This window comes from Pedobacter sp. 05L430 (genome assembly GCF_056397585.1).
Map to the genome: position 1 here is coordinate 1 of NZ_JBFTNT010000003.1, position 57,671 is coordinate 57,671.

General features: G+C 38.7%; 49 protein-coding genes (1 of these 49 running past the window's edge). 10 read left to right on the forward strand and 39 right to left on the reverse strand.

Annotated features, from left to right (window positions below):
- On the forward strand, positions 1-322 hold a 322-nt coding region (locus tag AC1DG9_RS01515; RefSeq protein ID WP_477634242.1), incomplete at its 5' end, for a CpsB/CapC family capsule biosynthesis tyrosine phosphatase.
- Here AC1DG9_RS01515 and AC1DG9_RS01520 read toward each other — a convergent pair.
- Positions 297-1,691, reverse strand: a complete 1,395-nt coding sequence (locus AC1DG9_RS01520) for an undecaprenyl-phosphate glucose phosphotransferase (protein ID WP_337718077.1) — start codon at positions 1,689-1,691, stop codon at positions 297-299. The two genes, AC1DG9_RS01515 and AC1DG9_RS01520, sit on opposite strands and share 26 nt — an antisense overlap.
- A gap of 74 nt (positions 1,692-1,765) precedes the next feature.
- Here AC1DG9_RS01520 and AC1DG9_RS01525 point away from each other — a divergent pair, with 74 nt between their 5' ends.
- The 5 genes from AC1DG9_RS01525 to AC1DG9_RS01545 are packed head-to-tail and all read left to right on the forward strand — an operon-like array spanning position 1,766 to position 7,160.
- Positions 1,766-3,028 carry an oligosaccharide flippase family protein gene (locus AC1DG9_RS01525; RefSeq protein ID WP_337718074.1) on the forward strand — a complete coding sequence of 421 codons (1,263 nt, stop codon included), beginning with the start codon at positions 1,766-1,768 and terminating at the stop codon, positions 3,026-3,028.
- Positions 3,021-3,950 carry a glycosyltransferase family 2 protein gene (locus AC1DG9_RS01530; protein ID WP_337718072.1) on the forward strand — a complete coding sequence of 310 codons (930 nt, stop codon included), beginning with the start codon at positions 3,021-3,023 and terminating at the stop codon, positions 3,948-3,950. Before AC1DG9_RS01525 ends, AC1DG9_RS01530 begins: the two co-directional genes overlap by 8 nt.
- 19 nt (positions 3,951-3,969) lie before the next feature.
- Entirely contained in the window at positions 3,970-5,361 is a 1,392-nt protein-coding gene (locus AC1DG9_RS01535; RefSeq protein WP_477634243.1) for an O-antigen ligase family protein, read from the forward strand.
- A complete protein-coding gene (locus tag AC1DG9_RS01540) occupies positions 5,351-6,043 on the forward strand; it encodes an acyltransferase (RefSeq protein WP_477634244.1) in 693 nt (230 codons plus the stop codon). Before AC1DG9_RS01535 ends, AC1DG9_RS01540 begins: the two co-directional genes overlap by 11 nt.
- Before the next feature lies 1 nt (position 6,044).
- Positions 6,045-7,160 (forward strand): glycosyltransferase family 4 protein, encoded by a 1,116-nt coding sequence (locus AC1DG9_RS01545; protein WP_337718067.1) that lies wholly within the window; start codon positions 6,045-6,047, stop codon positions 7,158-7,160.
- Here AC1DG9_RS01545 and AC1DG9_RS01550 read toward each other — a convergent pair.
- The 4 genes from AC1DG9_RS01550 to AC1DG9_RS01565 form a co-directional block, all read right to left on the reverse strand.
- Positions 7,125-8,066: a hypothetical protein gene (locus AC1DG9_RS01550; RefSeq protein WP_337718065.1), complete on the reverse strand. Its 942-nt coding sequence runs from the start codon at positions 8,064-8,066 to the stop codon at positions 7,125-7,127. The genes AC1DG9_RS01545 and AC1DG9_RS01550 overlap by 36 nt on opposite strands.
- A 10-nt stretch (positions 8,067-8,076) precedes the next feature.
- Complete coding sequence (locus tag AC1DG9_RS01555; RefSeq protein WP_337718145.1) at positions 8,077-9,339, reverse strand: MBOAT family O-acyltransferase; 1,263 nt, start codon at positions 9,337-9,339, stop codon at positions 8,077-8,079.
- Positions 9,340-9,467: 128 nt separating this feature from the next.
- Positions 9,468-10,571 carry a glycosyltransferase gene (locus tag AC1DG9_RS01560; RefSeq protein WP_337718063.1) on the reverse strand — a complete coding sequence of 368 codons (1,104 nt, stop codon included), beginning with the start codon at positions 10,569-10,571 and terminating at the stop codon, positions 9,468-9,470.
- A 2-nt stretch (positions 10,572-10,573) separates the two neighbouring features.
- A complete protein-coding gene (locus AC1DG9_RS01565; protein ID WP_172662037.1) occupies positions 10,574-11,512 on the reverse strand; it encodes an SDR family oxidoreductase in 939 nt (312 codons plus the stop codon).
- A gap of 308 nt (positions 11,513-11,820) precedes the next feature.
- Between AC1DG9_RS01565 and AC1DG9_RS01570 the strand changes: the two genes are divergently transcribed.
- From AC1DG9_RS01570 to AC1DG9_RS01585, 4 genes are read left to right on the forward strand one after another with little or no spacing between them, the layout of a single operon-like run.
- Positions 11,821-13,056: a glycosyltransferase family 4 protein gene (locus tag AC1DG9_RS01570; RefSeq protein WP_337718061.1), complete on the forward strand. Its 1,236-nt coding sequence runs from the start codon at positions 11,821-11,823 to the stop codon at positions 13,054-13,056.
- A gap of 42 nt (positions 13,057-13,098) precedes the next feature.
- Positions 13,099-14,766, forward strand: coding sequence for a capsule assembly Wzi family protein (locus tag AC1DG9_RS01575; RefSeq protein ID WP_337718059.1), 1,668 nt, complete (start codon positions 13,099-13,101; stop codon positions 14,764-14,766).
- A gap of 39 nt (positions 14,767-14,805) precedes the next feature.
- Entirely contained in the window at positions 14,806-17,142 is a 2,337-nt protein-coding gene (locus tag AC1DG9_RS01580) for an SLBB domain-containing protein (protein ID WP_337718057.1), read from the forward strand.
- A gap of 1 nt (position 17,143) precedes the next feature.
- The gene (locus AC1DG9_RS01585; RefSeq protein ID WP_337718055.1) at positions 17,144-18,229 is read left to right on the forward strand and encodes a hypothetical protein; all 1,086 of its coding nucleotides are present in this window, start codon (positions 17,144-17,146) and stop codon (positions 18,227-18,229) included.
- On the opposite strand, the gene AC1DG9_RS01590 is transcribed toward AC1DG9_RS01585, so the two are convergent.
- The 34 genes from AC1DG9_RS01590 to AC1DG9_RS01755 all read right to left on the reverse strand — a co-directional run.
- Complete coding sequence (locus AC1DG9_RS01590; protein ID WP_337718053.1) at positions 18,189-19,895, reverse strand: capsule assembly Wzi family protein; 1,707 nt, start codon at positions 19,893-19,895, stop codon at positions 18,189-18,191. The genes AC1DG9_RS01585 and AC1DG9_RS01590 overlap by 41 nt on opposite strands.
- Positions 19,896-19,907: 12 nt before the next feature.
- Positions 19,908-21,596, reverse strand: coding sequence for a capsule assembly Wzi family protein (locus AC1DG9_RS01595; RefSeq protein ID WP_477634245.1), 1,689 nt, complete (start codon positions 21,594-21,596; stop codon positions 19,908-19,910).
- Complete coding sequence (locus AC1DG9_RS01600; RefSeq protein WP_337718050.1) at positions 21,593-22,246, reverse strand: hypothetical protein; 654 nt, start codon at positions 22,244-22,246, stop codon at positions 21,593-21,595. The genes AC1DG9_RS01595 and AC1DG9_RS01600 overlap by 4 nt, the downstream gene beginning before the upstream one ends.
- 126 nt (positions 22,247-22,372) lie before the next feature.
- Positions 22,373-23,518 (reverse strand): MraY family glycosyltransferase, encoded by a 1,146-nt coding sequence (locus tag AC1DG9_RS01605; protein ID WP_477634246.1) that lies wholly within the window; start codon positions 23,516-23,518, stop codon positions 22,373-22,375.
- Positions 23,519-23,656: 138 nt separating this feature from the next.
- Positions 23,657-24,934: a glycosyltransferase family 4 protein gene (locus tag AC1DG9_RS01610; RefSeq protein WP_337718046.1), complete on the reverse strand. Its 1,278-nt coding sequence runs from the start codon at positions 24,932-24,934 to the stop codon at positions 23,657-23,659.
- Positions 24,931-26,067 carry a non-hydrolyzing UDP-N-acetylglucosamine 2-epimerase gene (gene wecB / locus AC1DG9_RS01615; RefSeq protein WP_337718044.1) on the reverse strand — a complete coding sequence of 379 codons (1,137 nt, stop codon included), beginning with the start codon at positions 26,065-26,067 and terminating at the stop codon, positions 24,931-24,933. The genes AC1DG9_RS01610 and wecB overlap by 4 nt, the downstream gene beginning before the upstream one ends.
- A gap of 22 nt (positions 26,068-26,089) precedes the next feature.
- Positions 26,090-27,214: a polysaccharide biosynthesis C-terminal domain-containing protein gene (locus AC1DG9_RS01620; protein WP_337718042.1), complete on the reverse strand. Its 1,125-nt coding sequence runs from the start codon at positions 27,212-27,214 to the stop codon at positions 26,090-26,092.
- 9 nt (positions 27,215-27,223) lie between these two features.
- Entirely contained in the window at positions 27,224-27,649 is a 426-nt protein-coding gene (locus AC1DG9_RS01625; RefSeq protein WP_337718041.1) for a WxcM-like domain-containing protein, read from the reverse strand.
- A gap of 6 nt (positions 27,650-27,655) precedes the next feature.
- The gene (locus AC1DG9_RS01630; RefSeq protein WP_337718039.1) at positions 27,656-28,690 is read right to left on the reverse strand and encodes a polysaccharide biosynthesis protein; all 1,035 of its coding nucleotides are present in this window, start codon (positions 28,688-28,690) and stop codon (positions 27,656-27,658) included.
- Positions 28,691-28,710: 20 nt separating this feature from the next.
- Positions 28,711-29,490 (reverse strand): AglZ/HisF2 family acetamidino modification protein, encoded by a 780-nt coding sequence (locus AC1DG9_RS01635; protein WP_477634247.1) that lies wholly within the window; start codon positions 29,488-29,490, stop codon positions 28,711-28,713.
- Positions 29,490-30,104 carry an imidazole glycerol phosphate synthase subunit HisH gene (gene hisH, locus AC1DG9_RS01640; RefSeq protein WP_337718034.1) on the reverse strand — a complete coding sequence of 205 codons (615 nt, stop codon included), beginning with the start codon at positions 30,102-30,104 and terminating at the stop codon, positions 29,490-29,492. The genes AC1DG9_RS01635 and hisH overlap by 1 nt, the downstream gene beginning before the upstream one ends.
- Positions 30,101-31,243 carry an N-acetyl sugar amidotransferase gene (locus AC1DG9_RS01645; protein ID WP_337718032.1) on the reverse strand — a complete coding sequence of 381 codons (1,143 nt, stop codon included), beginning with the start codon at positions 31,241-31,243 and terminating at the stop codon, positions 30,101-30,103. The genes hisH and AC1DG9_RS01645 overlap by 4 nt, the downstream gene beginning before the upstream one ends.
- 43 nt (positions 31,244-31,286) lie before the next feature.
- The gene (locus tag AC1DG9_RS01650; protein WP_337718030.1) at positions 31,287-32,030 is read right to left on the reverse strand and encodes a glycosyltransferase; all 744 of its coding nucleotides are present in this window, start codon (positions 32,028-32,030) and stop codon (positions 31,287-31,289) included.
- Positions 32,031-32,048: 18 nt separating this feature from the next.
- Positions 32,049-32,942: a rhamnosyltransferase gene (locus tag AC1DG9_RS01655; protein WP_337718029.1), complete on the reverse strand. Its 894-nt coding sequence runs from the start codon at positions 32,940-32,942 to the stop codon at positions 32,049-32,051.
- Positions 32,921-33,997 (reverse strand): hypothetical protein, encoded by a 1,077-nt coding sequence (locus AC1DG9_RS01660; protein ID WP_337718027.1) that lies wholly within the window; start codon positions 33,995-33,997, stop codon positions 32,921-32,923. Before AC1DG9_RS01660 ends, AC1DG9_RS01655 begins: the two co-directional genes overlap by 22 nt.
- Before the next feature lie 122 nt (positions 33,998-34,119).
- Entirely contained in the window at positions 34,120-35,280 is a 1,161-nt protein-coding gene (locus AC1DG9_RS01665) for a glycosyltransferase (RefSeq protein ID WP_337718025.1), read from the reverse strand.
- Positions 35,277-36,191, reverse strand: a complete 915-nt coding sequence (locus tag AC1DG9_RS01670; RefSeq protein WP_337718023.1) for an NAD-dependent epimerase/dehydratase family protein — start codon at positions 36,189-36,191, stop codon at positions 35,277-35,279. The genes AC1DG9_RS01665 and AC1DG9_RS01670 overlap by 4 nt, the downstream gene beginning before the upstream one ends.
- 92 nt (positions 36,192-36,283) lie before the next feature.
- Positions 36,284-36,973 carry an acyltransferase gene (locus tag AC1DG9_RS01675; RefSeq protein WP_337718021.1) on the reverse strand — a complete coding sequence of 230 codons (690 nt, stop codon included), beginning with the start codon at positions 36,971-36,973 and terminating at the stop codon, positions 36,284-36,286.
- 10 nt (positions 36,974-36,983) lie between these two features.
- Entirely contained in the window at positions 36,984-38,162 is a 1,179-nt protein-coding gene (locus AC1DG9_RS01680; protein ID WP_337718019.1) for a polysialyltransferase family glycosyltransferase, read from the reverse strand.
- Between the two features lie 77 nt (positions 38,163-38,239).
- A complete protein-coding gene (locus AC1DG9_RS01685) occupies positions 38,240-38,776 on the reverse strand; it encodes an acyltransferase (protein WP_337718017.1) in 537 nt (178 codons plus the stop codon).
- Positions 38,757-40,040, reverse strand: coding sequence for an oligosaccharide flippase family protein (locus AC1DG9_RS01690; protein WP_337718014.1), 1,284 nt, complete (start codon positions 40,038-40,040; stop codon positions 38,757-38,759). The genes AC1DG9_RS01685 and AC1DG9_RS01690 overlap by 20 nt, the downstream gene beginning before the upstream one ends.
- Before the next feature lie 219 nt (positions 40,041-40,259).
- Positions 40,260-40,577, reverse strand: coding sequence for a polysaccharide biosynthesis protein (locus AC1DG9_RS01695; RefSeq protein WP_337718012.1), 318 nt, complete (start codon positions 40,575-40,577; stop codon positions 40,260-40,262).
- A gap of 5 nt (positions 40,578-40,582) precedes the next feature.
- Positions 40,583-41,668: a Wzz/FepE/Etk N-terminal domain-containing protein gene (locus AC1DG9_RS01700; protein ID WP_337718010.1), complete on the reverse strand. Its 1,086-nt coding sequence runs from the start codon at positions 41,666-41,668 to the stop codon at positions 40,583-40,585.
- A gap of 17 nt (positions 41,669-41,685) precedes the next feature.
- On the reverse strand, positions 41,686-44,253 hold the full coding sequence (locus AC1DG9_RS01705; RefSeq protein WP_337718009.1) for an SLBB domain-containing protein: 2,568 nt from the start codon (positions 44,251-44,253) through the stop codon (positions 41,686-41,688).
- A gap of 26 nt (positions 44,254-44,279) precedes the next feature.
- Complete coding sequence (gene gmd, locus AC1DG9_RS01710; RefSeq protein ID WP_337718007.1) at positions 44,280-45,416, reverse strand: GDP-mannose 4,6-dehydratase; 1,137 nt, start codon at positions 45,414-45,416, stop codon at positions 44,280-44,282.
- Positions 45,417-45,597: 181 nt separating this feature from the next.
- Entirely contained in the window at positions 45,598-46,290 is a 693-nt protein-coding gene (locus AC1DG9_RS01715; protein WP_337718006.1) for a hypothetical protein, read from the reverse strand.
- A 6-nt stretch (positions 46,291-46,296) separates the two neighbouring features.
- Positions 46,297-47,124 carry a 2OG-Fe(II) oxygenase gene (locus AC1DG9_RS01720; protein WP_337718004.1) on the reverse strand — a complete coding sequence of 276 codons (828 nt, stop codon included), beginning with the start codon at positions 47,122-47,124 and terminating at the stop codon, positions 46,297-46,299.
- Between the two features lie 449 nt (positions 47,125-47,573).
- Positions 47,574-48,497: a hypothetical protein gene (locus AC1DG9_RS01725; protein WP_337718002.1), complete on the reverse strand. Its 924-nt coding sequence runs from the start codon at positions 48,495-48,497 to the stop codon at positions 47,574-47,576.
- 407 nt (positions 48,498-48,904) lie between these two features.
- Positions 48,905-49,522 carry a hypothetical protein gene (locus tag AC1DG9_RS01730; RefSeq protein WP_337718000.1) on the reverse strand — a complete coding sequence of 206 codons (618 nt, stop codon included), beginning with the start codon at positions 49,520-49,522 and terminating at the stop codon, positions 48,905-48,907.
- Between the two features lie 20 nt (positions 49,523-49,542).
- Complete coding sequence (locus AC1DG9_RS01735) at positions 49,543-49,890, reverse strand: lipocalin family protein (protein WP_337717998.1); 348 nt, start codon at positions 49,888-49,890, stop codon at positions 49,543-49,545.
- A gap of 667 nt (positions 49,891-50,557) precedes the next feature.
- Positions 50,558-53,932, reverse strand: a complete 3,375-nt coding sequence (locus AC1DG9_RS01740) for an efflux RND transporter permease subunit (protein WP_477634248.1) — start codon at positions 53,930-53,932, stop codon at positions 50,558-50,560.
- Positions 53,933-53,961: 29 nt separating this feature from the next.
- Complete coding sequence (locus AC1DG9_RS01745) at positions 53,962-55,062, reverse strand: efflux RND transporter periplasmic adaptor subunit (protein WP_337717995.1); 1,101 nt, start codon at positions 55,060-55,062, stop codon at positions 53,962-53,964.
- Positions 55,063-55,079: 17 nt separating this feature from the next.
- Positions 55,080-56,426, reverse strand: coding sequence for a TolC family protein (locus AC1DG9_RS01750; RefSeq protein WP_172662076.1), 1,347 nt, complete (start codon positions 56,424-56,426; stop codon positions 55,080-55,082).
- Positions 56,427-56,439: 13 nt separating this feature from the next.
- Positions 56,440-57,671 carry the 3' portion of an ATP-binding cassette domain-containing protein gene (locus AC1DG9_RS01755; protein WP_172662077.1) on the reverse strand. Its footprint extends 1,036 nt past the window's final position, so 1,232 of the gene's 2,268 nt are visible here — the last part of the coding sequence; its start codon lies off the right edge, out of view — the gene reads right to left on this strand; its stop codon occupies positions 56,440-56,442.

The window sequence follows — 57,671 nt, forward strand, 5'->3', positions numbered from 1 at the left end:
CATTAAAGGTTATCAGATTATCCTTGCCCATCCAGAACGATATTTGTTCTTTCACAAACAGTTCGATTACTACAAACGAATTAAAGAAATGGGCGTTGAATTGCAGATTAATGCACTATCCTTAACAGAACATTATGGAAAACATGTAAAATCAATTGCGGAAAAATTAATTGAAAAAGACATGATTGATTTTATTGGAACAGATATCCACCACATTAGGCACCTGGAAGGTTTAAAAAGAGTTCCATTAACAAAGCATTTCGAACGTTTGCTACACAGTGGGTTACTAAAGAATACTACCTTGCATTCTCATGGCCAGTAAGCACTTGCCAGGCCGTTAAGAATACAATCTTTAAATCCAAAAGAAAGGACCAGTTTTCTAAGTACCAGATATCGGCTTCAACCCTTGCAGCCATAGAATCGTCGATCCTTGTTTCACCCCTGAATCCTTTAACCTGCGCCCAGCCGGTAATGCCCGGCAACAAAAAATGTCTGACCATGAATTGGTCTATAATGGCGGAATATTCGGCAGTATGCTGCAACATATGAGGCCTTGGCCCTACCACAGACATCTCTCCCATCAATACATTAAAAAACTGGGGCAACTCATCAATGCTGTTCTTACGCATAAACGCACCAATTTTAGTAATCCGGTCATCGTCTTTAGTTGCTTGCTTRCAATCTGCATCCGAATTCACTTTCATGCTTCTGAATTTGAGACAATAAAAGGGCTGGTTGTCTTTTCCTGATCGCAGCTGCTTAAAAAAAACAGGTCCTTTTGATTCCAGCTTGATCAAAATTGCCATAAGTGGCAGCATCCAGCTCATCACAAAAACAATGATCATAAGCGAAAACACCACATCAAAGATCCGTTTAACGACCTGGTTAATCATGATCTCCAAAGGCTCCATCCGCTGACTCAATATGGGTATATGCCCATACACCTGCACTTTAACATTCTTTTTAAAATAGTGTTTTATGTCGGGTACAAGTTTAAAACGGATCATCTCCTTATCTGCCTCCCGCATCAGGGTATTTATCTTATCCAATGAACTATCGGGTAATGCGCAAAAGATCTCCCGAATACTGCTCCCCTTAACGTAATCGATGCAGTCGCTTACCTTACCCAAAATATTAAAGCCCTCATCATCATCCGCAATATCATCGTCAAAAAAACCAACCACCTTATAACCCAGATGCGTATCAAACTCCATATGTTTTTTAAGCGCCAAACCCAATGGGCCTGCTCCTACAATAACCACCTTCTTGTAATTGATTAAACTTTCTCTCCTGGAACGACGAAACAGCAAAAACACAATCTTTCCGACAAGGAATAGGCCCGAAAACACCACAAAAGTAAACGACAGTAATTGATAAGATTGGTTTAGGTCTTTTATGGTATAGATCAGAATGCCCATGAAGGCTGCAAACAAAAGCAAGGACCCTAAAGCCTGCTTAATGGTTGGAATGGCATCCTTAACAAAAATATCGCTATACAAGCGGGTGAGCTGTGTTACATTAAACCATACAAAATTGATGAGGAGGACATTCAGTAAATTGATATGCTGAAGATCTGTAAAGCTAACGCTTTGATAGGTCATCACATAACCAATATAACCCGCCAGGTTGATCAGAAACAAATCAATCAATATACTTATTACTTTATAATAAGTCCGGTACTGTTCATTCATATATAAGTGCAAACTTAGTCATAAATTTAGATTATGATTTAAATATGCTAAATTTGACGATTCATCTATCAGACTTGAAACAATTTTTAACAGGTTCATACAACCGTATAAAAGACACCAATATCTTATCGAATTTTGCGAATCTGAGTAGCATTCAGCTTTCGAATATACTGTTGTTAATTATTATCTTTCCGATCATTACCCATAAAATTGGTATCGAGGCCTTTGGTTTTGTAATGCTTGCCAATTCATTTTCTTCATTAGCCGGAATCATTGTCAATTATGGCACAAATCAAACAGGAATAAGGGACATCGCAGGAAATCTTAAAGACCCTGAAAAACTAAGAGCGGTATTCTACAATACCTTATGGATAAGATTATTATTCTTTATTGCATATATCCTGGTTGTTTATGTAATGCAATGGTTCAACATTAAGTATTATTTATTTATACTTTACGCCATTCCATTGGTACTCTCAGAGGTACTGAATCCTCTCTTTTTCTTCATAGGAATTGAAAAATTAAAGTTTTACAACATTTCAAATCTAGCTTCAAAAGTATTGTCTATTATTTTGCTCATCTTCTTTATAAAAGATGCCCGGGATGCGGAATGGGTAAATTTTATTATGGGAATGGCCACGGTGGTTACTTTTTCATACCTCCTGCTCAATGCAATCCCGAAGTTTAGGCTCTCCTTTCAACTTCCGGTAAAGGCTGATATCTGGAGAATTACCCGAGACAACTTTTACCTGACAATAAATAACATCTCTACCAACCTGCAACAATCCATTATCATTTTTGCCCTTGCTAAATGGGGCAATGCCTCCTGGCTTGGAGCATATACACTTTGCGATAAAGTAGTCGGCTCTTCCAGGATTCTGCTCATTACCGTATCTAATGCCGTTTATCCAAAATCTGCCCAGCTATATAAGGAAAGTACCAGATTATGGAAAGTATACCGACAACGGATGCAATTCATTCTCGCAGGGATTTTCTTTGTCGGGTCTGTTCTTCTCTTTTTCTTTGCGGGTTTTGCTGTTCGGGTTCTTTCAGGAGAGGAAAATGAAACATCCATTATCTATTTAAGGACAATGGCATTATTCCCTGCTATTTCTGCTTTAAACGTATTAAATGTACTAGATCAACTGCTCAAAAATAATAGTGTTTACATTTTCAGGATCGCAATGATCATGTTTGCATTTTCTGTGGCTCTTGCATTCCTGTTCTTACATTATGCCAATTATAAATGGTTTGGTTCATTTACAGTAATTATTGAACTTTGCGCCTTATTTATGTATCAATATGTGGTAAAGAAACCCGCCATCCAAAATGTCTAAACCTGTAGCCCTGATCCTGCTCAACTGGAATACTCCGGAGTACACCACTGATTGCATAAAATCTGTACTTGAATATTGCAACCCTGATCATTTTGACATCATTGTAACTGATAACGGATCTACAGATGGTTCTCTGGAACTTTTGCAAAGTCAATTTCCCGAGCTCGTTTATCTCGACAATAAAGAAAATCTGGGTTTTGCAGAAGGAAACAACCGTGCAATTGATTACAGCATCAGTAAGGGCTATACCTACTCATTGATCATGAATACGGATACGCTGGTTGATAGCGACATCATCAGCAAAATGCTGCAGCACATGCAAAACCATCCCCAAGCTGCTGCGGTTCAGCCTGCCATTTATTGGATGCACGACAGAAACAAGATCTGGAACGGGGATTCGTATGTAAACTTTGTACTTGGGTTTACCTATAACAAAAAGAATACTTCTGAATCATCAGATGAACAGGATTATAAAAAGGTAGAATGGGTTACGGGCTGTTGTTGCCTGATAAGAAACGAGGTATTAAAGCAAACCGGAGGCTTTAACAAGGAGTTCTTTTTATATTATGAAGATGTGGAACTCTCTTTCCGGCTCCGCGCACAAGGGTATGAACTGCATTACCTTCCTTCCTGCAAAATGTACCATGAGGCCGGCGCTTCCGGAAAAGAGAAGGAAACCAATGAGGGCACTTTAAGTCCTGTTATTCACTACTATGTAAATAGAAACAAGATCTGGTTTTTGCGTGGATATGGCAAGCCATTATTCTATCCCCTGGTATTTTTGTACAATGCCCCCTACTACCTTGCCTTATATTCTTATTTTAAGCTAAAGGGAAGAAATAAAAAAGCGGAATATTTATTTAAAGGATTGAAAGATGGATTTTTCACTCCGAAAAACTTAATTTGGCCATCGAAACCATAAATTCAACAAAGAGCTAACTATGTTTATTTTTCCCCTGATCTTTATTTGTTCTTTTATAATGGCAGTAAGAGAGATCTTAAGGGGAAATGCCAGCGGCTTGCTGCTGTTCATGATCTTCGGGCTCTCGATCTACACCACCACCATGTCGGTTACGTTTATGCTGGGACTAAAAAGCATCATTCCAACCATGCAATTTTTTAAAGAGGCCTTGATATTTGGTGTGCTCCTTTTAAATCTGGCTAACTTAAAATATCGACCCCGGTTTCACCTGATCGATTATACCATAATGGCCTTCTTGCTGTACCTGATCCTGTATGCATTGCTGCCGATAGGTGAACAGGGGCTGTTCGACCGACTGATTGCGCTTAAAAGTACGGCCTTTTATATTATGGTATACTTTGTTGGGCGTACCATCGATGCAAAAGAGGTCTACATCAATAAATATTTTAATTACCTGGTGCTGCTCACCATCGCAGCCGGAGCTGTGCTGGTAGTAGAGCTCCTGATGTACCAGCAGTTACAATTGCGCACCGGCTATGCCGAATACAATTATTATTTTTTTAACGCTGAGCCTAGCGGACAGTACGGAATCAGTACAACTTTTGATTCTGACAGTGGCTACAGGCGTTTCGCCAGCTTTTTCACCAACCCGCTTGAGCTTGCGGCGGCTTCCATAATTTCGTTGGCTGTTATAGCTGGCCTATACACTACTGACAACAATAAATTTAGAATCAATACCGTAGGAATGCTGGGATTAGGCGCTTCCTTTTTAGCCATACTTTTCGCCTTATCAAGGGCACCATTGGCCAGTTATTTCGTGGTAACTTATGTATACGCATTGCTCACCAAAAGAAAAGCAATAACCCACATTATTCACCTTGGCTTTTGTGCAGTGGCAATTTATGTGGCTTATTTATTCTGGCAATTTGAACAAAATCATGAGGGTATCATTCAAATTCTGGTTAACACCATTGATTTTAGTGACCCTTCCAGTATCGRACACCTTCAGCAATGGGTAGAAGGTGTATTGGCAATAATCAACAACCCAATGGGGCTTGGTTTAGGATCATCCGGAAGGGTGGCGGGAACCTTGGGGGAAAACGTAGGTGGCGAAAATCAATACATCATTATTGGCGTACAGGCCGGCATTATTGCTTTATTGTTATACCTGTGCATATATGTGATGGTGATCAGAACGGGTATAAAATGGTTGCCTAAACTGAAAGGTAAAGAAAGACAGGTGTGCTTAACCGTGTTGCTGATCAAAATCGGTTTCATCATTCCATCACTGACCTCGGAATTTGAAGGTTCTGCATACATTTCTTACATTAACTGGTTCTTAACCGGTTTACTGATCAATATGATTATGAAACCAATGATAACCCAAACTCAACCTACTGATGATCATTGAGAAGTTAATAAGAACATTAAAAGGAGACGCTAACTATAAATGGGAAAGCCCTTATTCTACGAGAGACTTATTCAATGTGAGTTTTCACAGATTTGTACAGGTAGTTAGAGGGTTATTCCTTAAACCTTTTCTAAGGAAATCGTCGGGCCTGATCTTTATTGGCAGTAACGTAAAAGTACGCCACGCTTATCAGCTTACCGCTGGAAAAAACCTGATTCTTGAGGATGGGGTGAGTATTAATGCCTTATCTGAACAGGGCATTACACTGGGCGATCATGTTTCTATTGCACGCAATTCCATTTTGTTTTGCACCGGAATTATTGCCCAAAAAGGCACCGGTATTACGATTGGCGATAGAACCGGCATAAGTGCCCGTGCTTATTTTGYCGGGCAGGGAGGCATTACCATTGGCAATGATGTGATCATGGGACCAAATGTGCAGGTTTTTTCTGAAAACCATGCTTTTGCCGACCCTAACCTGACGATAAAGGAACAAGGTGTAATTAAAGATCCGGTAGTGATTGGAAACAATTGCTGGATAGGTGGTGGGGCCACCATTCTGGCCGGTGTACATATTGGCGATGGTTGTGTAATAGCGGCAGGGAGTGTGGTTACCAAATCTGTAGCGGCAAATTCCATTGTGGCAGGCGTACCGGCTAAGGTTATTAAAAGCAGAGTGTAACATGCCGAAACCATTGATTATAGGAGTAGATGTCCGCGACTTAAGATTAGCCAGAACAGGTACCCGTACCTATCTGGAAGAATTGGTTAAGGAGTTTAAAAAAATGAATGGCAATGGGGTTCAGTTTCATTTTCTGGACACTGATTTTCCGGTTTATACTGGGAATAAAAAGATATTCAAACTTATTGAACATGCCCGGTATCAGCTCTGGAAGCAATTGATCTTACCCATAAAAGCGTTTTCAAAAAACTGCAATGTTATCTTCTGCACCGACAACTTTGTGCCGCTGATCCATTTGGGTTACAAGACCATACCTGTTTTTCATGATGCTTTCTTTTTTGAAAACCCTGAGAATTACGGACGCCTCTGGCTTTGGCTCTATAAAAGAACAGCCATTCCTGCTGCTAAACGTTCTCCTTTTATAGTTACACCAACAAAATACGCCAAAGATCAGATCGCTCGTTATACCGGCATTGCGGAAAAAAAACTGGTCGTAATTTACGAGGGGCCAAAGTTTCTTGAAGATCATGGCTCCAGATCAAACACCAATAGTATTCCTCTTGACTCCTCTTATCTGCTGCATGTGGGCACCCTATTTAAAAGAAAAAACATTCCTGCCCTGATCAATGCCTTTAAACAGATCAAAGCATCGGGCTATCCGAAGCTGAAGCTAGTACTGGCTGGTTCCTTTCCGGCAAATAGTCAGGAAAGTGATCACAGTTTAATTATAGATACCATTGAAAATTCCGGACTCAGGGACCAGGTGGTGCTTACGGGCTATTTGTCGGACGGGGAATTGGCCTTGCTTTATAAAAATGCTTTAATGTATGTTTTCCCTTCCACAAATGAAGGCTTTGGGATTCCGATACTGGAGGCTTTTAAATATAATTTACCCGTGCTTGTAGCCAACAACACCAGCCTTCCCGAGGTGGGTGGCGATGCGGTGCTTCAATTTAATCCCTTTGATATCGCCGATATGTCGTTGAAGATAAAATCTGTATTAGATGATGAGCATCTCCGCAAGCAAATGGCGGACAAAGGACGGCAGCGTTTGGCCGGCTTCTCCTGGGAAAAGGCAGCTTTAGAATTGATCGAAGTATTTAGGAAGGTCGTTTAACAAAGTTTTTGTCCACAATGCAGCACCCATAGCATTTAAATGTGAAGTGTCGTGAAAAAGCTCGCATTTACCCCTAAATTCTGCACTGCTTCCATAATCAAGATAATTAACATTCATTTTCGTCAGCAACTGGAGGAGCTTTTCTCTATACACCTCTTTCTTATTGCTATCATACTCCATTAGGGGCGTAGTGGTAATCAATAGCTTCACTTGTTTTGACTGGATAAAACTGATCAGTTTTATCAGGTAATCGATCTTATTTTTATCAAAAGCAATTTTCCCCCTATCTGCTTCTTCACGGTTGACAGTTCCTGCACACATGTCTCCTTCTACCGGATCATAACCCAGGCTCTCCATGCTTTTACCAAAGGAATGACCATAGGTATTTAATAAGATATAACCCAGAGTGGAATTGTACCTGTACAAATGGGATTTGGCTTTTAATGCTGCTCTATCCGGAATTAAGGAAATGGTAGAATCAATTACGGGATTAACATGATAATAAGGCAACAAGATCGCCAGCCTTTCATAATCCGTAGGATCATAACGCAATTCATTGTAATCTAAATTCAGGATAATGAGTTCAGGTTGATATCGGGATAAAACGCTCTTCACTAATGGATAGGTATACAAAAGGCTTTGCCCCTGGTTCCCAAAATTAAAAACAGATTTCGACAATGTTTTTGCCATTAATGGTGCATCAAAATGCTGTGCGGCATGAGAGTTGCCAAAAATAAGAACCTGCTCTTTACCGTCCTTTATGGCATGTGAAGTGGTAAAATATTTCCCGCTGCGTTGTTTATTGAACAAATACTTTAGCACCAGTCCTCCCGCTAAATCAGCAACTATTAAAGCAAGGGCTAAAACCAATAACTTAACTAAAAGTGTTTTTACTTTTTTGCTCATCTCCCTTTATTTAGAACTGGAAATAGATAAACTGCCCCTCACTAAATACACCAAACAGCATAATGATCATAGCGACAAGGGTATAATAACAATACCTGGCCACCAAAGTATTTGGCAGTAATTTATATAAATGGGGCTTGTATTCTGTTATAAATTCGAAAAACATTAATGCCATGATGGCCACACAGGCATAATAGAAATGATCTTTAGGGTTGCCGGGATAGAATGGCCCTTCAAATCTGATGATCTTACCCAATATTGAAACGGCATCGGTGATATTGGATGCACGGAAGAATACCCAGGTAATACAAATCAAAGAGAAGGTAAATATGGTTTTGAGTGCTGTTTTGATCAGGTTATCTCTTTTTGATGATTTAGGGATCATGGATTCGATAATCAGCAATACCCCATTCAATGCACCCCATACCACATAGGTCCAGTTGGCACCATGCCATAGCCCGCTTATTAAAAATACGATTAACAGGTTGCGGTATACCAAAACCTTACTTTTAACCTTGCTCCCGCCCAATGGGATATACACATAGTCTTTAAACCAGGTGGATAAGGAGATGTGCCACCTGCGCCAGAATTGTGAAACAGAGGTAGCCAAATAGGGCCTGTTGAAATTCTTCATTAGATCAAAACCCATCACCCGCGCCGCGCCAATAGCGATATCGGAGTAGGCGGAAAAATCACAATAGATCTGAAAGGCAAAAAAAACGGTAGCACATGCCAGCGACTGGCCCGATTGGGTAGCCGAGTTGTTATAAATGGTATCTACATAAATCCCAATTCTATCGGCAATGACCAGCTTTTTTAAGAACCCGATCAGCATTTGCTTTAATCCTGAGCTCACTCTTTCTAAACTAAATTCATGCTTTTCATGAAACTGGTGCAGCAGATTCTGTGGCCTTTCTATCGGCCCTGCCACCAATTGAGGGTAAAACATGACAAACAAGGCATAGATCCCAAAGTTTCTTTCGGCTTTCTGATTGCCGCGGTAAACCTCGATGGTATAGCTCATTGCCTGAAAGGTATGAAAGGAAAGGCCGATGGGTAATAAAATGGCTAAATAAGGGAATACCGAACCAATGTTCTCATTTATAAAATTGTAATACTTAAACACACACAATACACTGATATTGGCGATCAGGCTGACGATCAGGAATACTTTTCTTCTGTGCCCTGAGCTATTTTCGATGTATATTCCTGCAAAATAATCGATTACGATTGTGAAGCCGAGTATCAATATATATATCGGCACAAAGGCCATATAAAAATAACAGCTGGATAGCAAAAGCAGCATCCAGCGGAATTTATGGGGCAGTAAGTAAAATAACGTGGTTACAGTTATAAAGAAGAATATGAACTGGACAGAATTAAATAACATAGGCTTTTCTGCTATTTATTTAAAAACACTTCTACATGCTCGTCGGCTACATTCTCCCAATTAAAAACACTTAATGCACGCTCCTGAGCTCTTTTAGCTAATGTCAGCATTTCGGAATAATTATCTTCGCAATAATTGATTTGTTCCGTTAAAGACAGGATATTTCCTTTTTTAAACATCCTTACGGTATCCTGTACGGCGTATTCATTTTCTTCAATATCGCTTACAATCATCGGGACATTTAAACCCATTACGCTCAGCACAACGGGGGATAAGCCCTCTACATCTGAAGGCTGGATATAGCAATAGGCATTTCTGATGAGCGTATTTACCTCGTCGCCATATACAAACCCGGGGAACAAGACTTTTTCATTTCCCATATCCATGATTTGCTGTTCATAAGGAGAAGGATTTGGCGATCCACCGATAAGGACCAGTTTCTTCTTAGAATTAGAATTTTTAAATGCCGGAATTAAATAATGCAGGCCTTTGTCAGGAATAAACCGACCTATAAAAAGATAATACTCCTGTTTTTCGAGGTTATTCTTTGTTAATATTTCAGGCACATCTACCCATGGCGCCACTTCGCTCCCAAAAGGGATGAAAGTGTATTCCTTTTTAAACCTCTCTTCAAATAGTTTTTTGGCAATCACATTGTCGAAGATCACCTCATTAGGCAGGTGAGCGGTTAAGTATGCCGAAAGCTTAAGGTACAGCTTGCCATACCAGGGCCATTTGTCACGCTTCCAGTCTACCCCATCCTGACTGATAAATACCTTTTTCCCAAAAATACGTAATGGCAATGCCCAGATACTGTTCCCCCCGTTTTGGATGTGAACGATATCTGCAGTATTGTTTACAATAATATCCCAGGTACATTTAAAGGAATGCAGTAAAGTATCAAACCCTGTTCTTGCAGTTGTTTTGAAGGTTTTTATTTTTACACCCTCGTATTCTTTAACATCTACAAAAACATCAGGGTATTGTCTGTTATAAGCTACAACGCTGTGTCCACGCTTAACAAGCCTTGGAAACAGCTCCATTGCAAATTTATCTGCACCAGCCGCTCCTTTTGCGGGAGGCATCGACCTGAAGCCAAAAGCCGCAATACGCATAATTAAAGACTGATGGTTTCTTTTGTAGCAGGAAGGTTCTCTTCCAGGAATTCAGCGTAATAGTTATCGATATACTCTCTTAAAGCAACCTTCCAATCACGCATGATGTTCAAATCCCTTAAAGTCAGTTTTTTATTGATCAAGCGCTCTGAGGTAGGTCTCGGCGCAAAATAAGTGTCTTTAAAGTAATCTGACGAGACTTCTTTAAAGGTTACTTCTTCTGATAAACCCAGAATATTTACCAGCTCCTCAGCAACTTCACGTCTGCTGGTCTCACCGTTACACACTAAATTATATAGGCCCCAATATTCTTTTTCAAATAACAGCTTTACATTTTTTGCAAAATCAACTGTGAATGTTGGTGTTCCATCTTTATCATTTACCACATGAAGTTCTCTGGTACCTTTAACCAGCTGCTTGATGAGTTTATTGATGAACTTTTTATCTTTCTTTGGACCGCCGCCCATCATCCAGCCTGCACGGCAAATGATGTAACGTTTGGCATTTTCCCTTACATAACGCTCGCCCATGTATTTTGAGCGGGCATAATGACCAAGTGGATTTGGTTCGTCCCAATCATCATAGAATTCTTTCTTTCCATCAAAAATACCTGCGGTGCTGATGTACAACAAAGGGATATTCAATTGATTTGCGATATACACTGCATTTTCTACCGAAGTAGTGTTGGTCAGATAGGTATCGTCCTGATTCAGTTCACAATACTCCAGATCGGTATAGGCACCAAGGTGAAAAAGATAGTCGGGATTAAAGTCGGTTACGTCCTTTTTATATTGTTCGAACTCACGGAAATCAAGAAAACTAAGCCAATTTTCATTGACGTCCTTATCAGTACATTTAAGTTCGTATTCTTCTTTAAAAACAGAGTGAAAGGCTTCACCAAGCATTCCGCCAGCACCGGCAATATAAATTTTCTTCTTCATTAGAGACTTTAACGCCATATTTTTCAATCTTTTAAAAGAGTTGTATGGCAAGAGATTAAATGGTTTGATGTTGACGCCAAAATTAACTTTTTTTTATTACCAGTACAACCTTTTTTAATTCTGTCCAAATTTAACTTGCCTGGCAGAGCAGCACTTTGCATTAAAAAAACTGAAAAATGACCAAAAATGAGTTCATTTTGGTAAAATTTCATTTAATACAAGCATCTTTGAGCGCAAATTACGTTTAACAACGTATGGTGTATAAAAATTATGCCAGTTTATTATAAGTGTTAATTTAGAAGAAACAAATGAATATTCTTGTTGCAAACTGGACCTGGTATCCGAGTGGTGGAGATTGGACCTATGTTGAAAACGTCACCAAGCTTTATCGGGAAAAAGGACACCAGGTAATTCCCTTTTCTATGAAGGATCCAAGAAACTTTCCTTCTGACTACACTGAATATTTTATTGAACACATAGATTATAAAAAAGTAAACAAAAAGAGCCTGAGTGATGGACTGAAGGTAGTAAAGAAAAGCATTTTCTCGACCGAAGCACAGCAGCAGCTGGAAAAGTTACTGGATACGGTTAAGATCGATTTCGCACACATCAATGTGATCCATCACTACATCACTCCTGCGATTTTAAAAACACTTAAAGACCGGGGAATCCCCATCATCTGGACGCTTCATGAATACACACCGATTTGTCCTGAAAGTACCTTTATCAGTCACGGAAAGATCTGCGAAAAATGCTTTGGTGGTGCCTTTCACCATTGCGTAACCAATAAGTGCAAAAAAGGTTCTTATCCGGCAAGTGTAGTGGCGGCACTTGAGAACTATGTTCATAAATACCTGAATTACTATGCTTATGTAGATCACTATGTGTGCCCCTCTGTTTTTCTGTATGAGAAATTCAAATCCTTTAATTTCTTTGAAGAGAAGCTGGTGCAGCTTTACCATGGTTATGATTACGAAGAGATTGAAGCKGCAAAAGCACAGATTGCTGTAGCTTCAAATGAACGCTATATTGTGTTCGTAGGCCGACTGGAAAAGATAAAAGGAGTACATACGATATTGGCGGCCATGAAAGATCATCCGGAGATCCGGTTAAAGGTTATTGGAACAGGGACACAGCAGGCCGAGCTCATCGACTTTGTTGCGAAGAACAACCTGAACAACGTAGAATTTATGGGTAAAAAAAACAAAAAAGAAACCCTGGAGCTGATTGGAAGCGCCGACTTTTTGATCTGCCCTTCTGAATGGTATGAAGTGCTTGGCTTTACCGTTGTGGAAGCCATGGCCATGGGCAAACCTGTAATTGGCTCGAAAATTGGTGCGATCCCCGAAATGGTGATTGATGGGCATACCGGATTCTTATTTGAACCGGGTAATTATTCGCAACTTTCTGAAAAGATAAATGAGCTTTACAACAATAAGAACCTGTTATTGCAAATGGGAGCAAATGCAGAAAAACATATTCGCGGTCTTATCAACACCGAAAAACATTTTTCAGGATTACAAACGCTTATTCCTTCTCTATAATCATATTTACAATTATATTTTTCATAAAACTATCATCTAAAAATGAATAGCTTACATATCAAGAAAACCATACCCCTCTTTTCTGTCCTTATTATTGGATTTTCCTTTATCGCTTTGAAGAGTAATGCTCAGGTTGTATACGAAAACCCAACAAACCCTGTTTATAAATACCTCTCGCGTCAGGCCCAAAAAGGAAACATCGAGTTTAATGACCTGATCCAACCGGTGAGCAGGAAACAAATTGCTTCATTATTGACCAGTTTACAGGATTCATCGGCTAAACTGAGCACAACCGAACAAAAAGAACTTGCTTTTTATTTACAGGAGTTCAGTGAATTTAGCACCAACGTAAAAGACACTACTACTTTTTTCAAGAAAGATCCAGCAGGTAGATGGAGATTTCTATCCGTTACCAAAGACGATTTTCTATTAAGGGGAGACCCTGCCCTGACTTTTGAAACCTTTCAGGGAAAAAACAAAAGCATGGCCCGCGTGGGAACCGGCTTAACTTTTTGGGGTCATGCCGGAAAGCACATTAGCTTTCAGTTTTATTTTCAGGATATTACTGATCGCGGTAAAGGAATTGACAGCACCCGAATATTTACACCTGAAACCGGGATCATCAGAACGGCAAACATAAACCCAAATGCAAAGACTGTAAATTACAGCGATTTCAGGGGAAACATTACTTACGCCTGGGAAAATGGGGCGATCAGCTTTGGAAAAGACCAAATGCTGTGGGGCTATGGACAAGGTGGACGATTGGTCTTATCTGACAAATCACCTGCTTACCCGAACATCAGAATTGATTATCAACCACTTAAATGGCTTCGCTTTAATTACATTCATGCCTGGTTAAATTCTGCATTAGTTGATTCGGCAAGATCTTATGATAAGGGCAATCCGCATTTTGGCAATAACAGGGAAATCTACATTCCTAAATTCCTGGCTTCACATACCCTAAGTTTTATCCCAGTTAAAGGCCTGGACCTTAGTGTGGGTGAATCGGTAGTTTATAGTGATAATCTGGATGTAGGATACCTGATCCCGGTAATGTTCTTTAAAGCATATGATCAATACCAAAGTCGCTATAAGCTTTCAACCGGAGCAAACAGCCAGTTCTTCTTTTCTGTAAGTTCCAGAAATCATTTACCCAAAACACATTTATACGGATCCCTTTTTATTGACGAGATTAGAACAGGGGCAATTTTTAACGCCTCAAAAAGCAGAAATCAGATTGGGTACAGTGTTGGTGCCTCTGTTACAGACGTACTGGTGCCGTATTTAACATTGGGAGGAGAATACAGTCGCATAAACCCTTATGCCTACAACAATCTGATCCCCGCACAAACCTATACAAATCAGAGTTATTTAATGGGCGACTGGATTGGACAAAATGCAGACAGAGTTACTGCATGGGTTAACTACACACCTATACCCCGTATGGTTGCCAGTTTCCAGTTCACAGCCATTAGAAAAGGTCAGGAAGGAAACCTTTATGATCAGTATTTTGCAGAGCCACAGCCAAAATTCTTAAGTGAGGGGCCGGTAGAAACTCAAAAACAATATTTACTTGAGGTAAATTACCAACTGCTGAATAAATTATATGTTAAAACTTCTTTCATGCACCAGGATGGAGTAATAAGACCTGCTCTGCAAACATCCGCTGTTCCAAACGAGTTTAAGTTCGGCGTATCTTATGGCTTTTAACCCTGAATACTTATATTTGTCATTTATCATAATATCTACATGAACAATAAATTACCCTTTTATATTCTTTTCATTTTCTTCCTCGCTACTTCTTTCCGAAGTAACGCGCAGTCTATATCCATGAGTGATATTCAGAATGTAAAAGTAAGCCAGTTGTCGGATGAGCAAATTGGACAAGCCTGGAAAAAGTTACAGGAATCAGGGGTTCCGGAAAGCGAAGCCTATAAGCTGATGATCCAAAAAGGAATGCCTGCCACAGAAGTAGAAGAATTTAAAAATAGGGTGACCTTACTTGGTTTGAACAAAAAACAGGTGAAATTAAACTCATCTCCCCAAAAACCAAATGTAGATTATACAAGAGATACGGCCCAAACGGTGATAAAACCTTATGTAGCTCCAAAACCGGCTCCCGTGCCTGAAGCGCCGCTAAATGTTTATGGAATGGAGTTCTTTAACCAGACCGCCATAAAATTTGAACCGAATTTCAGTATGGCTACGCCTAAGAGCTATGTATTGGGGCCAGGTGATGAGCTGATTGTGCTGGTTACTGGATTAAACGAAAGCAGTGTACGTACCAGGATCACTCCTGAGGGAAATGTACAAATCCCATATGCAGGTATTGTTTACCTGAATGGTTTTACGATAGAGCAGGCAACAAGTCTGATCCGTAATAAAATGACCAAGGTATATCCTGCATTGCGAAATGGACAAACGCAGCTGGCCGTAAACCTGGGCAGTACCCGCAGCATTAAGGTTACGCTGGTTGGAGAAGTAAAAACTCCGGGTTCCTACACTTTATCATCTTTATCGACCTTGTTTAATGCGCTATACAATTCAGGCGGTCCAAATAACAATGGTTCCTTAAGAAATATTGAATTACTAAGAAATAATAAAGTCTATAAAACAGTCGATTTTTACAACTTTTTGCAAAACGGCTTAATGGACGGAAACACCAGGTTGGAAGATCAGGATGTGATCCGTATCCCGGTTTACAAAAAGAGAGTTGGGATTAAAGGTGAAGTTAAAAGACCCGCCATTTATGAGCTTAAAGAAAACGAACAACTGGAAGACCTAATTAAATATGCAGGCGGATTTACAGATGTGGCTTATCGTGGCATCGCTAAAGTAGATCAGGTAAATGAGCTACAAAGAGAGGTAAAAGATGTGCCTTCTTCTTTGTACAAGAATTTTACACCTAACAATGGTGACCTGGTACAAATTGGTGCGATTACCGAAAGATACACCAATAGAGTTGTTCTAGAAGGCGCGGTATACAGACCGGGCACTTATGAGCTTACAGCAGGCTTAAGCCTTGCTGAGTTGCTAAAAACAGCTCAGGGATTAAAACCCGAAGCTTATATGGAGCGTGGACACATCAAAAGAACATTGACCACCCTGGAGAAAGAGCTGATCTCTTTTAATCCGGCAGATGTGGTGAATGGAAAAAATGATATTCCATTGATGAGAGAAGATTCTATTATGGTTCAGGACAGGGCTGTTTTCACTTCTGCCCAGAATGTAACCGTTGCGGGGTTTGTTAAGCTTCCTGCCGCATTTACGTATAGAAAAGGCATGAAACTGGCAGATGTAATTGCGATGGCGGGCGGTTTTCAGGATGAAGCTGCTGAGCATCATGTAGAGATCTCGAGAATCATTAAAAACAGTTCAGATAGCGTTGCCAACCAATTGGTGAAGACCTTTACCATAAATATGAATCAAACCTCAGGTGAAGCGCAGGAACTGGAGCTGGAGCCGATGGATTATATTTATGTTCCAAGACTGGTAAACTACCGCGCGCTTGGCAACATCAGTGTGAAGGGTGAGGTATTGTTCCCTGGTGATTACGCCGTGCAAAGAAGGGATGAAACGGCATTGGATCTTTTACAAAGAGCCGGTGGGTTGAGTCCTTATGGCGCTCTAGAGAATGCCCAGGTATTTAGAAAAGGCGTACGCGTGAACCTGGATCTGACCAATAAAAGCCAGGATCCAAAAGTAAAGACCAGCATGATCCTTTTACCGGGCGACAGTATCTATATACCTCGCCAGATCTCTTTTGTAGAAGTTGCAGGGGCAGTAAATAACCCTCAGTTTGTAGATTATAATGGCCGGAGCTTTAAGTATTATATCAATGCGGCTGCCGGAACAAAAGAAAATGCACGATTGAAAGGTGCTTATGTAAAGTATCCTGACGGATTAAACAAACCTGTAAGGCGTTTCTTGTTTTTCCGTAATTACCCATCTGTGAAGCCGGGAAGTAAGATTATAGTACCGGAAAAAGATCCAAACAACAGGTTTAAGCTTGGCTTTGCTGAAATCACCGGGATTACATCGGCGCTGACTGCATTGATCAGTTTAATCGCTATTTTAAACAAATAACATGGCCCAGGAAAATCCATATCCATACGAGCCCGAGTTCTCTTTAAGCAAAGTAATCGGAAACCGCATAAATGACCTTAAATACGTTTTCAGTTTTAAAAAACTGTTGGCCGCTGCAATTATTACGGGAGCACTGCTTGGTGCTTTAAGCGCCTGGGTATGGACACCTTCTTATACGGCAAGGTTAACTTTTGTGATTGATGACGCCAAATCATCAGGAGCTGGTGGACTTGCGGCCTTAGCAGGGCAGTTTGGCTTTAGTATGGACGGAATTGGTGGTGGTAGTGGCGTGCTGGCCGGTGATAATGTACAAGAGCTGGTAAAGAGCCAGAAATTAATTAAGGCCACCTTGCTTTCCAGTTATGATACCACACAAACCAGATCCCTGGCCGATCGTTATGCCGAAGTAAATAAGCTAAACAAAAAATGGCTTAAATACAGTAAGGATGGAAAGATCATCACTTTTCCGGTTAATGGTAAGCAATATACCCGAATTCAGGACAGTCTTTTACATGTAATGACCGAACAGATCCTTGGTGGTGAGTTTGGCATTGCAAAAACCGATAAAAAGCTTGGCTTTTTTGAGGTAAATACCACCATGAAAGATGAGAGGCTGGCACAACTATTCTGTACCCGCATCATTAAACAAGCGACGGATTTCTATATCCGTACCAAAACCAGCAGGTTAAGAAGTAATGTAAATCGTTTACAGCACCGGGCAGACAGCATTGGACTGATCTTAAATCGTAAGACGTATGCGGCTTCCTCTGCTAGTCAGGCTTTGTTAGACCTGAATCCGGCTTATGCGTCAGCTAATGCTACTGCGGAAGTAAAGGAACGTGATAAGATTGTTTTAAGTACTATTTTTACTGAAACGGTTAAGAACCTGGAGGTAAGTAAAACCATGTTGGCTCAGGAAACCCCAACGGTACAGATTGTAGATGAACCTGAACTACCATTAAAGAAAAACCGGTTAAAATACTCAATGGGTATATTAACCGGTATGCTTATAGGAGGAATTGCCTGTGGTTTCTATATTCTTCTATTTAGAAGCGATAAGAAACACCCAGTTCCCCATGAAAGTTAAATACGCCGTTGTGCGGGATGTAATACCTGTCGGAAGTTGGATCGTAATCTTTTAACCTCCATTGGTAATTCATGGATCTGATTCCTTGCAATTTTGCATTGAATAGGAGATTTCCGTAATTCCATTCGCCTTGAGCGGCTAGTGCGAAATCTACCCATCTTCTACTTTGGCCATCCAAGTCGTTAATAGAACCGTAATAAAAGTCCATATTATGCTCATAACGTTCAAATGAAAGACCTAATTTCTTTAAACCTTTAACCCAGCTCACATCTAGTGACTGAAGATTGCCTCCAGGGCCAACACCAGCACCCAATACCTGTCCTTCGTTAGTATAGCCATCCAATACACCACTATGGGTATACCAGCTTCCTGCTTCTCTTACCAAGCGATCGGGTGATTGAGACATTTGGGTAATTTCCGCATTAAAGGAAATAAATTCGTCCTTACGTGCCTTCAACGGCACTAATTTCCTTACCCCAAATAGATATGCCCTGGAATGATCCGGAGAGCCGATAAAATCCCTAAAATTATAGGAATTGTCGTTAATTCCATATTCGAAATAAACCTCTGCCTTTGCCTTAGTAAATATCCAGCGTGCATATAAAGAAGTCAATTGGTCACGATCAAAAGGATCCCCATCATCAGTTTTAACCTTTTGAAAAGGGGTAAAGAAAGGGAAATAGTCTTTAAAGCCACTTAGATCAGAATGGTAAGCATGAAAAGCTCTGGTAAAACCAAGAAACAATCCAGGTACCCATTTAGGTTGAAAACTGACATTCAAGGCAGAAAGATATCGCCAATCATCCTTCCTTTCTCTTAATAAATTCTCACCGTTGGCAGCATTCTGCACCTCTAATGGCGGCAAACCTGAAGCATTCAATCGACCCGCTATAATCTGCGCTTCAAAAGATCCTATATAAGTATGAATTGGACGTACGGTATTCAAAGTGATATGCTTAAACCCAGCAGCACTATTACTCATCAATAAAGAGTTGCGCATACCAGGCCCCCACCATAAATTTTCATTGGAGACGCCAATTGACGCAGGACCAATTGTTAAGCGGATACTGCTTTGCCCCCATAAGACCTTATTATAAGCACCAGCACCAAAACGTTCAGGAAGATCAGTAGCGGTATATCTTGCATAATACCTTCGAAGTTCAACATCTGAACGATCGAGAGCAAAACCATCAAAGCTTTTATTAGCAGCATATACAAATTCAGGTTGTAGCTGAATGCTTAAAGGGCCAATTTTTGCGAAGAAGCCTCCTGTGATCAAAGATTGATACCCACGAGCCGGGATCATCGCACCGTCGTTCCAACCATAAGGATGATGGGAGTTGAATTGCTGCTGCCAGCTAAAGGGTAAAATCTGGAACTTTCCCTTTCCATTTGCAAAAGAAAGCGGGCCGTCAAACTTCAACCAGCCATCTTCCCGCAATGAGCTATCCGGATCAAATACATTGTGCACTTTAAATGCTTCGGTAGGAAATAATGGCCTGCTTGTAAAGGATACTGTCGAGTCGAGCTCTCCTAGTAGCTGTTTTCTGCGATAATAGTCTTCCAAGACCGGTGTTCCAACAGGAAGTGACTGCGCCTGTGTCTGGGTTAAGTTTAAACCACTGCAAATAACAACAGTAAGGATTGAGTAATATATCTTCTTCATTGTAATGCCTGATTAAAAACGATAGGTAACACCTGCCTGAACCTGTAAATTAAAAGCACCTCTTCCATTTACCCAAATCGGATCATTAGGCCCCTGAAACAAATACCATTGATAATTTAAGGACTTTATCCCTTGCAATTTCGCATTGAAAATGAAATTCTTATAATTCCATTCCCCATTTGCCGCGAGGCTCAGGTCAGTCCAATGCCTTCTGGGGTCAACACTATCCTCATAGGCATAAAAGTAAAAATCGTTATTGTGAACGTAGCGTTCTAATTGCAATCCTATTCTCTTTAGTCCCTTAAACCAACTCACGTCTAATGACTGTAGGTTTCCGCCCGGCCCAATGCCTGCGCCAAGCACTTCTCCCCGATTGGTATAACCATGTCGGATGCTTTTACTCAGGTACCAGCTATTGACCGTTCTGATCTTATCTGCTGAGGTTTCCTGCATTTGCGTAACTTCCACATTGATCATGATGTTCTCATCTCTTGATTTGTTGAAGGGAAGAATTTTTCTAAGCCCAAAAAGATAGGCTCTGGATTGCTGTGGTTCAAGCAGTGCGCCACGCAAATCCTGTGTGGAATTGCTGTGTCCATACTCGAAGTAAATTTCGGCATGTTCCTCAGGCCATAGCCACCGCATAAATATGGAACTGTGCTCATCCCGTTGGTTAAGGGATTCATCTCCTACTACCCGTTTTACCCTGGAGAAGAAAGGAAGATAATCGCCAAAGCTGTTCAGGTCATCGCTATAGGTTTGGGCAGTTCTAGTTATGCCCAGAAATAATCCCGGAATCCACTTAGGTCGGTAGGTAACAACAAGCCCCGATAAATAACGCCAATCGTTTCTTTTTGGAACATACAATGGATTAAAAAAATATTCACGTTCAGGTTCAAGCGCTCCAAAACCTGATGACTCCAGTCTTCCGGCAATTAACTGGCCTTCAAAAGATCCAATTGGTGTGGAAATCGGTTTCCTGGTATTTAAGGTTAAGTGTTTAAAGCCCGGGGCGGTATTGCTCATCAGAAGAGAACTACGCATGCCGGGTCCCCACCAAAGATTCTCTGTTGAAAGGCCGAATGATAGGGCTTTGTAATTTAACCTGATGCTACTTTGGCCCCAATAAGCTTTATTGTAGGCACTTTTTCCGAACCTGGCCGGAAGGTCTATATTGTTATAAAAGTCGTAATACCTTGCGGCAATTACGTCATAATGATCCTTATCAAAGGTATCAAACCCAGTATTTGCGGCCAAGACCACTTCAGGTCTGAATTGAATGGTAAACGGTCCGTACTCGGCATAAATCCCTGCACTTAAAACAGTTTGTAAGCCCTTTGCAGGAATCATCGCCCCGTCGTTCCATCCATATGGATGGTGTGTGTTTATTTGATTTTGAATGCCTAAGGGCAGAAGCATGRCTTTAAACTTGCCAGAATCCAAACCCCAGCTATGATCAGCATCGAGCAGGTTATACCGTGTTTCATCTTCCAGGTAAAACACATCCTTTTTACCAAAAGCTGATTTAGGCATCACCGGCCTTACCATAAAGGAAACGCTGGAATCCAATTGCCCAAGGAGCTGGCTACGTCTGTAATAATCTTCTGCACCAGGCGTTCCAACGGGTAAAGATTGAGCCGTTGATTTGAAATTAAAGCTTCCCGCTAATAAAATCAGGGTGGTTAATTTTAAGTATCTCATAACCTGATTGCTTTAATTTTAATATTATCGACCGACCAACTTTCGTCGCATTTAGGATCAGGAGCATTGCTTTGCTTTAACTGATCAACACATTTCAGGATTAGCTTTTGATCGGAATGTTTGATTTGTTTAACAATTTTATACAAAGAGGTTCCTCCTACTACACCTGCCATATTACAAACTCCCGGAAGATTTCTATTAGCAGCACCGGTTTTAGGATTGTTGTTGTTATTTGGATAATTGTGCGGATAAGACTGAGGCTCACAAAAAGTACCGGTTCCGCAGGGCACATTAGAGAACGTTGTTCTGATGTAACTCTTTCCATCCAGCATCATCTCCCAAAAATCCGGGCCGTCAACTATGCCATCTTCACCTTCCTTATTCCCATCCCAGGCATCATGGATATAGAGATCAAAAGAGATTTCGACCAAATCATGTTCCGGTAGCTTGCTCAACGATAGCTCAAACCCGCTATTGTTGTATCTACCCAGTACTTTAGAGTTGTTGAACGTTTCGATCTCTCCACCGGAAATACCGGTCAGATTACTTTGTTCAAAATCATTACTATAGACTTCAGCTTGGTTGCGATAGTCCTTTGCGCAGGATCCAAACAAGATCAGACACAAAAAAAATAATAGACATTTATTCATTAAATAGCTTTTTCTTCATACAGGTATTCATCGGATTCTATGCACACAACTTTAATGCCGTATTTTGGAAAACACAACGATCCCAGTTTTGCACCGCAAACTTACCGTTTTAATAAGGGAAGGAGGTTAATTTTCTGAGATTTTCTCAAGAACCCGTTCAGCAAAGCTTTTATCTGCTTCAGCCATTTTATCTACTTGAGTTGAAGTAGTTAACAAACGAGYCCTCTTTCTAATGATATTTATAGACAGACTTAAGACACCATTTAAGCTTAGCATCAACAGCATGATCAATGAGATCAGCTGTGCATCACCTATATTTTGTAAAGCCAGTGCAGTAATAATAAAAACAACATTTACAGAGGCGAGTACTAATGTTGCCTGCACATGGCTTAAACCCAGTGAGAGCAAGCGATGATGGATATGATTGCTATCTGCAGTAAATGGAGAGGTGCCACGCATGATTCTTAATGTAAAAACACGTAAGGTATCAAAAACGGGTATAATTAAAATCGCAGAGACCATCCCCATGCCTGAGGTGACTACAAATGGCCCGGCCATTACGTTTTCAGTAAGACTTATGGTCATAAACTTAATACTCAGCACAGCAGCAATGAACCCTAACAGTAGTGAGCCTGAATCTCCCATAAAGATCCTTGCGGGAGTTACGTTAAAAAATAAAAACCCAAGAAGTGCTCCAGCCAATGCAGTTGCCAGATAAGCCCATCCCAAATCCCCTGATTTATAAAAAAGCACCCCAAATGCTACGCAAAGAATTAATCCAATTGATCCTGCAAGCCCATCGATCCCATCAATTAGATTAAAAGCATTAACAATGCCGACGATAAAAAAGACAGTTAAAGTTATACTTGCATAGTAAGGCAGATCATAAACTCCAAACACCCCATGCATGTCTGTTATTCTTATGTTTGCAACCATAGCCACAATAAAAGCACTTGCGAACTGTGCAACAAATTTGATACCCGGGCCCAAACCAATGATATCATCCTTTAATCCGATCATAAAAAGTACCAAACCTGCACCCATTAAAACATTAGCCTCTGGCAATATCTGTGACGGAATAAATATGGAGCAGGAAAAAAGAAACCCCGTAAAAATGGCTACGCCACCAAAGTTTGGAATAATACGTTTATGTATCTTTCTGGACTCATTTGGATCATCAAACAGCCGTTTTCTCAGTGAAACAGTTATTATAGGTGGAATAGCAAAAGCTACAACCAGAAGACTTGTAAGGTAGATTAGGGTGAAAAGCATAGGTAAGCGTTTTATGTGAGAGCAAAGAACTGTAATAGTGTCAAAATTAAAGAAAATTATCTGATATCACCTACTAGTGATATTATTTAATTTCAAACAGAAATATGGCCCGATTCTTTCTAACCGATATAGACTGAATTAATTTACATTATGATTATGATGTAATATTTGATCTGCTAAGTCAACATATTGCTGTGTTACGGCGTTCTTTGAATATTGTTTTTCAATTAACTTAGCCCCCTCTATTGCCATTCTTTCTAAATCAGACTTATTCAGAGAAGCATTTTTCAAAATTTCCACAACCTCCTCACATTTTTCTTGAAAAGTCTCACTATCTACCAAAAAAGCACAATTTGCCGCATCAAGAAAATTATGAATAGGTGTGTGCTTTCCTGATATTACCAGTAATGGTTTACTACAAGCCAATATAGTGTAGACTTTGGATGGAAAACCTTGACCTTCCATCTCCCTGGACATAAATATAAAATGAATGTCTGCATACGAAATTAAACCTGGCATTTGCGAACGCGGTTGATAAGGTACTAAATGAATATTGGTTAGCTTTTCAGTTTTAATTTCATTTTCCAAATAAGCTTTCATAACACCCTCCCCAATGACCCAAAACTCCACATTAAAACCTACCAATCTCTTGGCTATCTCTAATAGTGGTCCCCAATCTTGAGCCAAGCCAATATTACCAGCATACATCACTTTTAAAATCCCTCTTTTTTCAGGAAACAAATTAACATCTAAGCAACTCTTATCATGTAGGATAGGCTTAAACAATTCTGTGTCAACAAAATTTGGGATAACATGCAATTTGGAAGGATTTTTAAATCTGGGTTTTATTGTTTCATAAAAGACAGAATCAATTGTTGTTACTGCACTCGATTTATTGTAGACAAATCTTTCCAAAAGTCTAAGTAAGTTATAAAAAGGTTTAGACTTCAAGCTTCCCTGGTTAATCAAAAGATCCGGGTAAATTTCCTGAACATTATAAATAACTTTCGCCCCCTTTAATTTAGCAATAAGAATATTAATCATTCCTATTGTAAGCGGTGGAGAGGGAGATAATATCAAAGAAATATTCTTTTGCATTAATCCTAGAATTAGTGCCAAAAAATGCCAGTACAAAAAACCTACCATCCGCAATACCGTACTTTTAAATTTTTTTTGAGGAATGTGAATTACCCTGATATTATGAAATTTACTTTCATAGTAAAGTCCAAAAAATTTTGGATTTAATGGTTGTTGGGATAATTCTTCTTCCAAAATATTATAATGAGGGGTTGTAGTTAATACCACAACTTCATATCCACTTTCAAAGAATTTTAAAGCGATATCATTATATAAATAAGCTGTGGAAACCCCATCAGGACTAAATACTAGCGAATGTATTAAAATCTTTTTTTTCATTCAGACCACACAACTCTTTTAACGTAATCAACATAACTTATAATTATTCTAACCATTTTATCAGAAACATTGGGCATAGAATAATCGGCTACCTTTCTAAAACTTCTTTCTTCTCCTCTCTTTTGGTACTGTAATTGAACCAATGCTTGCATAATGCGTTCAGGATTCATACCAACCATCATCACTGAAGCTTCTTCCATAGCTTCAGGGCGTTCATGGGCTTCTCTAAGATTTAATGCAGGAAAATTAAGTGTCGATGACTCTTCTGAAATTGTACCACTATCGGACAGAACTGCATATGAATTCATTTGCAGCGCGTTATAATCGTTAAAACCCATAGGTTTAAGAAATTGGATTTCAGGCATCATTTCAATCCTCTTTGCTTCTATCATATTTCTTGTTCTTGGATGGGTACTAACAATAATAGGATAACCATATTTAGCAGCGATAAGATTTAAACTATGCATTAAGTTTACAAAGTTCTTTTCACTACTAATATTTTCTTCCCGATGAGAAGATACAACAAAGTATTTTTGTTCCTCCAAATTTAGACGCTTTAAAACATCAGAACTTTCAATTTTAGGTAGGTAGTGATTTAGTACCTCAAACATTGGAGAACCTGTTTTAATGATCCTATCGGCTGGCAATCCCTCACGCAAAAGGTATTCTCTGGCAATATCACTATAGGTAAGGTTTACATCTGATACATGATCCACGATTTTTCTGTTGGTTTCTTCAGGCACACGCTGATCAAAACAGCGATTCCCTGCTTCCATATGAAATATAGGTATGTGACGTTTCTTTGCCGGAATAGCACATAAACAAGAGTTTGTATCTCCCAAGACCAGAAAGGCATCTGGTTTTTCACTTTCGAGCAAAGGATCAATTTTAATTAAGATTTGTCCAACGGTCTCTGTAGCTGTAGCTCCTGCTGCATTCAGAAAAAAATCCGGCTTACGGATATCCAGATCATCAAAAAAGATGTGATTTAATTCATAATCATAGTTTTGTCCAGTGTGCACAATAACATGTTCAATTGCTTCAGAGGCATCAAGGGCGGCCATGACTCTTGCAAGCCTGATAATTTCGGGCCTAGTGCCAACCACTGTCATCACTTTAAGCTTTTCTCTCATTTAATTTGATGTTTATTTTTTATTAAACCGTCTCGAAATAAGTATCGGGGTCATCCTGATTAAAAAATTCATTGATCCAAAAATTGGTATATAGTTCTTCATCTCCTATATTCTTTATATTATGGGTATACCATATTGGCATATCAACATAAGCAGGTTCATTCCCATCCAGATAGAAGTCAAATACATCCTCTGTTCCAATTTTACGTAGCTGTATCAAGGCTTTGCCTTTAATTACAGCAAAACGTTCAATTTTACGGGTGTGAAAGTGATTGCCTCTGGTAATCCCAGGAACAGTAGTAGAAAAAGATACTTGTCCGCCAACATTTAACCTTATTACTTCAACAAAGATACCCCTTGGATCTGCATGTTTCACAAACTTTACAGGATAGTGATTTCGAATGTCCATATAACATCTGAAAGTATTAAATAGGTTTAGTTCAAATAAGTCCTTTAACTCCGGTATTATTCCTGCGTCTAGATATTGGGATTTAAAAATTTCCAAAAGAGCCAATATCTCCGAAACCTTCTTTTGATCTGTATGTGGAACAACAAGTATATTCTCCCCAGTCTCTTTCACTATTTCAGAAATTATTACATCTATTAAATCTCCAATATAAATAAGCTTGACGTCCGTATCTTTTTCTATTTTAGGTTGCTCATTGTGACTTAACTGATGAGAAAACGTGGCGATAAAAGAATTATAATAAGGTTTTCCGAAAGGCCCAAAGACATTCGGAATAACCATCCCGGTAAATTTACCCCCAGATTTATCTGCCCATTTCGTTAACAACTCCCTACCCTCTTTTTTACTTTTACCATATAAATTTTCATTTTCTTCTTGTGAAGAAGATGAAAACAAAACATGAGCTTTACTCTGACAGGTTTCTAGTGCCAGAATAATTTTTTTAACAAGATCAATATTAGTATTATATATAACTTCCGGATCCGGATGTCTATTCATCGCAGCTAAATGAACAATAACATCACACTGAGCAACAAAATCATTAAGTTTCGTTTGATTGTCAAAGTCATCCCTGTTAAAATCTATTCGTTCAAATTCCTCAGGAGAAAGACCCAAAGTATTATATAGGTATTGTCCTACAAACCCATCTTGTCCTGTTATTCCTACTCTTAATTTATTCATTTATAAAGTTCACTTCCAATTCGTAAAATAATCGCTGGGATATTGATAATTATCATTCACCGCATTCTCAATGCCAAAATCAGCATATACAATAAACTTGGCATCACGTTCTAAAGCCTTGAATCCTGTTGCATAACCAACAGGCACATGAAGTACTTGGGGTTTATCGGCAGATAACACATAAACTTCCAATTGCAGATCAGGATTGGGGTTTACCCAATCATCTATTTTAACTAAACTGACCTCAAAACTACCTTCAACTACATAGAACCAACGCTGTTCTAATTTATGCGCCCTCCATCCTCTTTTAACAGAAGGATCTATATGAGTAATCAGATACATTCTTTTTACTTCAGACATGTCAAAATCATTAACGTGATCTAATCTACCACGGCTATCGACATGTTTTCCCCCATTTAACACTTGTACTTTCATATCTATTTATCCAGGGTATTGAATGACATTAATATCTTCAAAAACTTCCTTCCTAATTAAAGGCAGATTAGATAATAATTTTTTCATACCATCTACCCCCAGCTGCTCAGTATTGTGGGAATGATAATCTTCTATTTTGGAAATGTCTGTTTCTCCCTCGGAGAAATATTGAGCATAATTTAAGTCCCGATTATCTGCAGGTATACGATAAAAGTCGCCCAAGTCTTCAGCTTTGACCATTTCTTCTCGAGTACATAGCGTTTCATATAGCTTTTCACCGTGACGTGTTCCTATAATCTTTACTTCATTGTCGGCATGGCAAAGCTGTTTTAGTGCCTCAGCCAAGTCACCTATAGTTCCCGCCGGCGCTTTATTAACAAAAAGATCCCCTGAATTACCGTTTTCAAAAGCAAAGAGTACCAGGTCAACCGCATCCTCCAATGACATTAGAAATCGTGTCATATTTGGATCGGTAATAGTAATGGGCTGYCCTTCCTGAATCTGCTTTAAGAATAAGGGAATTACTGACCCTCTTGAAGCCATTACATTACCATACCTTGTTAAACAAACCGTAGTCTCAGCCGAATTTCGGGAGGCCGCAATAGCTACTTTTTCCATTAAAGCCTTTGAAATTCCCATTGCGTTAATAGGATAAGCAGCTTTATCAGTACTTAAACAAATTACTTTCTGCACTTTATTAACTACTGCAGCATCAATTACATTTTGAGTACCAAATACATTTGTTTTGGTCGCTTCTATTGGGAAAAATTCACAGGAAGGAACCTGTTTTAAGGCCGCAGCATGAAAGACATAATCAACACCATGCATTGCTCGTTCAATACTCCCATAGTCCCTTACGTCCCCAATATAAAACTTCAACTTATCATTTTTAAGCTGATTGCGCATATCATCTTGTTTCTTCTCATCCCTACTAAAAATACGAATTTCTTTAAAATGATCAGTATGCAAGAATCGTTGTAGTACTGCGTTTCCAAATGAACCAGTGCCACCTGTAATCAATAAAGCTTTATTTTTTAACATCTGTTTTTTCTAATACTAGCTTAATTAAATTTAAAATTACTCTTTATAAGTGCATCCTTTTCCTCAGGACTAGGATAGTTTATTAACACGGCTTTATATACCCCTTTAAAAACAAATAAACTCCCTGCAGATGCACCTATGATACCAAACTGACTAATTAGCTGACCAATATCATCAAGCGAACCAGCACCTCCCAGAACGGTTAAAGGCAGGGTGATACTCTCTCTCATCTTTTCAGCAAGGTTCATATCATATCCTTTCATCATTCCATCATTGTCAATAAAGTTGATTACGACTTCACCGGCTCCATACTTTTGTACTTGCTTCGCTAGCTCAAATGGATTTTTACCAGTTCCTTTTTTTCCATTGTTAATGTATACTTCGTATCCTCCTAACAATTTCTTTTTAACGTCAATAACGACTACCACACTTTGATTTCCTACACGCTCGGCTATCCTACTAACTAACATGGGATCATTTACTGCTGCAGAACTAATTGCAATTTTCTCCACACCCAAACTGAAGATATGCTGAGCCTGTTCAGCAGTTTTAACGCCGCCGCCATAACATAAAGGCATTCTACATTCTGCAGCTAGATTTTCAATCATCTTATAATCCGGCTCTCGATTAAGCACAGATGCATCAATATCAAAAACTGAAAGCTCATCAACATGCTTCTCATTAAAAATCCTTACCGCATTTATAGGGTCGCCCACATATTTTGGGTCTTTAAATTTTACTGTTTTAACGAGGCCCTTATCATKAACCAATAGACATGGTATTATTCTAGGTCTTAACATTACAAATCTGAGAAATTTTTTAAAAGTTTGATTCCGTATTCATGACTTTTTTCAGGATGAAACTGAACACCGTAAACATTTTTCTTATTAACAGCACAGGTAAATTCTATGCCATAGTCAGCTGTCGAGATAGCATCCTCAGATTGATTACATTCAAAATAATAAGAATGCAGAAAATAAAATTTAGCATTGTGCTCCAATCCCCTCATTAGAGGATTTTCTTTAATGATATGAATGTCATTCCAGCCCATATGAGGTAAATGTGTTTTGAATTTTATTTTGCTTTCGTCAAACTTTTTAACACTGGAATTGATCCATCCAAGACCGGGAAGCTGACCTTCGTCACTTGATTTTGCCAGCATCTGCATGCCCACACAAATACCAACCACAGGAAGCTTCTTTTCCAGCACTAACTCATCCAATCTTTGTCTCATTCCAGATGCATCCAGCTGACTCATAGCATGATCAAATGCGCCAACACCAGGTAGAATCAGTTTGTCTACATGCTCCAGATCTTCTGCCTTTTGAGCTATTTTGAAAGGTACATTTAACTTTTTATAAATATTAGCAAATGCGCGAATATTCCCAACACCATAATCTATAATTGCAATCACCTGAATAATCTTTTTTCTAAGCCCAATGTCCTCATTACTCTGGTTCCCAGAGTTATAATTCCTTTTTTGTTTTTGTAATCCCTGTAAGTTTTATTCTGACCATCAAAAATGGCTTGTAACTCGGCTACAGTAAGGTCCAGCTTGTTTGCAACGTATTCAAACTCCTGCTTTAAAATTTGCTCGTCCAATTCTGGTTTAGAGATTCTAGTTAGTGCTTCCTCTCTTGTCATCTGACCAGTTAGAATCAAGCTAGAGAAGTGTGCGCGCCTTTTTTCGAAACCAAATTTTCTAGGTAACCAATAGTCTTCATAAAATCTAGTAAAGCGGGATTCATGATGTTTGTGCTGGAATTTTTGCCATCCAAATTTATCCAGGAGCAATTGCTCAACTTCCTTTTTGTTAAACGGAACCAGATCCAATGGCTTAAACACCTGCATTCCTAAAACATATTTATAATATATTTTATACTTTAAAATATCTACAATTGGGAAGGTTTTTAACGGTCTTTTTCCAAAACGCGTGTGTATATCATTGACTAAAGTCTCATCAATACCAGCATAGCCACCCCATTCCTCAGGTTCTCTGCAGCATTCAGTAGATATATTTGATCCGGTTAAGACGTATTTTATCTTATTTTTTTTCGCGAATTTGTAAAGTGCCGAAAAAAAGGCATAATCCTGTACCAAATCCTGATCGGGTATTTGCGACCTTAAAAATGCGACCTGTAAATCTTTCATTTCCTCCCAGTTGATAACTTCTGTATATAAGTCCAGTCCCAAGCCATCCACTAATTTTTCAATATTTCCAACGGCTTGTTGTGTATTCCAACCAGCATCAACGTGGAAAATCAAAGGTCTTAGCCCCATCTTCTCTTTAGCAATGTAAGCCAAATAAGAACTATCTAAGCCTCCACTCATGCCAATAATACAATCGAAAGGTTTGCCTACTCCTTGCTGTTTTATCTTTTCAGCCATCCTCATCAACTCAGTCTCTCCATTGTGGTCAGTCTTCCAGTTCGGCAGGATGACATCATGGAAATTGTAGTAATAATCACTTATGCCATCTTTATCAAAGACAATTTTTGGATCTGATGTATCCATAATCGTTTTTGTACAGATCTGGTATGCTCTTTGAATCATATTTTTATCTTCCTATTATTAAATATTTTACCAAAAAAGGTTCTTAATCGACAAACAATTTACTTCGTCTTATTCTAACTGAAATTTCAAACAGACTTTTGGCAAAAATCCATCTTGATCTTAATTTCGCGAAAAGACTTCTATTCACTATACTGGCATTATTTCCATGAATTCTCCTATTAAATGTCTCCTCATCAAGATGTACATTCGATTTTAACAAATTCGCTGCCATTGCAATCCAAAGATCATGTGATTCAACATATTCTGGGATAGGTAAAATAACCTCAATAAGTCTTTTAGAGAAAGCCATGGCACAACCATAATAGTTTGTTTTGCCAGTAAAAATAGCCAAAATATTTTTTAAATAATTATCAGAATCCACGGAATGGACACCATCTAAATAATATTCCAATGGATTCCCATTCACATCCATGAAACCAGAATTAGAAGAAACCAACAATCGTTTACCTGATAAGAGTTCTTTTTTCATTAATTCGACTCTTCCTGCTATCCAAACGTCATCTTGATCCGCCATGAAAATTACATCATGGTTTGCCAATGAGATGGAACGCCCAAAGGAATACACATGTCCTCTATTTGTATCATTGATAAAAATTTTAATTCTGTCATCCTTGATAGATTTTAATACTTCGATTGTTCTATCTTTAGAACAATCATCCACAACAATAACTTCATCATCCGCGGACAATTGGTATAAAATAGACTCCAGCTGCTCCAGCAAAAATTTTTCCCCATTATAGGTTGCAATACAGACACTAATTCTCAAAATGGTAGTTTTTATAATTTATTTTTTACCTGTTATCCCTTTTATCCCATCTAAAATTCCATACATATAGCTTTTTATATAGTCCTGTTTTTTCTTTACCGCAAAAATAAATAACAGCTGATGAACCATAGCAGCTACGATCTCTTTAACTGCTAAAGCCTTGGGTATATCTGCTTTCCTTAGTAACAAAAAAGGATTTCTCACTTTATAATAGCTCCTTTGAGCACTGTGGATGAATCCTCTCATTACGCCTAAATTAATAGAGGTTTCTCCAATAGAATGTCTCATAATTGCCTGTGGAACAATCTCAATTGGAATATTATTTCTACGACACCTTATTGACCACTCAATATCTACAAAATCTATAAAAAAAGCCTCATCCATCACTCCAGCAATATCAAAAACCGCTATAGTAGCTGCCGAACCAGATGATATAATCACGTCTACAGGATAAGGTGCCTGTTTCCCTGTACTATATATTTTTTTTAGCAACCCGAACCGGCTAAACCTAAAAGAAGGATACTCATAACCCTGCTTCGCATCAAAAAATACCGAAGCTACCACCTTTGGTGTCCCAATAACCAGCGGTGCCAATAGCGCCGATAAGAAATTCAGCTCAATTTGCGAATCCTGATCAAAAAACACAATGGTGTCTGCACCTTGCTTTACCGCATAATCAATCCCAACATTCTGCGCATGAGCAATACCTTCATTAGTTCCTAAGTCCAGAACAGACACTTCAGCTACTTTCGAAAACTTATCCAAACCACCATTTCCGGAGTTATCTACGAAAACGACATTACAATTGCTTTGAATAAGCACCTTGCACAGATTGGCAACATGATCAAAATCAGGATTGTAAGTTACAATTACAGCAAAAACTTTCATCTTCAAATTACGACAGGTTTCCATACATCGATGTTACTATCACTCCCTGGTTGAAGGGGTTTTTCACTATTTAATATTTTCGACCAATACCACAGTACAGTTAACAAGCCGTAAGAATTAAACATAATTGGATTGGTAAAGGAGTTGATTAAGTAAAGCACAAAAATTAGTGTATAAAACCTATTTTCACCAATATAAGCGCGAAGATTTTTTATTGGAAAGAATATTGCCGTGTACAAAATTGGCGTTAGTATAAATCCAAAATATCGAAGCATATCTAGCGGTGTAACTTCAGTATGGGCCTTCATTACACCCGATCCAGATGAATAATAAAAAGAGGCTAGCCCATTACCAATAAAAAAATTAGTCCAGTCCAGTTGATCAAAGAATGAAGTGATATGCCCTATTTTCACACTATTTGACTCTTCACCTGAACTAAACAGGACGGTATTGGCAATCAAGTAGCCAAATACAGAAACAACAATTGGAATACTAATCAGTACAAAGATTATTTTGGTCGACAGCCTCAAATTAAGAAAATAAATTACGATCAAACTAATTAAGGAAACCATCCACAAACCTCGCGAGGCGCTAGCGACAATAGCGGGAAATATCACCAGCATTCCAAGAATATTTTTACGCTTTTTATCCTTTAAGTAACTTAGAAAAAACAATGCAAAAGGAAGATATAGAAAAGGTACTGTACCTATATGAAAACTTAAGGTTGCTTCTTCAGAAAAATCTCTTAAACCGTAAGAACCAGCACTATAATTATCGAAAATAAAAGTTAGAACGTTTGATATTGGATTACCAGGAAAAGTAACTACAGCTAAAAAGAAGACCCCTGTAAATACGGAAAGCCACATTCCTGATCGTTTTACAATCCTATCTATATCAATTTGATACCGATGAATTGGATATATCAAGAAAAGAACTGCGACAGAAACCATAAACTGGTTGCTTAATGCTCTGTCTGCCACCCCAAAAAAAGACAATAAAAATCCAAATAAAAATATGCAAAATACAACTATTGGTGCCGATGTATAAATCCTGTTTTTAGCATCTAGATTAAACAGCATAATGCCAATTATGGATAAAAAACAGAATTTATTTAAAATAAAAACAGGAACAAGCAATGTGGAGATAAAAAACATCACCATCAAAGAATTAATCACCTTACTTGTTCTCATTGTTTCTGCCATTATGATGGTAGGAGCTGATCTATTATTGCCTTATAATCATCAGCAAAAGCGCGTGTGCGGTTATCAAGATTAATTAATAATTGCTCCTTTCTATTTTGTAAATTCATCTGATCAGCATTTAACCATAGGTCCTCCATGATACTAGCCAGTTCAATTTTATCTGTAGGGTCAAAATAAAAAGCATTCGAAGGATCTTGCTCCTGATGTACATTTATATTTGACAATATGATGGATTTACCTATACTTTTTGATTCTTCAACAGTAGAACTCCAGCCTTCAAAAAACGAAGGATTGATTACCGCTACAGCTTCTTTTATCAACTGAAGTACATCCTTATAAGGAATCAGCCCTAAGAAAGAAACGTTCTCAGTTAATTGATGATCTTCAACATATTTCCTCAGCATTTCCACATGCTGATTTTTACTTCTAAAATCATTCATTAAACCGCTGGTCAGCACTTTAACATCCAAACCTTTTTTCTTCAATTCCTTCACTGCCTTGAAGACAATCAAGTGGTTCTTATGCTCCCAAAATTGATTCGGAAGATAAAAATATTTGCCCTTTACATATTGACTAATATCTATAGGCTCATCATATTTAAGTATATCGGGCTGGGAAACGAAGTGGAGCACACTAACCTTGCTTTCATCTTTAGGATAAACACTAACCAGATCCTTTAACGCATCAAAACTACTGACAACAATTCTATCACTCTTTAAAATCCATTCTTTATGCAAACGATGTTCAAGCTTCAATTGCTTATGTGTCCACAACTTTGGATAATGCAGATACTGAAAATCAGGTATCCAGTTTATAGTCTTTATAGAATCTCCAGGAAAAACATAATTAGAATGAGAGATGACGTTTATTTTATATTTCTTTAAAAGACGATAAGTCAGCGGGTCGAAATTAAAAAACTTCTGACTAACCTTACTAATTAACCAGGGAAACGTTTTACGCTGTATGATTTTGGTATGTATTATTTTAGCATAATCCTTAAACAAAGTAATGTATTCCTCCTCCAAATCACTCGGTACGAAAAGATAAATCTCTATCTCTTTGCTATGAAATTTATGTATTGCATAAAGCAAGTTCTTAATATAGTTGATCCCTCCCTTATATTCAACTGGAAAGCCCAATAAAAATCCTACTCTGATCATGATGTTAATCCTTTATAATATTTAACATAACCTTCCAATCCGTCTTCGACATCTATTTCAGGTTTCCAACCAAGACTCAATGCCTTTGTAATATCCGCCCAAAAATAAATTGGATCCCCCTCTTTGGTTGCTCCATTAAACTTAACTGACACCGGTTTATTAAAATGACTACATAAATCACTGATGACTTTCTGAATCTCAATACTTCGCCCAGATCCACCATTGATCACATCATAGCCCTTAACATGTTCTGAGAACATTCGCAAGAGCCGCGCTGCATCACTAATATTTAGCCAATCCCTAGTTTCTTTTCCTGTACCGAAAAATACAACCACATCGGATTCTTGTATTTTTCTACAGGCATCCCATAATAATTGCTTTTTTAATCCAGCCCCATATATGGAGAAATAACGTATTATGCCCACTTGAATATTAAAATTGTTATGGTAAGAAAGACAAAGTTGCTCCGCAATTTTCTTATGAAATCCATAAGGGGATACCGGTACAGACTCCATACTTTCCTTGATAGGTATATTTCCTAAATTCCCCTGAACTGCCGGACTAGAAGGATAAATAAACTTACATTGAGGATTTCTAAGCCTGATAAACTCCAATAAAGATAAAGTACTTTGAACACTTTTCTGGAAATCTTCATAAGGATTCTCATGAGAAAAACCTACAGAACCACTTCCTCCACAATGAACTATGACATCGAACTCCTGATTTACATTCAATAAGGCTTCAAATGTGATGGTTGTCTCGTGCCACTCGTCAATCCCCCATTTGGTGTACTCATCCTGATACCATTTACCATGACCTATTCCAACAACATAAGCGCCATTTGCTTTAAATTCTTTGGCAACATTACGTCCTAAAAATCCGTAGGCGCCTGTTATTAATACATTTTTCATTTATTTCAATTTTATGGTCAGCTCATAAAAATATGACTGGATCTTCCATCGTATTACTTTTAAAACTTTTTAGCGTCTATTTTTATACCCTTCTAAAGATCACCATATTCATGCGAGGCTGAATGGTAACCAAGAGGTAAATCTTTAGAATGCTTTATTAAACTGCCCAAATATGTCCTCTCATCATGATAAATGGATGTTAGCTGCTGCTCTCCTTTTTCCCAGCATCCTGAATCAAAATTAAAAGTCCTTACTATCCTCGCTGGATTTCCTACTACCATACTAAAAGGAGGAATATCTTTGGTAATTAAGGTCTTTGCCCCTATTACACACCCGTGACCTATATTTATGTTGCCAATTACACTAACATCATGCCCAAGCCAACAGTTTACACCGATCCTAATCGTTTTTTCATAACTATTACCTGAAAGGGCATACGGAACTAAAGGATTATCAAAAATATGATCACTACAAATGAAAGAGCATTTATTTCCAAATATACAGTAATCTCCTATGACAATAGACTTACCGACTGAAAAAAAACTATCTCTTCCAATATAGCTATTACGCCCAATCTCCAGCTGAATATCCTTATTATCCCTATTATTTATGGTGAATAAAGTATCTCCACCAATTGTGCAGTTATCTTTTATTAAAACATTCTCCATGCCCAATATTTGTACATTCGGTCCAAAAAAAACCTTGGAAGAGATATTTGATAAAAAACGTCTTTTAAATCTACTTTTACGATTTAAAATCAAGGCTTTTATATAATTCAACATAGTTCTACAATTAGTTAGGAGTTTTCCATAATGCTGACTTCCCGTCCCACCTTTCCAAAGCATTTGTCGCATTTCTACAAAAAAGTTCCCCACGAACTAAGTGCGGAACTGAATCTCTAAATAAATATTTGTCTATTTTTTTCTCACTCAAAGGCATTATCGAATCTTTGTTATAAAAGTATTTTAAGCTCACTACACTAGAAGAAAAAACAGGCAAAATACAACATTTTTCAATAAAAAGTAACCATAGTTCTATCGGATAAAGACTATACTCATTATTATCAATGAGTATAACTGTATACTGATCTTTTAATTTTTCATACAAATCCTTTAGGATAAGATTAGAAGCCCTCGGATGATTCTTCAAAATAATACATTTCCCAATCTCAGAAGTTTCTCGAATCACGTCTTCGTACAGCGACAACTCATTCTCATAATTTGTTAATCCTGAATTAGCCAAATTACTTGTTAAATACAAATGACTATTATTTGGTACATGATTTAGTATTTCATTACAGAAGTTAATTAAATCAGGTAATTGATTCACCATCTTCATAATTAAATCTGTCGCAAATGCTTTAGGAGGAACAATTAGATTTTTATGTGCTAAATATCTCCCGCTCCAATCCATAGGGAGAGTTAAGATCGTCAAATCAAAATTAATACGCTTTGGGTAATGATTATATAAGACTTTTTTTACAATCCCTTTAAGTATATTTAAAGGCCGATTCAAAAAATCACTAAATGAAGTCTTTAATGCATTTTCGTTTCCAACAAGACCAAATGAATCCCCATATTCAATGCTCAAAGCATTAGGATAAGCGTTCAAGATTAACTGAGTTCCAAAACTACCATAGTCCCGGGCAATCAATACGCTGTCAAAATCGATATTATCYAATTTTGATTTTAATTTTCTCTTGCATTTTGAATACCAATTTAATGAGAGATCTCTCATCTCAGTTTCGCTGATAAAAATTACATTATTCAAAGAGACAGCTTGTGCCATCATTTTTACAGAATTCAAAAATAAAGATTCATTATCCTTTGATACGCTTGTATCATAGAGTAAGATGGTGGTATCACTACTCTCTTTTTGAATCGACTCTTCATACCAACGAAGGGCAATATACGCTGCGAGAAACTGAGCTGTCCCTTGAATTGCGATTAATGACTTCTTGCTATTTTTCATGCTTTAAAATTAAAGGAGATAGGGTTAACCAAAACTCTTTGAGTTTCAGAAAATAAAACACACAGAACATATACATCTTATGTGCTTTTATCGAAATCTCCATATTTATTTATATTTTTGAATCTTAACACCTTAGCCGGAATGCCACCAACAATAGCAAAGTCGGGAACATCCTTAGTTACAACTGCATTTGCACCCACAACGGCATTTGATCCAATTGTAACACCCGGCGAAATAAAGACGTTCGCACCGATCCATACAGCATCTTTGATTATCACGCTCCCAAACTTACTTAGTTTTTTATCCGGAAAATTAAAATCTGAATCTACTTCAGCGGTATTTGTCCAGATTTTCAAAAATGGTCCAATGCTACAATTTTTACCAATTTCTACTTTTTCCCCTTTGCCAATCTGAATTATGGAGAACCGTCCTATATAACTATTTTCAGCAATATTAATTTCTCCATCGCCATAAAATAATATCCCTTCTCCATTAAAGAAAAAAGACTCATGGATATTATAGCTTGTTCTATAACTATCATATAAGTTAGCGTGATATGCCCCTTTTAGAATAGAATGCACTTTCGCTAAAATTTTATTTATAATTTTCATCATAATCTACTGTTGTTTTAGTAAAAGCTCCTAACCAAGGCAATGGATAAACACTATGACAAAAGCCCCCAACTGTAACAAAGAACACAAAGAAACTTATGCACGTTGCATAAGCTGCACCTATCGGTCCTAACCAGGGAATTAGAAAATAATTAAGACTCAGGTTAACAAAAACATTTAAGAATGAAACATAAAACAATACTTTGGTTTTCTTTAGATAGAAAATAATATTAGCAAATAATAAATATAGACCCTGAAAAAAATATCCGACAGTTATCCAAATTACGTATTTACTTCCTTCTATAAACTTCGGATCGATAAACCATTTAAACACTAAAGGGGTAACTAACCACACAAAAAAAACAACAAAGGCTAGAAGTGCTATAAATAACCAATATACTTTAACAACCTTTATTTTAGATGCCACCGTATTTTTAGCAAATAACTCATAACTAAAAGGCACAATTACCTGAGCAAACCCGGTACTCAAAATAGAGATGGCAGATCCGATCACATATCCAATGTTATAAATCCCTAACTGCTCTTTACTATAAAAATGATCGATAAACAAACGATCAGACATATTAATAACCATCCCACCTATAGCATGAGGTATTAACGGGAAACCAAACCATAAGGCATCCTTTACGTATTTGAAATTGATTTGTTTGATCAGGATTTTTCTTTTCTTGTACAGGATGAATATTCCTATAAGAGAGAATAAAAAAATAGAAAAGTACTGTCCAAGAAGCCTACCAGCATACCCAAATTTGAATACAATAACCAATAATAAAGAGAGCAAAACATTTATGGTAGAAGATGAAAGGCTAAAGACAACATAATTAATTGGTTCCTTCTTAATTTGAAAATCTACTAAAACCAAATTATTAAAAAAAGACAGAAAACAAAAAATAGGCACACACATGATCCAATATATTGATATCTTCAGATAATTCCCTATAAAAGAACCAAATACAAAAACCAATGAGAAAATGATAAGTGTTGAGATAAATGGCGAAAAAATAGCAGAAGAAAAATAACTGGGATAATTAGCTTTATCTTCTCTAAAATAAGCCACCGATATTGCCCCTTGAGCCCCAAGGGCAACTAACGGCATAGTAAAACTAAAAATTGAGGTAAGCAAAGACAAAGTCCCAAAATCTTTTGTGGTTAAATAGAATGTGAAGAGCGGTAGCAGAAGAAAGGCTATCGCTGCTTCTGTAAAGGAGGCAATAGTATAAAGGGAAAATGACTTAAATAATTTCATTCTATTTGTTAAAAATACTTAATAATACTCGGCTAGAACTCAACCTGCCATTGTATCAATATCAACACTTCTTTCTTCCGGCAATACTATCTTTTTAATTTTCTTAAATTCGTTTACATTGCTTTTTTTAATAAGCGTTAGCTCATTTAATACATAGATCAATTGAAAACAGTTTATCCATCACATTTTGTATGGCGGAATATTCTATTGGGACGTATACTACATTCTCGCCAGATGCGCGGCCTTTTTGCCGATCATCTCTAGCGCGAACGTCTGAAAATCACCATCTATATATCCGAAAGAGCTTCTAATATCACGTACCAGCTCTACCATCTTATTTTCACTAATATCAACCACATGAAGTTTTAATGGATTTCTTTTGAAGATCTCTTTTGCAACAGCTTGACCGATAGAACCGGCACCTCCAATAACTAAGAATTTAGAGATTCCTACAACATCGCTTAACTCCTGTTCACAAATATTGATGTCATTTTCGAATAATTCTTGCCTACGTCCAATTAAGTTTAAAATATCCATATCTTTTATTCTAGAATTTTTTTCAGAAGCCTTCTGCCTATTAAAACTAAACATATCAGGAATCCTGCTATTCCCCCTCCCGCAATAATCCCTCTTAATTTTCCGAACTTATCTTTCTCCAAAGGAAAGACAGGGTAATCAACAACCTGGATCAAAGGAGCTTCTTTACGAAGAGAAATTTTAGATAATTCCAGATTCTTAACTAACTCAGCAAGTATAGCTTTATTTGTTTCAGCATTAAACTGAGATTTCTGCACAGGTGCAATTCTTTGAGTTTGGCGAGTTGGATTCAAATTAGGAGTTGCATCCGCTACTTCAGCAGCTTTATAGATTGCCCCATTCATAACCATCCTTACGGAATCCGTTTTTTGTTGCAAAATAGAAATATTATCTAATGATTTTCTTGTCTTAGTCTGGACATAAAAATCATTTACATTTTTAACAATCTCATCATTGAAAGCTTTGGAAAAAAATTCATTTGAAGACTTAACCTCTACCTTAATTATACTTAATTTCTTATCAGGTTTTGAAACCTTTAAAATATTTGCATTAATACTCTGAACAATAATTCCTAAAACACTATCCTGTAACCGACTATATTTCAATGACTTTTTAAAATAGATGTTCTTTAGATTAGTAGATTTATCCCAGCTCTCTTTGAGCTTATTAAATTCGACATAAAGGTCTACCAATGGTACTTTTCGGTTTTCATATTGAACTTCAGTTAGTAATGTTTTCTCAATCATACTACGTGACTTATACAACTCAAGTATATTATCACCCTGAAAGATACCTCCGCTCCCACCAATATCAATTCCAGCTATGGATGCCAATCCACCTAGATTTCCTAACGCTCCTGCTGTATTTGATCCCCCATCCTCCAAAACAAAGGTTGTCGTAGCGGTGTAAACAGCTTTTTTGAAATAAGCATAAGTAAATCCCAATAAAGAACCTAATACGCCAAAAGCAAGTATAATAGCCCATTTAGATAAAAGGTATTGCCACCATTCCCTTATTTTAAGTAATAGCTCTTTTAAAGAAATCTCATCTGAAGAGACATTTGATTGATTATTTATATTTCCTAGACTCATATCGATCAGACAATCAATTACCTTAACAAACTAACTACTATTGCTGCTAATGATGCAAAAGCTGTACTAATTCCTATCCAAGCCTGAACGTTCATTTTTTCTCTCTCAGCACGTTTTGGCACAAAAATCTCTGCACCTGGCTTAACCTGAGGGTAATTATTAAAGAACAAGAATTTCTTCGCTGCTGCCACTGATCCATTAGAATATACAATATAAGCACCCTTTTTATAGGCGTTATAACTAAAACCTCCAGCACCATCAACGTATCCTTTAAAGCTTCTGCCTTTAATATAAACTATACTGTTTGGTTTTAAAACCTCTCCAGTTACTCTTACTGTTTGCAGTTCCTTAGGAACACGTATTACATCTCCATCCTCTACAATCAAATCATTTCTAGATAGTGGTTTTTTTAGGATTCTCACTAAATCAATACCTACCAGATCACTACGCAGAACCTGTATATCTTTTTCAAATGTGGTTGTGTCCTTAGCCCCAGACTGCTTCAAGCGTTGCAAGTTCATCAGCTTTTCCTTCTCTTCTTTTCTTCTCTCCAGACTATCTATGGCTCTTGCTTCTGCACCACCTGTACGTTTTAAAGAAGCTCCCTCTACATAAGCCAAAGGACTTAGGCCGCCCGCTCTTTTCATGATATCTGAAATGCGCTCATCCTTTTTTGTAATGGTATAAGTTCCGGGATATAGCACTTCTCCTTCAACTTTTACTTGTCTCTGTACCTGATAGCTCTCAGAGGTACGAATGGAAACTATATCAAACGGCTTTAAAGTAAAGTCTTTCTCCTGAATTTTTAGATTCTGGTCTACATTAACGGTAAATACCTCTGCAGTTTGTGCAGATGCCGAAGTTGCATCACTATTTTTAATCCTTCTTGATATCTCAATACGATTTGGCGTAGCACCTTCTTTAAAACCACCTGCCATTTGGATCAAGGATTCCAGATTCATATTATCTCCATATTCGAAAGTACCCGGCTCTCTAACCTCTCCCTGGATGGTTACTTTATATTCTTCTCTTAAATCGAATATTGAAGAAATAGTCACCTTATCTTCTCTCTGCAGCTTAATATCTGCTTCAGTTCCGGCCAATACTTTGGCCACATCGAATGATAAAAGTGATAAGCTGTTGTCTGCATTTAACCTTGAGATATAGCCTCTGTTTAAAAATGCATCTTCCTTTAAGCCATCAGCCTTGCCGATCAATTGTTTTAAGGTTAAGTTCTCGTCAAGCTCAAACTGACCCGGACGGAAAACGGCCCCTGAAATCTCTACCCTGTTTTCGAAACGATCCAGAATACCCTCGACCACATATTTGTCGCCATTTAATGGATTGTATTTATTGTAATCGTCAGCCGGAACATCGGTGATTTTACGTTCCTTATTTGTTTTTTGAAGTACCTTGATCTGCGCCGTATAAGCATCGTTAGAGAATCCACCGGCAAACCTAACCATGTCTTCTAAAGTCTCCGTATTTAAGGCCTCGTACAATGCCGGGCGTTTAACCTCTCCGGCCATTTCAACCCGTGTTTGATACACAGGTACATTTATCACATCCTGATCCTGCAAGCGGATATTGTTTAGCTGGATTCCGTTTAACAGAAAATCATAAACATCTATAGTAGATACAACTTTGTTGTTCCTAACCACCTGTATTTTACGGAAAGACCCGTTCCTGTTCGGTCCTCCTGATTCATATAAGGCATTAAATACCGTAAACAGCGAAGGAACGGTGTATGATCCTGGTTTAACGACCTCTCCTATTACGGTAACCTTAATACTTCTGATATTACCCAAAGTTATGGCAACACTCGTTCTGCCTGATCTTAAACTTGGGTAGGTACTTGCCATGCTTGACCGGATCTTTGAAGTGGCCTGTTCAATGGTTAATCCACCTACTGATATCAATCCTACGTATTGTAAACGAATGGTGCCATCAGGACTTACCTTAAGTTTATAGTTGACTTCATTGTCGCCACTTAAATCGATCAGCAATTCATCATCAGGACCAACTACATAGCTTTTCGGCGTAGCCATACGAAGGTTTGGCTCAAAAGTAAGGTTCTCATTTTTAAACAAATCTTCACCAAATATTTTAGGTTTAAGGCCTTCGAAAAGCTTTTTCATTTCTTCAAGCTTTTCCTCTTCCAAAGCCTTCTTAGTTTTCAGATTACCGCTGGAATCGGTTTTATTATTATTCTTAGTGGTATCGCGTACATTTTGCTTATCAAACCCTCTGGTTCTGTCCAGCTCATTTCCATTTTGCTGATTTTTGTTAGAACCATTGGTATCTGATTTATCATTACTTTGGCCACCTTCCTGTTTTCTGATCTTCTCAACCCTTAAACGGAGTTTCTGAATTTCAGTGGCATTCATGCCCTGAGCTGCAGCCATTTGCTCCAGCTGAGCATCATTATATCCTACCGATTCCGCTCTCTGCATCAGTTGTCGGATTTGTGTATCAGTTAAGTCATCAACTTTTACATCCGCATAATTGGTTTGCGAAAATGCCGATTGAGAAAGAATAATGGCAAAGAAGAAAAATAATGCGGTAAGTATATTTTTAAACTTCATAGGTAATTGATAGTGTATGAAATAGCTTATTCGAAATAATTTAATGTTTTAAAGCCGCCTTGCTTTAAGTACTCATCCTTTTTCATCAAATGCAGATCGGAATGAACCATGTCTTTTACTAATAGCGGAAGATCATATTTAGGTTTCCAACCCAGTTTGGTATTGGCTTTTGTTGGATCGCCCAATAGCAGATCAACCTCTGTTGGCCTGAAGTACTTTTCATCAACCTGTACCACAATAGTACCTGGTTTTAAATACTCGTCATTTAACCCAAGTTGAACAACCAGGTCCTGATCAACATCAATAATTACACCTCGCTCGTATTGGTCTTTTCCACTGAACTCAATTTCAATTCCCAATTCGGCAAAACTCATTTTAACAAAATCTCTAACCGTTGTCGTAACGCCTGTAGCGATTACGTAATCCTCTGGCTTTTCCTGTTGCAGGATTAACCACATGGCTTCGATGTAATCCTTTGCGTGACCCCAATCGCGTTGTGCCGAGAGATTGCCAAGGTATAGACAGCTCTGCAGGCCCAGCGCTATTTTACATGCCGCACGAGTGATTTTACGGGTAACAAAGGTTTCGCCCCTAACTGGACTTTCGTGATTAAACAAAATGCCGTTGCAGGCAAACATATCATAAGCCTCTCTGTAGTTAACCGTAATCCAGTAAGCATACATTTTTGCTGCCGCATAGGGTGACCGTGGATAGAAAGGGGTTGTTTCGCTTTGAGGGACAGCCTGAACCAATCCATATAACTCGGAAGTAGAAGCCTGATAAACTTTAGTTTTTTTGGTAAGACCCAATATCCGAACAGCTTCTAATAATCTAAGTGTTCCAATTCCATCTGCATTTGCAGTATATTCAGGTGTTTCAAAACTCACCTTAACATGACTCATTGCAGCTAGGTTATAAATCTCATCGGGTTGGGTTTCCTGGACGATACGAATTAAATTGGTTGAATCGGTTAAATCGCCATAGTGCAATTTGAAATTTACATTATTTTCGTGTTGATCCTGATAAAGGTGATCTATACGCTCTGTATTAAACGATGAAGATCTTCTTTTCAATCCATGTACAAAGTATCCCTTTTTTAACAAAAATTCAGCTAAATAGGCTCCATCCTGTCCCGTTACTCCCGTAATTAAGGCAATTTTCATCTGTGTGTTTACGCTTTAGGTGTTATGAAGTTTGCATGAGACTTGTTTAAGTTAGATTTGAGCGGTAAGCTCATGCAGTTTCATTGATAAGTGTGTTCAATTTATTCACGCAAACATACGGAATTATTTACTTTGAAAGCAAAAGATAAACCTCGAATAAAGGCACATATGAAGTAGAAAGCTATTTATTGCTTCCTAAATGGATTTGAATCCCTACTGAAAAAGGATTCAAAAGAAATTCGGTTGTCCGGTCGTTATTGACTGTTCGGGTATTATTAATATCCTGCAAAATCGTTTTCTGCTTCTCGAAAGAGTACAAAAGATCCAGAGTGCCTTCGGCGAAAATAGAAATCTGAGGTATTGGATTGATTTTAAACCCTATAACCGGGGATACCATAATTCCATGCTTAGTAGATTCAATCTCCTGGCCTACGGCATCTGCACTCACGTCTCTCAATTGGTTTCTATTCTGCAGGCTACCTTTAAACCTGTTGTAACGATAGCCCAAATCAAGTCCGACATAGGGTTGAATCCGTGAATAATTAAAGTTCTTTTCAAATCCTAATTTAAAGGAGTAGTCTAGAAGCTTACCATCAGCTTCCTGGCATGTTTCACACTCATTGAAAAACTTTTTGGATTTATTATAATAGGTCCCGTTTAAACGATAGCTAAACTGGTTGTCGTTAAATTTAACCATCACTCCGTTAAAATAAGCGTCTGTAAACTTATCAGAGCTGGTTTCATTAAATACTTTAGGCATCTCAACCATACTATATCCTCTGATGGCAATACTATAATTATAGTCGCCATTCATTTGTGAAAATGCAGTAACATTAGTTAGCAAGAATAGAGCTAGTAGTAAAGGTTTTTTCATATATACTTAATTTGATCGAATGACTTTCTTAGCCAGCCTGATTAATATTGGTGGTGTTAAATCATATAATACGCTGCGCAAGGTGATAGGTTCTTTGGTAACATCATTTTTCGTTCCTGATCGGTTTACAAATAGCGTTCCATGCGGTTTGTGATTTACCTCGCTTTTTGGTCGGCCATTACTATAATAATATAATGCCAGAGATTTCCGACTCCTGTCTGGCGGGCAGGCTAGCGCATTAGGGTGACCATGGTATGAAAAATCGGTGGTTGAAAATATAGCTATCCGATTAAAAATCGGCAATACCTTTGTGCGCGCCTCCTTCATGTCACGATCCCACAGTTCAAAATGTCCGCCGTAGCTTTCATCCCAGTCCTTATTAAGATAAACTAGCAAGTTAATGCGACGATCCACCAATGCTAATTCATGCTTATTGAAATCAGCATGCACTTTTAACAAACCACCTGATTTTATTTCATGATAGCCGCCGCCCAAAAAATAAGGATCCGGTAGTAAAGTTTCCTTAATCCCCGTAAGCTCCTGCAAAAATTCCAATATTGGCTGTGAATTTAAAAAATGAGCCAGCAAACGTGCTGATTCACTGAAGTGTTTCTCGCCCAAAGCTTCCAGCTTCTTTTCATTATGGTTATCATATTTCTTTACATCCTTTTGTTTAGACAAGTCAGGAAATTCATCGGCCACTTTGCTTAAAAACTCCTCGTTAAAAAAATTATCTAATACAATACTGGGGAAAGGATCAGCGCTTATGTATTTCTGATGCATATCTTTCCCTAGTTGTTTTATATCTGTTATAGATGGATGTAAAATATTCATGTATGTAAATTTATAGAATAATAACCTAGCAAGAATAGAACTAGTAGTAAAAGTTTTTTCATATATACAGTTAATAACAAGGTTATCCCTTATCAAATGTAAAACAATAATATCATTTAGATTAAAATAAAATTATATGACATAAATCACCTGATTGTCTTCTTTTAAGTCACAAATCGTCAATTCATCATACTCAATACGCCCCTTATTTTGAGTAACAAAGTTTGTCCTATTCAAGTTATTGATTTGAACACATAAAACCTGCTATTAACAAATTTATGTGCCAATATTTTTTAACTATTCAAAATATCTAATCAATATAAATAACCACAAGATAAAAAAGCCATAAAAATGAACGTCAAAGACATACAACCACAATATTAAGAGTCTTTGTTCACCATGATAGTATCTGACACTTAACAAAGGAACCCCAATAATAGTTGCAAACTTTAAAAATTTATCACTGGCAACTCTTCAAGAGTTGTGTCGGGCAGACGAATTTGAATACCTTCTCTACCACCATTTGTGTCAAATAATTTTCCTGAAAGCGTGGCTTTTTTATCTAAACCAATCATCACAAACCGAATTTTGTCAGATGCAATGACCTGTTCAGTGGAATCATAAGCAAAAATATCTACGGTGACATTAGAACCCTCTTGAGGATGCGAATCGTTAATTCTGTATGGAAGAAAAATATCCAAAGATATAGGTTTCCCGTAATTTGACTCCACCATTGTTTGGGTGAAAAAAAAAGTATCGAAGGTATCTAATTCTCCACTCGATATTCTCATTTCCGTAGATATATTTTCTCCCGACAGTTCATACTTTACTACATAATGAATTTTTTTCACGCTTATAGGTACATTATCTTCGATATTTATGCGCAGCAACGCTGTAATTCTTCGAAGTTCGACATTTTTCCTCACGTCTCCTTCAAGGTCTAGTAAAAACCTTTCATAGTAGACTACGGTTCCCGGCTTTCCAAAATTCAATTTGTTTTCGCGAGCAGTGATGTTTAATGGTTCTCCTGAGGCAAAAAAAGCAACATTATAACGCCCTTTCGCAAGCTCATCTTTTATTTTCCCGAATTTCGGATCAGTCCTAACCTGATGAATCATCTTAACGTAGATATCCCCTTTGTAAACTAGATAATAAATGTGGTTAACCCCTGAGTTCGAATCCGAGGGCTCCACTGAAGATACTTTCTTATTTGATGATATTGCCGTTTTAACTGGGCTATAATCAACATTGAATGAACTTGTCGAAAATTCAACAGAGTACAATTTCCCTTCAGGAGATTCTTTCCCTGCATCCTTTTTACGGCAGGATATAAAAAATAACACTAATACTGGAATTAATAAGAGCTTTTTCATTGGAAGTCATTTGACTTACAAATATAATATTAAGTACCTGACAAACAACACCTTTATTAACGACCCCCTAGCAATTAAAGATCGTGCACAATATAATTTATAACTATACCAACTGAAGACATAAAATCAATTCCAACAATATTTTTGGCGGTATAAACCTAAATCCATTATCTGCTATAAATTATTCACATAAATGAAAGAGGATTATCGATAAATCATTTAGTTGAATAAGACTCTATTGGGTTGTTGGGTGGGGGGGGGGAGGTTCAGGCAAGAGATCTCTCACTATGTTCAAGACGACGGGCAATGTTAGAGATGACGGTTGTTTCAATTTATTATTGACAAACGAAAACAGCCCCGGTATGCCAGGGCTGCTTTACGATTATTAACTATTAAATCTCAGAGCGCTATATTCGTTTTGTTTTAACTTTAAAATGGAAAGTCCCCGTTACCAACCTCTTGTTACTTTCGTTAAGGACTTCCCCCATACTCATGCTGTAACGGCATTTTATCTGAAATTGAGCATAATTCCCTTTAACACCTATATACTTGATCTCTAAAACTTCGTTATAAGAATCGGAGCTGGAACCGGACAGACTTACTAATTTTGTGGTTGAATTTGCAATTATTGGAAGTGTTTGTGAAAACTCAAAGGGCTTTTTATTGGCCCCAACTCTTGTGATCCCATACTTTTTAATATTGGAAGACCTTACCATAACCGAGCTATCACGGGGAAATGAAAAGTAAAATGTTTCATTTGTAGAGGCCGATGTTGCCGATACATATGATGTGGAATCGTTTAAGCCGATAGGATCCAGATCAAGATGGGTACAGTCGATCTTTCGTTCCCAATCAGGTGTTTTGAAGGCCATATACAGTGTATTATCCACTACCTCTCCATTACCGATTACAGGACCCTTAACGGGACCCGGGTTCTCATTTGAGGGACCATCGCTGCTTTTTTCACAAGCCATAAAACTTGCTGATAATAAAATAAGTAGTATTAATTTGCTGAGTGTTTTCATGAGCGTTAATTTTAGGAAAACTATTTCATTAGGTTAATTTCGACGACTTCTTTATGTACGATCCCTTTCTGGGTTTCAATATGCTCTTCATATACGGAAAGCGTGGAACCGGTTAATTCCTTTATATGATAAACAGTGACATCATCGCCCTCGATATAATTTAAGACCAGATTTTCTTTTGTGGCGGTATAAGTAAAAGCATCAACATCGCCCTCGCCATCATATATGCTTCCTTTTTCTCCTTCTTTAAATTCAAGATAAGCACCAGACAACGCAAACATATCTGCTCTGAATACTTCTGCCCCATCAACATAGTCTATTTCGACCGCATTTGCGACAACCCATTTGCCTACAACTTGACTTCTCATAATAATCTAATTAAATCCAGGTATCTTAACTGAATCGAAAATTCAGAAGATTTACTCAAAGGAAAAGGAAAACGCTTAAGCAAGCAATACCCATAAATAGGTATTTTTAAGTGGCTGCTATTTAGCCTCAACTTTATCGCCTACCCACACATATCGGTTTGTAGTACATTTTGGGCACCAGTAAATTCGTATAGGAAGAAATCCCAGCAAATGTTTTAACACAAATCCGCGTGGAACCTGATAATGAAAATCTGTATTGCACTTCCTGCACTTATAATCCTGATAGCTCATGTATTAGAGAAATTAATTTAGCTTTTTAATAAAATCCCGCAAAGGTATGTAAAATCGATTATTAAAAATTACTTCACAAACTTATTACAAATAAAAAGGCAAAAAATCGGCCATTGTTAAATATGACCTCATTTCTGATCATTTAACGAAAAACAAGGTTAATACTGAGGCAACTTTTTCTCCTTTATTCCCCGTTTTAGGACAATAGGCATGGGGTTCACAGGACACTGGGTTAATAATCTTTCTTGGGAACTTAGAATGGAGAGAGGATAATCACGGGATTTCTCCTATCGTCGGAGATGATGGCATCTGCTTTAGCAGGAGACTGCGGCAAAGAGCGACCGCCTTATGGCGGCCGCTTTAAGAAGAACGAATGTTACTTTTTAAACCATTGCTTTATTTTCTTAGAATTTCTATCGGCGACCAAGTACATACATGGAACCAATACCAGGGTTAAGAAAGTGGCAAAACTCAAACCGAAGATAATGGTCCATGATAGTGGGCCCCAGAACGCTACGTTATCACCTCCAAAATAAAGGTGTGGGTTAAACTCAGTAAATAAAGTCACGAAGTCAAGGTTCAAACCTACTGCCAGCGGAATGAGGCCAAGCATAGTTGCGGTAGCGGTAAGTAATACCGGGGTCATCCGGGTACGGCCTGCTTCGATAACGGCCTCTCTTACTTCCATGCCCTGACTAACCATCAGGTCGGCAAATTCGACCAGCAGGATCCCATTCCGGACTACAATTCCCGCCAGGGCGACAATTCCCAGTCCCGTCATTACAATAGACAACTCCATTCCGAAGATGGTAACGCCCAGTAATACCCCAATAATGCTAAACAGGATCTCACTTAAAATAACAACCGGCTTACTAATGGAATTAAACTGCAGTACCAGGATAATGAGGATAATAAACAAAGCGCTGACTAAGGCTGTGCCTAAAAACGCAGCTGTTTCCATTTGCTCTTCCTGCTCACCGGCCATTTTTATTTCAATTCCGGCAGGTGCTTTAAATTCATTTATCTCCCGCTGAATATTTGCCACAACCTCGTTCGCATTGTATTCTGAAAGCACATTTGAGGAAAGAATTATGATTCTTTTTTGCTGCTTGCGTTTGATACCACCATAAGTATTGATATAATCTATATTTGCGAAAGATGATATAGGCACTTGCCTAATAACACCGTTCATTGCCATATCACGGTAGGTCACTTTCATGTTTCGTAAGGCTTCCAGGTTGTTCCTTTGATCTTCTCTTGCCCGAACATTGATCTCATAGTCTTCATTAATGTCCCTGTATTTAGAAACTTCCTTACCATAAAGTGCCGTACGCAATGCCATGCCAACCTGACCGGTTGAGATCCCTTCGCGATTGGCCCGTTCCCGATCGATATCAAAAATAATTTCGGGCTTGTTATTTTGAAAATCAGATTTAAGCTCTTCTACCCCGGCAATTTGCCTGCTATCCAGGTATTTTTTTAAGCGATCGGAAGTCACCGCAATGGAATCCAGGTTATCGCCCGTAATTTCTATACTGATTGGTTTGGCCGTTGGTGGCCCCCCTTGTTCCTGGGCTACCGAAATTTGTGCTCCAGGAATCCCTTTTACCRCTTCACGGATCTTGCCGAGGTAATTTACGGTGCGCTCTCCTGTTCTTTTGCCATAGGCCACAAAGGCTACTGTAACCTTCCCCTTGTTGGTATACTCGCCCTGGTCTTCGCCTTGCGGGTCGGTTACCCCTACAGTGACATTGGAGATTATTGAAGATACATCGGGATTCTTTTGGCCAACTACCTTTTCTACCCGCTGCTCAACCTTTTCGACTATTTTGTTGGTATAGGCCTGATCTGTACCCACCGGCAATTCAATATAGACATACACAAAGTTCGGGTCGGCAGTAGGGAAAAACACTACCCTTGGCGGCACAATGTTTACCAGAATCATGGTAAAGAAAAACAAGCCCACTGTACTCCAGATCATGGTACGCGGACGTTTAAGTGCCCAGGTAAGTAAACTATGATATTTATTTATTGCTTTTGGCCACACTACCGTCTGGAATTTCTTGATCACCCCTGTTAAGAAGAAGTGGTTTAGCAGGTATAACAAGGCAAGCAATATGATAAAGTTACCGAATCCGATATTGATGAGGTAGCCCAATAAGGCCATGCCTGCAAATACAAGCAGTGTCCGTTTTACTTTTCTGTCAAACCTTGGTTTCTGATCTTTATGATCATCATGCGGTTTCATAAAGTCGACTGCAAAAACCGGGTTAATAATGTATGCCACCACCAATGAGGCAGAAAGCGTTACAATAAGCGTAACCGGGAGGAAATACATGAACTCACCAATGATTCCGGGCCAGAATAGCAACGGGAAGAACGGTGCAAGGGTAGTTAAAGTTCCGGATAACACGGGCATAAAAACCTCGCCAGTGGCCGTTTTAGCAGCCTGCACAATAGGAACCCTTCCGTTATCAAAAATCCGGTGTGTATTCTCTACCACCACAATGGCATCATCCACCACAATACCCAGTCCGAGCAGGAAGGAGAACAGCACCATCATGTTCATGGTGAAATTAAAATCGAACACCCCCCCGAGAACGGGCATGGAGAGAAAGGCAATGAACATGGACAACGGGACGGACAGGGCAACAAACAGCGCATTTGTGACGCCCATAAAGAACATCAGGATCAGGGTAACTAAGATAAAACCGATGATGATGGTATTGATCAGGTCATGCAGGGTAATCCTGGTCTGATCAGATTGATCACCGGTAATGGTAATATCCAGTTTAGAAGGCAGTAAAGTGCCCTTCATTTCCTTTAGCATGGCATTGATCTTGTCAGACGCCTCAATCAGGTTTTCGCCACTGCGCTTGCGTACATTTAGCGTAATTACATTTTTTCCGTATAAGCGTGCATAGCTGTTTTGCTCTTTAAATGAATCTTTTACTTCGGCAATATCCTTTAAGTAAACCGAGCCTCCTGCCTGTGACTTGACAATCATATTGCCTAATTCCTCGGCATTTACGAACTCCTTTTTCACATTTAAGGTACGCTGCATGCCATCCATTTTCACTGAACCTCCTGATATGGTCAGGTTTTCGGCCTTTACTGAATTTCCGATATCGTCAAATGAGATTTGCGCCGACTCCATTTTACGGAGATCTACATTGATCTGGATCTCTGGCTCAAGGGCACCCACAATATCTACCCCGGCGATTTCTTTCAGTCCCTCTACCCTATCTTCAATATCATCGGCATACTCTTTTAGTTTTTTCAGGTCATAATCTCCGGAAATGTTGATGTACATAATGGGGAGGTCTGAGAGGTTGATATCCATAATTACCGGATCATCGGGTAAATCTGAAGGCAGGTCAGTTTTTGCTTTATCAACGGCATCCTTAACCCGCTGTTTTGCATCTTTGATATCGACCCCGGTATTAAATTCTGCGGTAATAAATGAGAAATCCTGAAAGGAGTTGGAGGTGATCTTTTTTAACCCAAGCGTACCCCTTATTTCCTTTTCGAGCTGCTTTGTAATCAGGTTCTCCATATTTGCAGGTGAAGTTCCCGGATATATGGTTTGCACGAATATTTTAGGAATTACAACTTCCGGAAAATTCTCTTTTGGCAAACTGTTGTAGGAAAAATACCCCGCCAGAATCAGGATACATGTAAACACATATATCGCTGTGCGGTTATCTATAGCCCAACTGGATGGACCGAATTCTTTATTGACGTCTTTCATATGATCGTAAGATTATCATGAATCTTTATTTATAGTTTTACGGAATCGCCATCGTTCAGATCCTGGAATCCTGTGGTAATCACTTTATCGCCGGATTTTAATCCGGTTAAGACCTCTGCCTGGCTATTGGATATTTTTCCTGTTTTGATATCTGTTTTTTTGGCTTTGCCGTTTATAGCTACAAAAACATATTCACCAGCTTCGGACTTTTGGATGGCATTGACCGGTACCGTTAGTGCCCTATCATTTTTATAATCTATAATTTTAAGAATGGCCAGCATATTTGGACGGTACTTTTTACTGGAAGGCAGCTTAACCTCTACATTAAAGCCTCTTGATATCGGATCAATAACTTTGGCGGCAAATGAGATTTTAGTATGCAGGTTCTCTGGCACATCGGGCAAAGATACCTCAACCTCATCTCCCTGGTTTACCCTGGCGGCATAGTTTTCTGAAACAAGGGCTTTCACTTTTAGTCGGCTTGCATTAACCACCCGAATGCCTGTAGGTGTTCCCGGCGCGACGGATTGCCCTAACTTAAGCTCCATGGCATCAACAGTACCCGAAACAGGACTTTTGATCTTATTCATTGCGGCCTGAGATTGCAAGCCCGACAATTGTTTTTGGAGGCCCTCTTTCTTGCTTTTTTCGGTAAGGTATTGAACCTCGGTACCAATTTTTTGATCCCAAAGGTTTTTCTGACGGTTGAAAACGGTAGTGGCCAGATCCAGCTGTGTTTGTAATTGTGCGATATTTTGGCGTAGCACTTTATCATCAATCTGTGCGAGTACCTGACCGCGGCTCACGCTTTGTCCGACTTTAACATAAATTGCAGTTACTGAACCAGGGGATTCGGGAGTGACCTCCACATTGTCTTCCGCATCCACCTTGCCCTGAACCTCAACGAAGTTCCTGAATTCGGTTTCCTTAAGTTCAGTAGCAGTTACATCTTTAGTATCTGCCTGACTTTTATTCTGACCAAGTTCTTTCTCGATCTGTTCAATTTTTCCGTTAAGAGAGGTACGGTCTTTTTTGAGTTGTTCAAGCTCTGCTTTTTTGTCCTTAGGTTTTTCTGATGATCCGCAGGAAGCCAGAAAGAGAACTAATGCGATGCTATATATTGTTTTCATGAGTTTATGTTGCTTGTTTAATAGTTAATTTTTCCTGTGGCTTTATCCAGATCCACTTTATTGATGAGCAGGTTATATAAAGCAGTGATGTAGTTGTTTTGCGCTTCCTTTTGAGAGGTCTCGGCAGTGGTAACTTCCAGGCTGGAACCTATTCCCTGTTCATATTTGATTCGGGTAACCCTGAGGATCTCTTCGGCAAGCTTTAAATTCCTTTCCTGATTTTCCAATGAGCGCTGGCTATTGGCGTACAGCTTTTGAGTGGTGGAGATTTCATTCACGATTCCATTTTTGAGGTCCTGCATCTGATTTTCGGTTTGCTTTACCACAAGCTTGGCGTTACGCAACTGATAAATCCGCTGACCTCCGTTGATCAGGTTCCATGAAAGGGTAAGACCAATTACCGATGTAGGGTAGTTCTGGTCGTACAGATTTGAGAAGTTATCGGACTGAAAACTTTTGGTAGCACTTGCAAAACCTTTTAGCGTAGGCAGGAAAGTACTTTTGTACCTTTTCACATCAAGCAGGTTTAACTTTTTCTGCGTTTCTAAAAGGGAATACTCAATTCTTGCCTTGTAGGCAGAGGTATCGGCCACTGCAGTCGAAACGGGTTGCGCGCGCACGTCACTGATCTTGTCGACAGGCTCAAGTGCAGCCGTTACCGGCATTCCCATCTGAAACTTAAGCAGATCGATATTGATAGATAGTGAGCGGGTAGCATTTTCGCGTTCCGTTTCGAGGTTATTCTTTAACACCAACAGCCGGTCGGCATCAATTTTTTCTGCAAAACCGTTTTTAAACATCGCCTCGGTATCGTTAAAGGATTTGGTGAGCTGTACCAAATTGGCATCGATAAGGGTTAACTGTTCCTTATTGACCAATACCGAATAGTAGGCTTTTGTAACGGCAACTACCGTTTCAATTTTAGTTCTTGTGCTGGTTCTGACAGACAGCTCCTTATAGGTTTTTGAAGCCTGCAGGCCTACAATATAAGTTCCATCGAAAAGGAGCTGATTCAGCTCTATTCCTGCCGAAGAATTATACTTTACACCGAACTTAACCGGAATTTGTGTGCCGGGCTGACCAAAGAACTCGCCCGGAAGCAAGCTTGTTGGCACTTTAAGGTAATCCTGAAAGTTAAAAGTAGTGGAGACCTGCGGCAAGCCGGTACCCACCGTTTTTTTAACATCATTTTTAGCTATTTCTTCATCAATCTGTGCGTTTAGCACGGCCGATTGGTGGTTTAGCGCATAATCTATGGCCTCTTTTAGGCTGAACTTATAATTCAGGGAATCAGTTACCTGAGCCTGAACCATTCCGCCGGCAAAAAAGAGGAGTAGTATTATGAGATAGATTTTGGTTTTCATAGGTATTTATCGCTTATAGGATTAATTGCTTYTCTTTATTGAGGTAATGCCCGGTTAATGAGCCGGGGTATTCCATTAATTCGGCAGGGGTTCCTGTAAAAATAACCTCTCCTCCTTTTCTGCCACCTTCCGGCCCCATATCAATGATCCAGTCGGCATTTTTGATCACGTCCAGATTATGTTCAATTACGATTACGGAATTCCCGATATCAACCAGGTGATTCATGATTTGCAGCAAATGTTCTACATCGGACATGTGTAATCCGGTGGTTGGCTCATCCAGTACATAAATGCTTCCTCTTTTGTGCAGGTTACTGGCTAGTTTAATGCGCTGGCACTCGCCACCGGATAGTGTACTAAGTGGCTGCCCGAGGGTTAAATAATCGAGCCCTACATCCAGTATGGCTTCTATTTTGCGTTTCAGTTCCTTCTTATCAAAAAAATCTACCGCTTCCTGTACAGTCATGGCCAGCACCTCGCTAATCGATTTGCCATTTAATCTATAGGCCAGTACTTCTTCTTTAAAGCGCTTGCCATTGCATATTTCGCATTCGGTTTTTACCGGCTCCAGAAAAGCAAGGTCTGTATAGATAAACCCCAGGCCCTGACAATTGGGGCAGGCTCCTTTTGAGTTGAAACTAAACAGGGAAGCGCTTACTCCATTTTGCTGGGCAAAGAGCCTGCGGATCTCGTCCATAATGCCAGTATAAGTAGCAGGATTAGATCGAATTGAGGTACTCACAGCAGTCTGATCAATAATGATTGCTTCGGGATATTGCTTTATAAACTCATGGTTAATGAGTGAGCTTTTACCAGATCCGGCTACCCCGGTTACCACCGTAAAAACCCCCGTTGGGATGGCTACAGTTAAATTTTTAAGGTTATGCAGTTTTGCGTTATGAACGGTAAGGGCTCCTTTGGCACTGCGATAGGAGGATTTTGCATAGTGCTGCCGGTTCATGCAGTTACCCGTTAAGGTGTCTGATTTCAACAACCCCTCTACTGTTCCATGGTACACGATTTCGCCTCCATGGGTTCCTGCATGAGGGCCGACATCTACCACATGGTCGGCAATCCGGATCACTTCAGGGTCATGCTCTACCACAAGAATGGTATTGCCTTTATCGCGAAGCTGCAATAAGAGCTCATTTAAACGGTGCACATCATGCTGATGCAGTCCTACACTCGGCTCATCGAAAATATAGATCATATCGGTAAGGCTGCTGCCAAGGTGCCTCACCATTT

Excerpts from the sequence above, each read along its gene's own strand:
- AC1DG9_RS01745 (WP_337717995.1), bottom strand. The coding sequence starts at position 55,062 with ATGAAAACAATATATAGCATCGCATTAGTTCTCTTTCTGGCTTCCTGC.
- AC1DG9_RS01685 (WP_337718017.1), bottom strand. The coding sequence starts at position 38,776 with ATGATGAAAATTATAAATAAAATTTTAGCGAAAGTGCATTCTATTCTA.
- AC1DG9_RS01690 (WP_337718014.1), bottom strand. The coding sequence starts at position 40,040 with ATGAAATTATTTAAGTCATTTTCCCTTTATACTATTGCCTCCTTTACA.
- AC1DG9_RS01705 (WP_337718009.1), bottom strand. The coding sequence starts at position 44,253 with ATGAAGTTTAAAAATATACTTACCGCATTATTTTTCTTCTTTGCCATT.
- AC1DG9_RS01730 (WP_337718000.1), bottom strand. The coding sequence starts at position 49,522 with ATGAAAACACTCAGCAAATTAATACTACTTATTTTATTATCAGCAAGT.
- AC1DG9_RS01545 (WP_337718067.1), top strand. The coding sequence starts at position 6,045 with ATGCCGAAACCATTGATTATAGGAGTAGATGTCCGCGACTTAAGATTA.
- AC1DG9_RS01575 (WP_337718059.1), top strand. The coding sequence starts at position 13,099 with ATGAATAGCTTACATATCAAGAAAACCATACCCCTCTTTTCTGTCCTT.
- AC1DG9_RS01700 (WP_337718010.1), bottom strand. The coding sequence starts at position 41,668 with ATGAGTCTAGGAAATATAAATAATCAATCAAATGTCTCTTCAGATGAG.
- AC1DG9_RS01655 (WP_337718029.1), bottom strand. The coding sequence starts at position 32,942 with ATGGAAACCTGTCGTAATTTGAAGATGAAAGTTTTTGCTGTAATTGTA.
- AC1DG9_RS01565 (WP_172662037.1), bottom strand. The coding sequence starts at position 11,512 with ATGAAGAAGAAAATTTATATTGCCGGTGCTGGCGGAATGCTTGGTGAA.
- AC1DG9_RS01625 (WP_337718041.1), bottom strand. The coding sequence starts at position 27,649 with ATGAAAGTACAAGTGTTAAATGGGGGAAAACATGTCGATAGCCGTGGT.
- AC1DG9_RS01715 (WP_337718006.1), bottom strand. The coding sequence starts at position 46,290 with ATGAAAAAACCTTTACTACTAGCTCTATTCTTGCTAACTAATGTTACT.
- AC1DG9_RS01530 (WP_337718072.1), top strand. The coding sequence starts at position 3,021 with ATGTCTAAACCTGTAGCCCTGATCCTGCTCAACTGGAATACTCCGGAG.
- AC1DG9_RS01725 (WP_337718002.1), bottom strand. The coding sequence starts at position 48,497 with ATGAAAAAGCTCTTATTAATTCCAGTATTAGTGTTATTTTTTATATCC.
- AC1DG9_RS01560 (WP_337718063.1), bottom strand. The coding sequence starts at position 10,571 with ATGCGTATTGCGGCTTTTGGCTTCAGGTCGATGCCTCCCGCAAAAGGA.
- AC1DG9_RS01670 (WP_337718023.1), bottom strand. The coding sequence starts at position 36,191 with ATGAAAAATGTATTAATAACAGGCGCCTACGGATTTTTAGGACGTAAT.
- AC1DG9_RS01665 (WP_337718025.1), bottom strand. The coding sequence starts at position 35,280 with ATGATCAGAGTAGGATTTTTATTGGGCTTTCCAGTTGAATATAAGGGA.
- AC1DG9_RS01695 (WP_337718012.1), bottom strand. The coding sequence starts at position 40,577 with ATGGATATTTTAAACTTAATTGGACGTAGGCAAGAATTATTCGAAAAT.
- AC1DG9_RS01600 (WP_337718050.1), bottom strand. The coding sequence starts at position 22,246 with ATGAATAAATGTCTATTATTTTTTTTGTGTCTGATCTTGTTTGGATCC.
- AC1DG9_RS01645 (WP_337718032.1), bottom strand. The coding sequence starts at position 31,243 with ATGATTCAAAGAGCATACCAGATCTGTACAAAAACGATTATGGATACA.
- AC1DG9_RS01620 (WP_337718042.1), bottom strand. The coding sequence starts at position 27,214 with ATGAATAAATTAAGAGTAGGAATAACAGGACAAGATGGGTTTGTAGGA.
- AC1DG9_RS01720 (WP_337718004.1), bottom strand. The coding sequence starts at position 47,124 with ATGAATATTTTACATCCATCTATAACAGATATAAAACAACTAGGGAAA.
- AC1DG9_RS01585 (WP_337718055.1), top strand. The coding sequence starts at position 17,144 with ATGGCCCAGGAAAATCCATATCCATACGAGCCCGAGTTCTCTTTAAGC.
- AC1DG9_RS01580 (WP_337718057.1), top strand. The coding sequence starts at position 14,806 with ATGAACAATAAATTACCCTTTTATATTCTTTTCATTTTCTTCCTCGCT.
- AC1DG9_RS01555 (WP_337718145.1), bottom strand. The coding sequence starts at position 9,339 with ATGGCCTTTGTGCCGATATATATATTGATACTCGGCTTCACAATCGTA.
- AC1DG9_RS01610 (WP_337718046.1), bottom strand. The coding sequence starts at position 24,934 with ATGAAAAAAAAGATTTTAATACATTCGCTAGTATTTAGTCCTGATGGG.
- AC1DG9_RS01675 (WP_337718021.1), bottom strand. The coding sequence starts at position 36,973 with ATGTTGAATTATATAAAAGCCTTGATTTTAAATCGTAAAAGTAGATTT.
- AC1DG9_RS01735 (WP_337717998.1), bottom strand. The coding sequence starts at position 49,890 with ATGAGAAGTCAAGTTGTAGGCAAATGGGTTGTCGCAAATGCGGTCGAA.
- AC1DG9_RS01750 (WP_172662076.1), bottom strand. The coding sequence starts at position 56,426 with ATGAAAACCAAAATCTATCTCATAATACTACTCCTCTTTTTTGCCGGC.
- AC1DG9_RS01550 (WP_337718065.1), bottom strand. The coding sequence starts at position 8,066 with ATGAGCAAAAAAGTAAAAACACTTTTAGTTAAGTTATTGGTTTTAGCC.
- wecB (WP_337718044.1), bottom strand. The coding sequence starts at position 26,067 with ATGAGAGAAAAGCTTAAAGTGATGACAGTGGTTGGCACTAGGCCCGAA.
- AC1DG9_RS01590 (WP_337718053.1), bottom strand. The coding sequence starts at position 19,895 with ATGAAGAAGATATATTACTCAATCCTTACTGTTGTTATTTGCAGTGGT.
- gmd (WP_337718007.1), bottom strand. The coding sequence starts at position 45,416 with ATGAAAATTGCCTTAATTACGGGAGTAACGGGACAGGATGGAGCCTAT.
- AC1DG9_RS01660 (WP_337718027.1), bottom strand. The coding sequence starts at position 33,997 with ATGCTGTTTAATCTAGATGCTAAAAACAGGATTTATACATCGGCACCA.